Here is a 55,372-nt window from a genome sequence, read left to right on the forward strand (position 1 = left end):
GCAACACATTGATCAACGTCTCGGTGCACGCACCCATGTCCCCCTTGGTGACACAGTCCAGCGCATCCGTGATCCCCAACTCCTCAGCAAGGATCTTCGCAAGCTCCTTGGCCGCCTCGACAGCCTTGTCGGAATTGGTCTTCTCCTCCTTCTGCGCATCCTGGAGGTCCTTCAACGCAGCGTCATAATCGATCTGGGTCTGCGTCTTGGGGGAACCGTCGTCCGACGCCGGAGACCTGTCGCCCGGTGAACCCGATTCGCCGCCCTGGGCCTCGGTACCGTCACCACCACCACAGTTGCCGCCACCGGTCACCTGACAGACCGCCGTACCGAACCGCTCCGCCAGCTGAGGACCCATCCCCGTCGCCGACAACGCGCCCACAATGGCCACGACCACAACGACCAGGCCGACGTACTCGATCGCGCCCTGACCCCGCTGCGACCGACGCAGACCCGCAAGACGTACATCCGTACGCGGCACGAACCCCCGCGACCAACGGCGCAACCGACGACGCAATACCCCCAGAACTGGCATGCATTCGACGCTAACTACCGCACACCGCAACCGTCTTGGGCCCACGGACCCAACTCTGCGGACGCGGTTCGGCCGGTGGCCCTACCGCTCCGCCTCGGCCCGGGTCCCGAGGCCCCGGCCGACCAGCGGAGCCACGGTACGGATCAGTTTCAGCTGGGTCGAGCGCAGGACGCGCACCGTGGTGTCGTCGGGCCAGCCGGTCGTGGTCGACCACTCGTAGCCCGAGCCGACCACATCGCTGGCGAAGGCGAGCTCCGTCGCCAGCAGCGCCCGCGCCCAGTCCAACGGATCCAGAGCCTCCCTCTCGGCGAGGGCTCTTCGGATCCGCAGACCCCGGCGGTTCAGATCCTCCGTACCGTCGAAGCCCATGGCCACGGCGAACTCCTCCGTGCAGCGTGCGGGGCCGCTCCACTCGATCAGGCCCTGCTGGAGGAGCCGGGACTCCTCGTCGGTCAGGGTCAGTTGCTCAGCCGTGGGCATATCCGTCGTCACCTTCCGGTTGCGGCCCGGCCCGGCGCCGTGAGGGGCGCGCCGGGACGGGCGTCGATCATCTGCCGCGACGACGCTATTTTCCGGGCGGTCGCCCGTCTTGGGCCCACGGACCCAACTCGGCACACCGGGCCGGAATCCCGCGCTCTGCGACCGCAGCCCGGGCGGTCAGTCGCCCTCCAGGTGGAGTTCCGTGGAGGGGTCGTCCCGGCAGATCCGGGCCAGGCGTCCGACCTCTTCCAGGGCCGCTCGCTGCGCCGCCCCGGTGGTGCCGCTGCGGGCGCCGTCGAGCTCGGTGAGCAGCTGCTCCATCTCGGCGGCGGTCAGAACAAGCGTTCCGTAGAGGTCGACCCGGGACAGCATCGACAGGGCGCTCCCGTCGCAGATCCGGGCGAACGTGTCCGCGTCGTCCACGAACACGTCGACCTGGGTCAGCCGGCGCCCCCTGGGACTGGTGCCGGGCCGGTCCACCCGCTTCAGCACTGCGTCGACACCCATGGAGGTGGCCCTCGTCTCTTTCGTCTCCCTGCCCGGACATCGCAGACGTCCGTCTCGCGGGCCGGAACCGGCCTGTCGACCGCATCCGTTCGTGTAAGGGTTCGTAAATCCCTACGGTTCGTACGCCTACGAGCCCCCCAGAGCGGAGAGGCGCCACAGCGATGCCCCGTCCTTCGACACCGGCGCCAGACGAATGGACGGAGGGCAACGGTCCTCCCGAGTCCTCCGATCCTTCCGGGCACGCGCCACACCCCCGGCTCGTCCGCGACCTCTCGCTCCCGGCGGTCCTCGCCGGGCTCGTCGCGGTCATCGTCTCCTACTCCGGTCCGCTGGTCATCGTGCTGTCCGCCGCCCACGCCGCGCACCTGGACGCCGCCCGCACCGGCTCCTGGATCTGGGCGATCTCGATAGGCAGCGGCCTCACCTGCATCGCCCTCAGCCTGCGCACCCGCATGCCGGTCGTCACCGCCTGGTCCACCCCGGGTGCCGCGCTCCTGGTCACCAGCATCGGCTCGTACGCGTACGGAGACGTGATCGGCGCCTTCGTGGCCTCCGGTGTCGTGATCGCCCTGATCGGACTGACCGGGGTCTTCGGACGGCTGATGCGGATGGTGCCCGGCGCGGTCGTCTCCGCCATGCTCGCGGGCATCCTCTTCTCCTTCGGCACCGGTGTGTTCACCTCACTGGAAGGCACCCCGCTCATCGCCGGCTCGGTCCTGCTGGCCTACCTGCTGGGCAGGCGCCTGCTCCCCCGGTACGCCGTGCTCATCGCCCTCGTCGCCGGCGTCCTGTGCAGCGCGGCCACCTCACGCCTGCACATCCGCCTCGACCATGTCGGCCTGGTGCAGCCGGTGTTCACCGCGCCCAGCTTCTCCGTCGCCTCGCTGATCGGTATCGCCGTCCCCCTGACCCTGGCCACGCTCGCCTCGCAGAACGCCCCCGGAGTCGCCGTGCTGTCCGCCTCCGGCTACCGCCCCGACGACCGTCTCCTGGTCGGCTCCACCGGACTGGTCTCCGCCGTGCTCGCCCCCTTCGGCTCCCACGCCGTGAACCTCGCCGCCATCACCGCCGCGATCTGTACGGGGCCCGAGGCGCATCACGACCCCCGGCGGCGCTACGTCGCCGGGGTCGCCTGCGGTGCGTTCTATCTGGTGGTCGGCGCTTTCGGCTCCACCCTTGTGGCGTTCTTCGCGGGCCTGCCCGAGGAACTCGTCGCCGCTCTCGCAGGCGTCGCCCTCTTCGGCGCGCTGTCCGCGGGCCTGACGGGTGCTGTCAAGGAGGACAAGGACCGGGAAGCCGCCCTGGTCACATTCCTGGCCACGGCCTCCGGAGTCAGCCTGTTCGGCATCGGCTCGGCGTTCTGGGGGCTCGTCCTCGGCATGACGGCGCACCTCGTCCTGAACGGCAGGCTCGTTCGTCGACGGTGACCGGCGGCACGGGTTGCCGAGGGAGCCGGCCGGGCATGGTCCGCACCGGGTGGACCTGCCGAACCCTGCGAGTCAATTGCTACACACATTGCTACCGTCGATCCATGGACAATCCCGCGGAGCACGGCACCGACGACGGCCCCGCCCAGAAGGTCAGCGTCTCCATGCCGGCCGGCCGGATCGCGGCCGTGAAGGCGCGCGTCGGCGCACGAGGGTTCTCTGCCTACGTCAGCGCGGCCGTCGAGCGGCAGATACAGCGTGACCTGCTGGAGGAACTACTCCGGGCCAAGGAGACAGAGATCGGCCCTCCGACCGAGGAGATCCAGGACTGGGCAGCGGAGATCTTCCGCGAGGCGGAAGGGTTGTCCGCACAGGAACACTCCGCCTCGACGCAGGAGGGGGAGACCGAGTGGGACGGGCGCAGGGCCGGCTGAGTCAGGGCATCGTTCTGCTCGACTCAGAGGGCCTGAACAAGTTCATCGACAACGACCCGCGGGTCGTCGGACTGATTCGCACCGCCCAGTCCAAGGACGCCCTCGTCGCCGTCAGCAATCTGACGCTGATCGAAGCCTGGCATTCGAAGGTCCGCATGGATCGCTTCCGCCGGCATGTGTCCCGCCTCGAAGTACTGCCCGTCACGGAGGGAATCACGTGGCGGGCCATCGATCTGCTCCGCAACGCAAACCTCCACGGCCACAAGTACGCCATCGACTTCGTGGTGGCAGCGACCGCCCTGGATCACGCAGGACCGCGGATCGTCGTCACTTCGGACGTGGACGACATCAACAAACTCTGCGGCGACCGTGTGCGCGCGGTCGGCGTCCGAGCCGTGGAGTCATCGCAGGCTTCGCCGCGGGACCACGTCACACGCTGAGGGCCGCGTCCCCGAAAACCCGCCACGGCGACTGCTCCACCGACTCCAGGACCGCCAGCTGCGGGTGCCCGGACGCGATGTCCTCCCGTACGGCAAGGGCGTCGGGCCACCCGTCGAGACCGGCCGTACCGTCGACGACCACACCGTCCCAGTCCGTCCCCGCGGTCGCACCCTCGCGGTCGACGACGAAGCCGATGCACAGCACGGACGCCCGCCCGACCGTCAGCCTGATCGCCCGCACGGTCTTCTCCAGCTCCTCCGCAGGCAGCCCTCCGAGGGCGAACTCGGCCACGGCCACTCCCGGTCCCGCCCGGCGGATGCGCATCAGGACGTCCAGATCATGGCTCACCCACAGCCGCACACCGATCCCGTCCAGTCGCTCCAGCCCGGCGATGGAGAGCAGTTGCTCCCTGGAGACCGGCGACCGGGTCCCGCCGGACACCGGCGATGCGGGGTCCTGACTGTCGAGCACGATGCGCCCGGTGACCGGATGGGCCGGCCGGAGCCCCGCCGCTTCGAGATCGCCGAGCAGCGTCCCGGCATCCACCCGGGTCCAGCCCAGGTGGTACGAGTGGAAGAAACCGGCACCCATGGAACGCCTCACCCCATCGCAGCGTGAACACTTCGCTTCGGCGCCGGCCAACCGGCTCTCCGGCGAGAATATTCAGCCGCCCAGGCCCGGCGCGTAGGCCCAGGGACCCATCTCCCGGCCCAATCCGGAACCGCGGGTCACGACTTCCGGGCTCGCACTCAGCCGAAGGCGGCCCGGTTCGCCGCCAGGAACTCGGCGAAGGTGCGCGGTTCGCGGCCGGTCAGGTTCTTGACCTCGGGCGTCGTCGCGGCCAGGGAGCCGGTGGCCAGGTCTGCCCAGAGGTGGGCGACGTCGAGGGCGAACTGTGCCGGCACACCCTGCGCCCGGAGCCTCGCCGCCATGCAGTCGCTGTTGAGGCCGACCACGTCGACAGGCTTGGCGAGGGCACTGGAGAGCTGCCCGGCAGTCTCGGCCATCGTGAGCGCCGGCGATCTCGGCCATCGTGAGCGCTTCGGGGCCGGTCAGTACGAAACTCCGGCCCGAGCCCGAGGATTCGGCCAGCAGGGCGGCCGCGCAGGCGGCGCCCCTGCTGCGCGAACGGCACAAGGCGCTGTTCGGGTTCGGCGATCAGCTGCCTCGACAGGGTTCGGCGCTTGAGGCGCTCGCTGGGTGGATGGGGGCCGTCGCCGTCCACGCGGCGGCGTACCGGGGGCTTGCCGCACTCCTGATGGAGAGCCTCGACGACGAGGCCTCGGAGCTGCACGAAGCGTGCGGGCGGATGGCCGCGATCACGGAGGCCCTGCTGCACACTGCCCACGAGGCGGGCGCGGTCCGCGACGACGTCGCGGCGGCAGACGTGCACGCACTGATGAACGCCGCCGCCTGGATGCGCGAGCAGGTACCGGTGGACACGGCCGAGCACCTCCTGGACCTCATGGTGAACGGCCTGCGCCCCGGTCATGAGCCGGTGAAGCGCTGAGCCGCGGGTCTCGGATGCCTGGCCCTACGAGCGGTCCAGGCCTTCGCCGCGGACGCGGCGCGGAAGCTCAGTCGGCCGACTGGACGCCCGCCCGACGCGTCTGCTGGGCCAGGATGGCGGTAGCGCGCTCCAGGAGTTCACACAGCGCAGCGTGGTCGGCAGGTGAGAACGAGTCAGTGAGGGTGCGCTCAAGGATGACCACCTCCTGATAGGCGCGGTCCAGTAGCACCTGGCCGTCGTCGGTCAGGGTGGCGATCTGCACCTTGGCGTGCACCGGCGACGCTTCCCGGCGAATGAGGCCCTTGGTCTCCATGTTGGCCAGCACGCTGCCCATGCTCTGCTGCGTCACCCCGCAGGAGCGGGCCAGCTGCGCACCGGACATGCCGCCCTCACGGGAGAGCGCCAGCAGCACGGTGTACTGCGTCATGGCGAGCCCGTGGGTGCGCAGCACCGCCTCGTGGTGCGCCATCAGCGCCTGCTCCGCCCGCCGGATCCGGGTGCAGAGGTACTCCTCGACCGGGGTGTCCGCCATGCGCTCCCACTCCAATGACAGATTCATGGGTTGACTAAGGAACCTTATATACCTACGGTTCACGTATAAGGATACTGAGTCAACGCAAGGAGCTGTAACCGTGAAGGCAGTCATCCTCGACACCGATGACCAGTACCGGGTCACCGAACTCGACGAGCCCACCCCCGGCCCCGGCGAAGTCGCCATCCGCGTCGCCTACGCCGGGGTCCAGTGGGGGGACACCATGGTCCGGGCCGGCCACTTCCCCGTGCCCCGTCCCTTCATCCCAGGCTTCGAGGCATCCGGACACATCACCGCGGTCGGCGAAGGCGTCGACGCAAACCGCGTGGGCCGGCCCGTCACCACGCTGGTCACGGGAGGCGCCCACGCCGAGGTGGTCGTCGCACCGTCCGTACTCACGCTGGACGTCGGCGAAATCTCTCTGCGGTCGGCCGCAGGTGTCGGCTGGGGCACTCCGACCGCCTACGACCTGATCCATACGGCCACCCGTGTGCGGCCCGGCGAGAGCGTGCTGGTCCATGCCGCCGCCGGCGGAGTCGGCACACTCGCCGCACAGTTCGCCGCGTTGGCCGGGGCAGCCCGGATCGTGGGCGTCGTCGGCAACGCGGCAAGAGCCGACTACGCCGCTCAGTTCGGCTACCACCAACTTCTGCTGCGCGAGGAGTTCCCGGCCGAGCTCGGCAACGAGCAATTCGACGTGATCCTCGACCCGGTCGGCGGCCCGACCCGCCGCACCAACCTTGCACAGCTCGCAGCGCACGGCCGACTGGCCGCCTACGGCAACCTCAGCACCTTCGACCCCGTCCTGGCCGATGCCAATGACCTCCTCATGCAGGGCAGGTCGCTCGTGACCTACAACAGCAACCTGCTCAGCCAGACGCACCCCGAGCGACTCGTCGACAGCGCCCGCCGCGCACTCGACCTCGTCGCCGAGGGCCAGGTGCGCGTGGACATCACCGCCGAGTACGACCTGGCGGACCTGGCCACCGCCGTCCAACAGCTCGCCGACGGCACCACCCTCGGCAAGAGCATCATCCGCGTCGCCTGACACGCACGGACGCCAACGCACAGGCAACTCAAGCCGGTCCCACTGGGCATCCGTCAGATCGACTCGACTCTCATGACTCGCTCAACAAATCACGTGCTTGGCGGACGCGGCTCACGGTCGATCCTCTCTGCGCCGGCCAACAGCTCCGGATGCAACCGGCGTCCGGCACTGAACAGCTCGATGCCCAGGAGTCGTCCGTGTGAGTCGTAGTCGAGTATCGCCGTGTCGTCCTCGGCAGGTACCTGCCGGACGGCCTCTCCGGGAGCGATTCGGTCGACAAGGTAGATGTATGCCATGTTCGCCACTGCGTCGTACTCGACCCGCATCGCCGACCTTCCCCACTGTTCCCCGACCTGTAGTGCCAGGCCCTGACCTTCCGGAGAGCGTACTGACGTCTAAGGTCGCCAGGACTAGCCCTGGCGCGCCACGCGGTGGCGGAGGTAGACGACTCCATTGCCGAAGGGGCGGGTCTCCATGAGTTCGAGATCCACCCGGCGCTCGCTCCGGGGAAAGAACGGAATGCCGCCGCCGACCAGCACCGGGTAGACCATGGCCCGGTACTCGTCGATCAGACCCGACGCGGCCGCCTCGGCGGCGAGGGTCGCGCCGCCGATCGCGATGTCGCCCTCCACCGGCTCGGCTCGCAACCGCTCGATCTCCTCCGCCAGGCCGCCGGAGGCCAGGCGGGCCTTGCCCTGCACCGCCGACAGCGTCGTGGAGAACACCACCTTGGGGAGCGGGTTCCAGAGCGCGGTCCACTCGCGATCCGCATCGCTGAGCGATGCATCCTGGTCAGCGGTCTCCCAGTACAGCATCGTCTCGTACAGCTTTCGCCCCAGCAGGTGGACGCCGACGTCCCGAATCTCGTCGATCCAGAAGCGGAAGACTTCCTCGTCGGGCGCCGTCCAGTCGAAGCCGCCGTCCGGCCCGACGATGTAACCGTCGAGTGAGATGCCCATCGAATAGGTCACTCTGCGCATGAGAAGTCCTCCTGGGGGACGGGTTCGACAGTATGACCGCCGAACACCCCAGGACTCATCGCGGCTCGCGGGATCCCACGGGCCGCATCGCCCCACCAGCAGACAGCATCCGGCATCCACAGGCTGAAGACGGTCCCGGGGCAGGTACGACGAAGCCCCTGGTCGTCGGCGGGTGGCCTTGGCTGCCACCCCGGCCACCAGGAGCTTCATCGCTGCACACCGCTTGGGCGCCCTACCTTGGAGACGGCCCCGTTGGCGAGCATTCTTCCGTGGTCAGCAGGATCAGCAGGGGAAGGTGCCGCTGTAGAGGGCGTGTCCGTAGGAGGAGCTTCCGGAGCCGAAGCCGTAGATACCGTCGTCGCTCCAGACAGCTTCGCGGAAGCCGTTGACGCAGGTCGAGGCCGGCGCCATCGCGAAGCCCTCCAGGTTGTCGGTCGGCATGACCTCCGGGTCCGTGTAGGTCGCGTCCGGCACGATCGCGCCGGAGGCGTTGACCTTCATGAACGTGTGCGTCCCACCGCAGGTGTTGTCGCAGGTCGCGACGAGACGCTGGGTGGCTGCGTCGTACGTCACGTCCATCACCGAGGCCTTGCCGGTCCCGATGGCGCCGAACGTGGTGAACGTGCCGCTGGAGTTCAGACCGTAGACGTGCAGCGAGCCGTCCCACTCCAGTCCGGCCAAGAACAGGCCCGACCCGTGCAGCGGGTAGTCCGCCGGGTTGTAGGCGGTGCCGGTGAGCGGGTCGACCCAGCCGTTCGCGGTCAGCCAGCTGTCCGGAACGTACCCGACACCCTCGAAGCCGAGGTTGGCGTCATCCTTGCTGCCGGTGTTGAGCTGCGGAAACTGCGAGGTCATGTCCCACTGGTGGACCGGCGTCAGCGTCGATCCGGTCGCCGACGGGTCGAACTCCAGGATCGTGTCCTTGGGCGCCGTGTTCTTGGTGTTGTCGCGCTCGGACGTCACGTAGACGTGGCCGTTGCTGCCGACCGTCAGACCCTCGGCGTCCGGTTCGCCGGAGCCGCCCGCGAAGCGGATCTGCTTGCCGTTCGCGCTCCAGGACGCGTCCGGGATCCACTTGCCGTTGCTCTTGACCAGCTTGTACAGCCAGTTCTTGTTCTTGGCGGCCCACAGCACCGACGGGTTCGCCGGGTCGAACGCCAGGCCGCTCAGGTCGCGGCCCTCCGGACCCGTGGAGGTGGTGAACGCGCAGACGTTGTCCGCGATCGTGACGTCCGGCCCTCCCGGCCACGCCAGGGTGCCCGTCGGGGTGGAACCAGAGCCGCTGGGCGCCTCGGGGGTGCAGCCGCTGGTGAGCGAGCCACCGCCGCCCAGCAGCTGACCGGTCCCGGTGCCGCCACCGCCGGTGCCTCCACCGCTGCCGCCCGAGCAGGAGTTCGCGCTGCCGAGCGTCGCAGTCGCAGCGGTCCTGAACCAGCCGGTTCCGTCGACGCAGCGCTCGTCCGACGGCTTGGCACCGTCGGTCGCCCAGGTCACCGAGTCGGTGGTGGTGCCGCTGCTGTCGACGAGGAGGACCGAGTCGTTGTCGCCCAGGCCGATGGTGGAGTTGAACGTGACGTAGCCACCCGCGGGGATGCTGGTCGCACTCGGCGAGGAGGACGAGATCGACACGGGAGCGTGGGAGGTGTCGCTGTCGACGTACTTCCAGGACCCGACGCTGACCGCGCTCGTTCCGCCGTTGTACAGCTCTACGGTGTCGGAACCGTTCGAGGTGACCTCGTTGATCCGCACCCGGCTCGCCGCCGGGATCGACGACGGACAGCCCGAGGCGTTCGAAGCGCCGAACGTGGATGCCGAAGTCGCGGTCACCCACGTCCCGGAGCCGTCGCCGCCACAACGCGCCATCGCCGGCTTGGCCTTGCCGGTCGCCCAGTCGACGCGGTCGACCACCGTGCCGCTGGACGTGTAGATCACCAGCTTGTCCGAATCGCCCAGCCCCTTGGGCGAGTTGAAGGTGACGAAGCCACCGGCCGGGATCGTGCCGGAGGACGGGGTGAACGACTGCGGCGAGAAACCGTCGTCGGACATCTTCCAGCCGCTGATGCTCACCGCGGTCGAGCCCGTGTTGTGCAGCTCCACCGTGTCGTTGCTCGACGAGGTGACTTCATTGATCCGAACGTCCGGGTAGCCGGCCGGGTCCGCGGCAGCCGCAGGCTGGGCGGCCAGCATCCCTGTGAGGAGCAGTCCTGAGAGCGTCAGAGCCGCGGCGCATACAGAGGCGACGCGGGCACGCGAGTGTGAGGTAGGCACGAGGAGCAACTCTGCTGACACGATCTTGAAACGGCGTGTACTCCAGCTGAACGTCCCCTGCTGGCCACCGGAACGTCGGACCTCCTCGCCACCTGCTGGGTCACACGAGATGACACCTCAGAAGGTGAAGTCCTTGGGGGCGCCTTCGCCTACGCGACCGTCCACCGCCTCGCGAAGGATGTCCGCGTGGCCGGTGTGGCGCGCGTATTCCTCGATCATGTCCAAGAGCATGTCGCGGACGGTGGGCGTGCGTCCGTCGGGCCAGGTGAAGGACGCAGGTCCGTCGAGCCCTCGCTCCTTGATCACCTCGGCTACGAGTTCACGCGACCGCTCGACGGCCTGGTGCCACACGGCGTAGAGGTCACCGGGCGGGTCCAGCGCCCCGGTCCGCCACTCCCAGTCCGGGTCGGCGTCGAAGTCCACCGCGTCCCAGGGTGCTCCGTACCCGCGGCCGGCAAGCTTGACGGCCAGCCAGTCCGCCTCGACCAGGGCCACGTGCTTGACGAGGCCACCGAGCGTCATCACGCTCGCAGCTGTCGTGGCGCGGAGGGCCTTCTCGTCGAGTCCCGACGTCTTCCACGCGAAGGTCCTGCGATTGCGCTGGAGAACTGAGCTCAGGGACTCCGCCTCAGCAAGGACCGCAGGCTGGGCAGAAAGAGGAGTTGGCTCGCTCATGACCGGCAGCATAGGCGTAGCTGCCCCGCAACGGCATCGAACCGTTCTCGGCCTGCGCCCCGGCGCACCGAGGCTATGGAAGTCATGGACACCGACTACGGGGTGCTGCCCAAGCAGAGGGCGGCGAGCTGCGGGAGTCGGCGCCGCATCTCATCGAGGTCATCGAAATCGAAGTCCTCGCCCATGTCTACGGAGGCTTCACCGGAACTGGCACGTGAGGCGCTGTACTCGTTCCACGCCTCGTAGACGTTTTCTCCATCGCCCGCGACACGCTCGAACGCGTAACTGGCCGCATAGTTGACGGCCTCGTCGAATACGACCTCGTCGCTGTGCGCCTCCGCAGCGGCCGTCACGGCCGGGTGCTCCGCAAGAACGTCCGGGCAAGCCGCTGCCCTCTCGTACCACTCGCGGCCCAGCCCTATCAGGCCCGCGCGGAAGTCCATGAAGCTGTCGTCCGAGCAGCCGCCGCCGATGAGGTACGCGGCTGCCCACACGTCCCAGCGGTACACGGCTTCACGGGCCTCGTCGAAGCGTTCCTGGTAGCGGAGGATGTCGTCCTTGGTACGGGTGGCCAGCTCATCGACCAGGGTTTCGGCGAAAGACTTGTCTGCTGCGGAGGCAGAACGAGCGGCCTCGATGACGGTCCAGAACTGCGAGGTGTCCATGGCTGGGAACTCTGCCAGCCGGGTACGACAACGACCCGTCCGATTGCAGCGGGAGGGGCCGTTGGGCTCGTCCCAGCCGTACCGGCCGTCCCAGCCAAACGAGTCACGGCGGCGGCACGAGTGCCGCCGCCGTGCAGTTCTCGCAGCGACCGGCAGGTCAGCTCTGCGAACCTTCGGCGCGGAGGAAGGAGACCTCCACCCGGCGGTTCTTCTTACGACCCTCTTCCGTGCTGTTGTCGGCAATCGGGTACTGCTCGCCGTAGCCACGGATCTCGAAGGTGATGCCGGAACCGGACAGCGACGATTCGAGGACGTTGTGGACCGCCTCCGCGCGCTGCTTGGAGAGAACGTCTCCGTGTGCGGAGGAGCCCAGGTTGTCGGTGAAGCCGAAGACACGGACCTTCTTCGCGTCCTGCTTCTTGATCTCGGCAGCGATCGCGTTGATGCGCCCGTTGGCCGCGGAACTCAGCTTGGCACTGTCCTTGCCGAAGAGGACCTCGGCCTGGAGTGCGAACTTGATGTCGGCGTTGGTGTCTTCGCGACGCTCTTCCCCGCCCAGGTCCTCGATGACGGACTTGATGTCGAGGACCTTGGGTGCGGCAAGCGTGGCACCATCCGGCAGCTTCAGATCCGTGTCGTTCGGATCCACCTTGACCGGAACTTCCGCGGACGCCGAGGGATACGGGCTGTCCTCCGCTGCGGCGTCCGGCGCCGCAGCGACTCCGAAGGCCATTGCCCCGGCAAGCACGGTCATCGCCACCCGGGCCCGGAACCCCTGGGTGCTCATGATGGCGCTAGTCATCAAGAGATCTCAATCGTCGCGTTGGCGAAGCCCGGAAACTGAAGGTCGACCTGACTGGTCGACGTGGCAGGAGCCGGGAACTGTGCAAAGAAGGTGAGACTCTTTCCGGCCTCGATGCTCGGATCGAATCCGCTCGTCGTCAGCGGCCTGTTGTCCGTGTCGCGAAGCACGTAGTAGCGCTTCTTTGCCTCGGAATCCACCAAGGTCATGGCTGCGAGCGACCGTCCGGTGCCAGCGACGGCCTGCTCCTCACCGCTCCACTGGATCGGAGTCGTGTACAGACCACTGCCTGTGTTCTTGAGTTGTCCGCTGATGGTGAGGAAGCCGCCGGTGTCGCGCGTCGCCGAGTTGATCACCATGTCGATTCCGGAGTCGCCCTTGATCGTTACCAGAACCTTGCTGGTGTCAGGTACCGTCTCCCCTTCACCCTTCCCGGAGTCTTCAGCCGGCTTCGACGAAGAGGCGGACGAAGTCCCCTTCTCACCCTTGCCTGAATCACCGCCGCAAGCGGCCACGGAAAGGGTGAGGCCAGCCGCAAGAATTACGGCCGTCGCTGCTCGGCGCAGCTTCCTCACGTGCGGAATACTCATCAGTCAAGGTCCTTTACGATCGCGGTCAATCTTCGGCCAGGCGTACGGTGAAGAGATCAGTCATTTCTGGCAGGAGCGCCAGATCCTTGGGGTCGATCACCCACACTTTGGTGTCACAGGCGAGCGCGCCGGGCGATGGCGACGACAAGTCCGGGTTCGGGACGAATTTGCAGCGAGGTTCGACGACAGCCACTGACGTGGCCTTCGCACGCTTCCCCTTGGTACCCGGAACCAGGTTCGCACTCATCCCCTTGTTCGACTGAACACCAACCCGGAATCCCCAGCGGCCGTCGAAGAGCATGCGGCACTCGACGCTGGTGGCGTCGTTCTGCGCAGCGAACCTGGACGCATTCCCACAACCGTTGTGGGTACCGGGGAAGGGGCTGTTGAACAGGAGGGTGAGGTAGGCCCTGTCCAATATGTGGGCCCGCAGGTCCAGCGCTTCCAGACTGCGGGAATGCTGGGCTGCCGCCAACGCAGAGGCATCCGCCGCGGTCTGGGCACCGTTGCGTTTGACATCCGCTTCACCGAACGCAAAGAAGATCAACGCGAGAAAGAGCAGGCCCGCCACCGCTGTGATGTACAGCGGTGCGGCCTGCCCTGACTCGCCGTGAGTCCGCGGACTCACTTGTTGAGAACCTCGTTGATCTTGGTGGTGAACTTGTTGCCGATCGTCGCACCCATGTTGGTGTTGAGCAGCGCCACGACGATCGCCACAACCAGGATGGTGATGCCCACGTACTCGATGGCGCCCTGACCCTTGTCGCTGCGGCGCTTCATCGCCTCGACGGCCGTGTTCTTCCAGCCGTTGACGTAGGCCTGCGTGGTGGTGGCGGCCTTCAGAGTGATGTTCGACATGGTGTTCCCCTCCAAGTTCGGCCGACCGTGAGTCGGCCGACGCTGCTGCGTAAGTCTCCGTGTCGTCCGCGCTTCCGGCTTCCTCCTGGCCGGTCTCGCTTTCGACATGAGAAACGTACGTCGGGGCAACACCCGGCCACATGGGCCTGCGGGCCCAACTCCGGGCCCATTCGTTCAGATGGGCCTGCGGGCCCACGGCGCGCTCAGCCACGGCTCGTCGACCCCCCGGACGACACCCGGTGCCAGTAGGCGATGGCCTCACCCCGGCTGCCGGCGTTCAACTTGGCGAAGATGCGGTTGATGTGGTTCTTGACGGTCTTCTGACTGATGAAGCAGGTGGCAGCGATCTGCTGATTGGTCATGCCCGACGCGATCAGCCCCATCACTTCCACCTCCCGTTCACTCAGCTCATCGACCATTCCCTGAGGCGCCATCGAGGATGCCTCTGAAGTTGAATGTGCCACAGAAGGTTGCGCAAGCGAAGCCTTTTGAGGGAATTGAGATTGCCCCAACTCCGTTCGCTCGGGGCTGACCTGGGCATTCGGTGCCGATGTGGGGATTGCCCGGTCCCGCGCGTTGTGTGCGGATGCAGATTGATGTCCCGGAGGAGACGCCGGTCGGTACCCCTGGCCGGTGAAGGCCGTCCCGAGCCCTTCAGGCAGGGGCTGTCCACTCCGGCCCGCCGCGCTGCCGCCTCCTCGCACCGACTCCAGCAGAGCGCTGGACGCCGAGTACGTGAAATGGGCCCGCCCCTCCTTCGTGTCCCGCACGGCGGCCACGAGCTGGTCCGCGGTGAATTCACCGTGCACGAGGTACCCACCGGCTCCCAGACGCAGCGCCTCGTGGACGATCTCGCTCTCGCGGCTGTAGGTCATCATGAGGACCGGTGCGAGGCGTACCAGGTGCGGCAGCGCGGAGATGCCGTCGACCCCCGGCATACGCACGTCAAGCAGGACGACATCCGGGCGGTGCTGCACCGTCATTTCGTAGGCCTGACGGCCGTCACCCGCCTCCGCGACCACGTCCACGTCGTCTCGGCCCTGCAGCAGAACCGTCAGGCCCGCGCGGACGACCGGATTGTCATCGGCCACAACAACCCTGAGGGCCATCGGTGGAGGCATGGTCGCGGGGCCGGGAAAGGCAGGGAACTCTCCGAATGCCGCGGAGATCGGGGCACCGGAGGTGTGGTTGGAACTCAGCGGACTGGGATGCGAGGACGTGTGCTGCGAGACGTGCGGGTGCTGTGTCCACTGCTCTCCGGAGCTGCGGGAGATCTCGTCCGACATGGTGCGGCCTCCTCTCTCAAGGGTGGGGACTGTGCCGTAACTGTTTTTCGGTGAACGTCAGTTGCTGCTTCATACGCGTTGGCCGGGTACCTGCCCGAGCGGGGGCCGGTACTCCGGGGTACTGGGGAGTGCGGGGGGTGCCAGATCCATCGCGGCGAGCGAGAGGTCGAGGCGTACCTCGGTCCCCCGTGCCGCGCGGCCTCGGCCGATGCGGATACGCGCGCCGATGGACGCAGCCCGCTCGACCATGCCGACCAGGCCGAAGTGTCCGGCCTTCCTCAGGTCGGCCAGCGAGGTTCCCGGGGGGAGGCCCTCGCCGTCGTCGTACACGCTGATGCGCACCACATCGCGGACCAGGCCGGCGGAGACGTCCACATAGCTGGGGCGCGCGTGGCGCTGGGCGTTCTCCATGGCCTCGGTAGCGATCGTGAGTGCGTGCCTCGCCACGGCATGCGGAATGAGCGGTACGGGACCCTCACTCAGTCTGTGGAAGGCTGCCTTGACGTCATGGCGGCGCGCAAAGTCCCTCGTGCGTGCCTCCAGTTCGTCGAGGACGTTCACTCCACCGTCCAGGCCGGACTCCCTGCGGAGGTCGGAGAGCAACTCACGGGACTCGGCTGCGGCCCGGCGGGCGGATCGCGCGACGAGCTCCGCCTGGTGCTTGACCGTGAGCGGGTCCATACGGTCCGCCGTGCTGGCCAGTCCTTCCGCCGCGAGGGCAAGCCCGTGCAGGGTCTTGGCAACAGAATCGTGCATCTCACGGGCGAGACGGGCCCGCTCCTCCTCCACCGCACCGTTGACCGCAAGGCGGGCCCGGGTGTCCGTCAGTGCCTGGGAAGCCGCACCGAACCGGAGCAGCAGGCCCCGCAAGGTGCTGCCGACGGCACCGGCCATGATGCAGAGCCCTACTACCAGGAGCGCTGAGGCGTCCGCTTCCACCTTCGCACTCACTCCGTACGCAGCAGCCAGCAGCAGCGACTGGAGTGCAGCGAAGATCGCACCACCGCGCCAGCCGTAGACGAGGCCGGCAAGGAGCGGCGTACAGACCGTGACGTACGACAGTGTGGAGCCCGGAGAGGCAGCGAAGAGCAGGAGCGCACCGAAGAGCATGTCCGCCGCAAGCAGCGTGGGATGGCGCAGGAGGATCGGTCCGAAGCGCTCCCAGTCGCGCATCAGCACGTACGACACCATGACGGTGACGAGAACGGCGGCGCCCACGAGCCAACTGCCGAGTTCGTCGTCGACCCCGTTGAGCGCGAACGGCGCGGCGAGCGCCGTCATCGCGAGCCGGAAGCCGAAGAGCTGGCGGCACAGTGCCTGGAGCGCGTTCACCTGTATCGGCAGGGCCGGCACATGGCCGGGGGTACCTGCCGCCGTGGACGCGTCCGGGCCGCCGGTCAGTGCGAGCTGCGCCGTTCGTGGTCCCAAGCTTGTTCACCTCCCCCTCTCCGTATTCGTCCCTTGCACGCTCAGCCTCCGAAGACATCTCCGATGTTGACGTCTGCCGCGTAGTAGAAACCCACGGCGATGAGGATCATCGTGCCGGGCAGCATGAAGCTGGTGACGATGAGCGTGGCTTTCGGCACGGCCTTGGAGGCCTTGCGGCGGGCGTTCTGGGCGTCCGTACGACGCATGTCATTGGCGATCTGGATCAGGGTGTCCACGATGGGAGCACCGAGCTCCTCGCCCTGTTGGAGCGCGGAGACGAACATGGAGACCTGTTCCGACTCGTTGCGCTTGCGCAACTGGTCGAAGGCGTCGCGTCGGCTCACACCCATGTCCATCTGGCGTAGCGTGATGCGGAGTTCGTCGGCCCAGGGCCCCGAGTACTTTTCGGAAACCCGCTCCAGCGCCTGCCGGAAGCCGAGGCCGGCGGAGACCACGACCGCGAGTACATCGAGAAAGTCCGGAAGGGTTCTGTCGATGTCGTCCTTGCGGCGCCCGATGGCTGCCCTGATGATCACATCGGTCCAGAAGAAGCCGTACACAGCCAGCAGGACAGCCAGAATGGGCTGCCCGTTCATCAGCATAGCCAGCGCCGCGATGGCGCCGAGGCCTCCGTAGACAGCCCGGCGAGCCGCGTAGCGGTCGACTGTCATACCGCCCGGGTTACCCGCCATGTCGAGCTTGCGGCGTACCTTGTCGACCCGCTTGGGCCCCATCATGCGCAGCACCCGAGGCGCGTATCGCATGCCGAGGCGGTCGATCGCGGAACCGGCCGCTGTCGTGCGGGTGGCACCTACTTCCAGCGCGACGGCCAGGTCCCCGGGGAGCTTGGCGTCGGCTCGGTACATGCGGATGCCGTGAAAGGCTCCGTAAACGGCGAGTCCGAAGACGGCCGCGATCAGCAGATCCATGGTGTGTGTCCTCCTCCTAGTTCTTCAGGGCCGTCAGATTCAGATACGGACTCGGGTGAGCCGGTTGATGAGGAAGAAGCCCAGGCCGTACAGGCCTGCCGCGACCAGTACGGCGATCCGGCCCGTTGTCGCGGCGGTCATGTCGTCCAGCGCCCCGTCCCGCATGCCGTTGATGATCAGCAGGAAGCCCATCCCGAGGATGGGGACCGCGACCGCTGTCACCTTCACCTGTGACAAGAGCGTGGTCACTTCTCGCCGGGTCTCCTTGCGCTCCTCCAGCGTCTCCGTGAGGTTGCGCAGCGACGAGACGATGGTGCCGCCGGCCCGGTTGGAGAGGATCAAGGTGGAGACCAGGACGGTCAGCTCACGGGAGGGCAGCCGTTCGACGAGTTCGTTGAGCGCGTCGTCGAGGGAGTGGCCGACGGCCAGCCGGTCGGCCACCCGCCGAAGCTCCTCCCGCGCCGGGTCGTCGAGCTCTTCGACCGCCATTCCGATCGCGGTACGCAGGGCGAGCCCGGCCTGGGTCGCGTTGGCCAGGACCCGGGTGAGCTCGGGCAGCTGGTTGATGAACGCCTCGGTACGTTTCGTGCGTTGCCAGTTGAGGAAGGCGTTGCCACCCCACAGACCGATGAGGGCGGCGAGAAGTCCGAAGAACGGCGCGAAGATCGACCCGATGACGAAGTAGAGGCCCAGCAGAGCGGCCACCACGTAGACGGCGTACTCGCCCGGCGTCAGATCGAGGCCCGTCGCCGAGATCTTGCGCTCGATGCGCTTACCGAGGCTCGTCGTCCGCAGACGCCTGTCGATCCCGCGGAAGCGCCGGACGCGCCCGCCGATGGTGACCTGCCCGGTCTGGGACATGCGGTCGAAAAGGACCTGCCGCTGTGCCTTGCCCGCCGAGTAGCCGTGCACGCCCAGGACGGCGAACAGGCCGGCGAGCAGTGTCACTCCGATCGTCAGGAGCGGAAGATTATCCATGTCGGGCGGGGACCTTCTCAGTGAGCGGCGGGCAGGGGCGGGGACGGCAGGACTGGGTCAGGCAGTGGACCGGCGAACGACCAGCTGCTCCTCCGACCGGGCGACACCGAACGCGGCCGGGATGGCCTCGCTGGTCATGTAGAAACGCTCGGCGACCCGGCGCGGCAGCGGGTAGTACTCGAACTTTCCGACGACGCGTCCGTCTGCGCCGATCGGCTGGGCGGCGAAGCGACAGACCGAGACGATGCGGTAGTCCTCGCGGCCGTGGGAGTCGACGACGGCGATCTCCGTGATGCGGCGGGAACCGTCGGCGTGACGGGTCAGCTGCACGATCACGTCGACGGCGCTGTTGATCTGGTCGTGGATCGCCACGAACGGGATCTCGACCTCGGACATGGAGCTCAGCGTCTGCAGACGCATCAGCGCGTCCTCGGCGTTGTTCGCGTGGACCGTGGCGAGCGAGCCGTCGTGACCGGTGGACATGGCCTGGAGCATGTCGAGGGTCTCTCCGCCACGGACCTCACCGACGATGATGCGGTCCGGGCGCATACGCAACGAGTTGCGGACGAGGTCGCGGATGGTGATCTGGCCCTTGCCCTCCACGTTCGAGGGGCGGCTCTCCAGCGTGATCACGTGCGTCTGCTGGAGCTGGAGCTCGGCGGAGTCCTCGATGGTGACGATGCGCTCGCCGTTCGGGATCAGGCCGGAGAGCGCGTTGAGCAGGGTGGTCTTTCCGGTACCGGTGGCTCCGGAGACGATCACGTTGAACTTCGCGCGGACGAGTCCGGCGAGCAGGACGAGCATGTGCTCGTCGAGCGAGCCGAGGCCGATCATCTCCTGAAGCGTGAACGCCCGGGGGAATCGGCGGATGGTGAGGATCGGGCCCTTGAGGGAGAGCGGTGGGATGATCACGTTGACACGCTCACCGGAGGGCAGCCGGGCGTCCACCATGGGGTTCGCCTCGTCCACGCGGCGGTTGACCGTGGAGACGATGCGCTCGATGGTCTGCATCAGCTGGTCGTTGGACGAGAAGCGCATGGGGAGGAGTTCGAGTCGGCCGCCTCGCTCCACGTACACCTGCTCAGGACCGTTGACCATGATCTCGCTGATGGACGCGTCCTCGAGCAAGGGCTCCAGGATGCCGAGGCCGAGAGCTTCGTCGACGACCCGGCGGATGAGCTGCGAGCGCTCCGTGGAGGAGAGGACGGGTCCCTCACGGCTGATGATGTGGCCCAGCACGCGCTCCAGGCGCGCCCTGCGCTCGGCCGCCGCGAGGGCGGACATCTCGGCGAGGTCGATCTCCTCCAGAAGCTTGGCGCGGTAGATCCCGACCAGCTGGCTCTCCTCGCTCAGCCCGTTCGTCGGCTCGGGACTGGTGATGCGCGCCCGCAGACTCATGCTCTCAACTCCCTCTGGTGGTGCGGTGGCACGGAGATCAACCGCGCGGCATGGTGGCGCTCTTGGTGACGGACCCGAAGTCGAACATCGGGATCACGGCCGGGATGTCGATCTCCACGGTCACGGTCACCTCGTCGAATCCGTGCCGGACGTCGACATCTGCGTCGTCGACCAGCCATCCGCTCATGGACGCGAGCGCTGCCTGCTGCGCAGGCATGGAAGCGCGGTCGTACGACCCCACTCGGGCACCCGATCGGGAGGCCGTGCCGGCCTGCTGGGCCGCGTACACCGCGATACCCAGCTGGACCACGGCCATGGCGACGACCAGGAGAAGGGTGAGGACGCCTACGTACTCGATGGCGGCCTGCCCCTTCGTCGCAGCATTGCGCGTCCACCGGGCGCGCTGACCTAGGTGCAGTACGCGGGTCACCATCCCCAGCTCCTCTCCAGGTTTGCCGAAGCCTCGCCCGTCAGCGTCATCGGCGTGTTGAACCCTCCGGGGAAGAGCAGCGGGACCTTGACGTCCACCCGGGACGTCATGAGGTCACCCGAGGAGTGGCAGTCGAAGTTCGCGTCCCAGGCGCTCGGCAGGTCTTCCCGCCCGGCCTGCCTGCAGGCCGACAGCGCGCTGCCGTTGGCCGTCGTGGCCGCGGTGACCGCCTTGTCGGCCGCGTTGCCCGCGAGCATGAAGGTGTAGCCGACCATCGCTGCCTGCCAGAGCAGGGCCAGCGTGATCAGGATCAGCGGGAGTGTGCCGGTGAACTCGATGGCCGCCTGGCCCCGGTCGCCCCGGAGCCCGCCCCGGCGGCCCGGTACGACACACAGAACCTCGTCACCCGGCGGCTCCGGTACGCCGGGTATGAGGTGTTCGGCTGCGCCTCCTGGGCCTGTGACAGGTCCCGTTCCTGGAAGTCTCATGGTTCAACTGTCCCCCTCGGTCGCATCGTTCCGCTCGTCACTTCACACGTCCGCGCCGGCCACCGATGGCACCTCGGTCGCCCTTGAACTTGCCCTGCTTGTCTGCGTTTTCGGCGTTCTTGACCAGTCCCAGATCTCCCGCGAGCCCCCACAGTGCCTGTTTCACCGTGGACTTCGCCTCCAGATCCTGCATTCGGCCCGCGTCCACGACCGCCTGCAGTTCCTTGAAGTTCGCGGGGACGACGATCCGGGCCACCTTCGTGGCCGTGATCTTCTCGATCAGCGGCGGCTGGATCTCCGTGTTGCGGGTGTAGCGGTTGACGACCGTGATCGTCTCCTCCGCCTTGCGGATCTGCAGCCGGTCCCAGAGCCGGACCATGCGTTTGGCGGCCCGGACCGTCACCACGTCGGGCGTGGTCACCAGCAGGGTCCGGTCCGCCATTTCGATCGCTGCGGCGTTGGCGGAGTTCATGTGCGTACCGCAGTCGATGATCACCACTTCGAAGCGGTGCCTCAGTGCGCTGATGGTCTGGCGTACGACCCGGTCGCTGACCTCCTCGCCCCGCTCCCCCTCTCCCGGAGCGAGCAGCAGCCCGATTCCGGTGTCGTGGTTGAACAGGGCGTCCTGGAGCACGCGGGGCGAGATGTCCTGGATGGTGGAGAGGTCGACGATCGACCTGCGGAACTGGACGTCGAGGTACGAGGCCACGTCACCGGACTGCAGGTCCAGGTCGGCCAGGGCGACGGTGTGCCCGGACGCCTTGGCCGCGAGGGCGAGCTGGACGGCGGTGACCGTCGTGCCGACGCCGCCCTTGGCTCCGCTGACGGTGACGACCGTGCCGCCCGGGCCGGTGAAGACGTCCGCTCCCTGGCCCAGGTGGCGGCGGACGCCCACGGACCAGGCCGCTGCGGCCTGTACTCGCTGGGCCAGTTCCTCGTACGAGATCGGCAGACCGACCAGGCCTCGCGCACCGGAGTCCATGGCGGCCGAGTAGAGCCCCGGGCTCGCGTCGGTGGTGACCAGCACGACCCCGACCGCCGGGAAGCGGAGGGCCACCTCCCGGATCAGCTCGAGCGCTGGAACCGGACCGATCCGCTCATGTACCAGCACGACCTCGGGCAGCTCGTCCAGGGACTCGCCGGCCAGCCGTGCCAGGGTGTCGAGCAACGAGGTCGAGTCACCCAGAGGCCCGGCCGGCTCCGCGTCGGGGAGCTGGCTGAGCAGCGTGGTGATGGATCGGGCGGCGTCGGCTTCACCGACGGCCGGGAGGATTCTGGTACTCATCCGGCCCTCACTTGTTCTTGTCTTCGTCGAGGTTGTAGCTGCCCTCGCCCGGACGGAGCGTGGTCGGGCTGTTCTCCGGGAGGAGGGCGAGACGTACGTGCTCGGCGAAGGACTCGGCGTAGGCGACGCGCTGGGCGTCCGTGGTGTTGAGGGCGAAGGTGATCGGCACCGCCTCGGTCGGGCCGCTGTTGCGGTCGTCGCGCTTCGGGTCCAGGGCGGTCAGCTGGCCCACGTCGATGACCTTGGCGTTGGGCACGATGACGCGCGAGGTGGCCTTGTCGCCCTCCTTCTCGCCGGCGAAGGTCGCGAAGATGTTGACGAGGTTGCCGGGGCGGATCTTGCCTGCGACACCGGTCGCGGCGTCGATCATGATGGCTATCTCCTGCTCGCCGTTCTCCACCCTCGGGCGCTTGACAAGCATGTCGTCCTGGAGGAGGGAGCCCTTGCGCAGCTGGGTGACGGCGATCTTGCCGTTGATGATCGCGAGGTCGGTGACCGCGTTCTCGGACAGCCAGCGCTTGGGCATCTCGACCTTCTCGAACTGCCCCGGTTCAAGTGCCGTGTACGGGGCCACATCCGTTTTCACCTGGTAGGCAGTCACCTCCGGACCGACCTTCGAGTTGACGTCGCTGATCACCGAGAGCACACCGGCGAAGGCGCCGAAGGCACAGAGGACCGACAGGAGCAGAAGGATGACGCCGCGGCGTTGCCGTGAGTTCATGAGCGGAGCAACCTCGTTGGGAGACGTGGGCCGATGAGCGGGCAGATGGGCGGAGCGGATTCGTGCCGTTTCGGATCATGAGGCGGAGCGGTGCGGAACGGGCGGGGCGGGCGGCCGTGCCGTACGGGCGCGGGGACCCGGAGCCTTTCGGTCCGGTAGTGCCGTCCGGTTGTGCCGTCCGACTGTCCTGTTCCGGCTGCCGAGAAGCACAGCGGGACGCACGGTGCGGTGTTCTACGAACCTTGGCGCATGGGTGTTCCTTGGTTCAGGACACCGGAAGCGCGCGTTTGGTTCTCCTGCGGCTTCAGTGGCGCCGAGCACAACCCACAGCGGTCGCCGATGAGTTCATTTCCGCACCAGGTGCAAACCTCCCTGCGGACCGAGGAAACCAGCTGGTAGATGACCGAGATATCGGGCAGGAAAGCAGCGAATTCGATCATCTTCGACGTGCCCCACCAGCCCGGTGAATCCGAGGGCAGCGCGACTTCGTGCACGGCCTGGACCTGCCAGGCCGGTGCGATCGTGCCGGTCACCCAGTCCGACTGCAGCTGGCCCTTGGCGACCAGCAGGTGCGTACCGAACTCGGGGCCGGCCAGCTCTCCCGCACCGATCTTGATCAGCTGGGGGTTCGGGTTGGCGATCACCCCGAACTGCGAGCCGGGTACCCATGACTTGGCGTGGGCCTTCAGGCTGACGGGGACCCGGTCGAGCTTGGTGACGGAGTTGAGGAGGGCGCCGGCGTGGATGTAGTGGGCGAGCAGCCTGGCGGCGGATGCCACCACCCCGGCGCTGAAGTCGCAGATGGACAACTGCCGCAGCTGCCGCACGAGGACGGCGAGCCCGAGGGGCGGGAGGTCCACCTTGAGCAGGGCGATCCGGTCGCTCTCGAGCATGTTGCGGATGGTGTGCAGCCGCCTCTCGTGCACGGTCGCGATGTTGGCCGGATAGACGGCGATGACATAGCCGTGCTGATCGAGCAGCACCTGCATGTCCACCAACGCCTGGTCCAACGCCTGGTCACCGGGCGCCTGCAGGAGCGCCGCGGGCGGCGTCTGCTGGTCGGTGGGCGGTAGGACCAGGTCGGCACTGGTCACTGCTATTGCGGTCGGCACGCTGTTCCCCGTTCGGCTCCGGCCGCCGCGTACCGCCGGCCGCAATCGCTCCCTGCTCCGTGCTCCTGATCCAGCACTTTATCCACGTACCCGGATGCAGAGAACACCTTTCGGCCCTCAGTAAGTCACTCCACAGGAGTTCCACACAGGGCCCTCGTACCCAAATCGGGAGATGTGACCAGTCGTTAAATTCCGTACCAGCAAAAGGTTTAATCGCGTACTTCACGACTAGGTGTGATCGACTCCCTGTTGTCGCACGTCAGCACGGTGGGAGCGCTTCCCATTCCGCCGCGGGACGCGGAAATCCGGGCCCAGCGCGCACTCTGGGCCCGGATTGGGGCCCCAGGACCCACGCCCATCACCTGCTTCGCTCCGTAGTCTCCGGTTCCTGCCGGCGGTGGCTGCCGGGTGCGAAGGGAGCTCCTCGAATGGATCAGATCGGGCGAATACCGTCGCTTTCCGGGCGCCGGGGCAACAGGAGATGGTACGGCCTGCCGCTCGACGACCGCGGCGCCACCGCGACGGAGTACGTGGGCATGGTCGTGGTCGTGACCTCGATCATCGGCGCGCTCACCGCGACCCAGGTCGGCGGTCGTGTCGCCGAGCGGTTCAAGTGCGCCGTCACCTTCGGGGAGTGCGGCAGCGGCGGCGAGAACGAGGCGGCTCCCAAGACGGACGCCGACTACGAGCCACCGCTCTGTCAGCTCTCCTCCCTCTCCGACAAGGCCGGGGCGAAGGCCAAGGTCCTGTTCATCGAATGGGGCGAGGAGTACGGCTTCCAGCAGCAGACCTTCCAGTCGAAGACCGACATGAACGGTGACGGCAAGGTCGACGAGAACGACCAGCAGGTCACCATGACCTTCACCGACGCCGCTTCCATCGCCGCCAAGAAGGACTGGAAGCCGGGTGCCAAGGTCGGCAAGTTCGGTTCGGACAAGGTGGAGCTCGGAGCCGGCATCAAGGTCACCAACGGTGACACCTGGGTCTTCAAGAGCGAGGAGGAGGCCAAGTCCTTCCGCGACGACATCGAGCTGCTCAAGACGTACGAGCTGAGCAACCGGCACGCCAACGCCCAGGGGGCCGGCCTCGGCAACAGCCTCCTCTACCTCTTCGGCAAGGGGCCCATGGCCGAGGAGGAGAAGCTCCGCAAGAGCATCGACGAGAAGCTGGGCGACCGGCACATCAGCTACGGCAAGGTCGGCTTCGAGGCCAGCGCCGCCGCGGGTATCAAGATCGGCGCGGGCGACGACAAGAAGCTGAGCGCGGCGCTGGGCGGCAACTTCAAGTTCTCGCCCGAGGTGACCTGGACGGACAACAACTTCAAGGGCACCAAGGCGTACACGTACTCCGCTGCGATCGAGTACGGCACCAAGGCCTCCTACGAAGCCGGCCCGATCAGCGGGGAAGCCGGCGCCTCCACCACGCAGACCGGTTCCATCACCGTCACCCACGACAAGGAGACCGGTGAGCTGCTGCGCATCGACATGACGCGGACGGTGGAGAAGGGCAGCGTCAAGGACGGCGTCAAGGTCGGCGGCGACAACGGAAAGTCCGGCACCGACAAGCGCGGCGGCAGCGGGAGCGTCAAGGGCGGTGACTCGGAGACCGGCATCGAGGTGGTCACCAACTCGGTGGTGCTGAAGCCGGGCCCGGAGGGCGACGCCGACCGGAAGATCGCACAGGACTGGCTGAACGGGAACGGCAAGTACGGCATGCCCTTCAGCTACATGTTCAGCGACCACGCGCCGACGTCGCGGCCGGGCGCCGACGACCCGTTCGGGCAGCTGCTCTTCGACAACGGGCTCTCGAGCCGGACGACGTACACCGGCCAGACCGAGGCCGCGGAGTACGGCTTCGAGCTGAACCTGGGCCTCAGCGTCGGCTTCTCGGTGTCCACCGAGAAGAAGGAGGAGATGCTCAACGACGCGGAGTTCCTCGGGGCACCCAACGGAGGCAGCCGGAGCTATGTGCCGTACAGCTACTGTGCGAACTGATCACGGCCGACAGGAGCAGCCAGCCATGGACAGCAGCGGAATCAAGCAGGACAGGACACCTCGCGGCGGACGTACCGGGCGCGGAGTGATCGCCGGGGGCCTGGTCCTCGCCCTGGGCGTGTTCGCCGTCGGATGCGGTGACGACGCCGCCACCGGTACGTCACCGCAGGGGTGGGGCAAACTCACCACCCCGGCCGTCTCGGTGGCGCACCCGGCCGCCTTCAAGGCGCAGAGCGATGCCGAGCGCAGCAAGTTCAACGCCGCCGGGGCCCGGCTGACGGAGGACGGCCGGACGGTCGGCACCATCACCGTGCAGCTGGACTTCACCAATGCCGATTCGGTGGAGGAGGCGGCGATCGGCGCCGAGGCCGGGATCGCGCTCGGGGCGACGCTCAAGAAGCAGTCGGACGTCACCGTCAAGGGACCCGAGGAGGTGCGGGAGGCCAAGCGGGTCGAGTTCGAGTTCACCTCCGGCGGCGAGGACGGGACCCCCGCGAAGGGCACCCGCGTCAAGGGTGTGATCATCACGGGCCTGGACTCGGAGAAGAAGACGTACGCGGTCCGCATCGATGCCGCCAAGGGCACGCTGGCCGCATCCGACCTGGACCGGATCATCGAAAGCATCACGGTGAAGTAGGTCCTTCGATGCTCCTCACCGGCCGATACGGAGGCACACCCGCATGACTCGCTACAGCTACCCCGGGACCCCCACCCACCGGGACGACGGACGCGGGGCAGCCGTCTTCGCGCTGGCCCGCGCCTGGGCTGCCGGCATCGTCGTGCTCGTCGTCACCGAGTACGTGCAGGCCACCGTCGTGTACGAGCACGTGGCCACCCCGGAACGGATGGAGAGCTTCGGCGGCCGTCTGCTGCTGATCCACATCCCCAACGCGATCTGCCTCGCCCTGGCCACGTGGGCGGCGGCCCGGGTGCACCGCGAACCCTTCCGCCACTCGCTGCCGCAGCACGTGACCGCCGCCATCGCCGTGCCCGTCGTGGCGCAGCTGCTGAACATGGCGGTGCAGTGGGAGGAGATGGCCGCGGAAGGGCTGTTCATGTCGAACGCCGTACTGGCTGTGGGGTGCGTGAGCGGATACATGGCGGCACGGCTGCAGGACGACGCCTGAGCGCCTCGTTCATTGTGCGGGTTGTGACGAGCTGCCGCCAGAGGTCTTGACAACTTGATTGGTCTGGACCAGTTTATGGCCAGCGGTGGCCACCGTTTCACGCCAGCACCCCCAACTCCCCCACCGGAGGCAGCAAGTGGAACGCTCCGCAGGCAGCAGACACAGAAGAGGCCGTTCCCGGGCCTTCCTCGGCGGGGCGGTCGCCGCCCTCGCGGCCGGCGCCCTGACCGTCACCGGGCTCGTCAGCAGCGCGGAGGCGGCCGACGTCAACGTCGCCAAGAACGCCGGATTCGAGTCCGGGCTCTCCAACTGGACCTGTTCCGCCGGAAGCGGCAGCACCGTCTCCTCACCCGTCCACGGCGGTGCGTCCGCCCTCAAGGGCACCCCCGCCGGCCAGGACCACGCCAAGTGCACGCAGACCGTGGCGGTGAAGCCCAACTCGACGTACTCGCTGAGCTCCTGGGTGCAGGGCGGATACGCCTACATCGGCGCGAGCGGCACCGGGACGACGGACGTCTCCACCTGGTCCCCCGGGTCCGGTTCCTGGACCCAGCTCAGGACCAGCTTCACGACCGGCGCCTCCACCACGTCGGTGACCGTCTACACCCACGGCTGGTACGGCCAGGCGGCCTACTTCGTCGACGACGTGGAGGTGACCGGGCCCGACGGCGGCGGCGGTACGGACCCCGAACCGGCGATCCCCGGCACCCCCGCCGGCCTGACCGTCGGTGCGACGACGTCCTCCTCCGTGTCCCTGTCCTGGAACGCGGTCTCCGGCGCCACCGGGTACACCGTCTACCGGGGCGGCACCAGGGCGACCACCTCCACCGGCACCTCGGCGACCGTGACCGGGCTGGCCGCGGACACCGCGTACCAGTTCTCCGTGAGCGCCACCAACTCCGCCGGTGAGTCGGTCAAGTCGGCGGCGGTCAGCGGCCGTACGGCCAAGGCCGACGACCCCGGCCCCGTGACCTCCGTGCCCAAGCACGCGGTGACCGGTTACTGGCAGAACTTCAACAACGGCGCGACCGTCCAGAAGCTCAGCGACGTACCCGCGAACTACGACATCATCGCCGTCTCCTTCGCGGACGCCACGGCCACGCCCGGTGCCGTCACCTTCAACCTGGACTCGGCGGGTCTGAACGGCTACACCGTGGCCCAGTTCAAGGCCGACATCAAGGCCAAGCAGAGCGCGGGGAAGAACGTCATCATCTCCATCGGCGGCGAGAAGGGGACGGTCGCGGTCAACAGCGACGCCTCCGCCACCGCGTTCGCCGACTCGGTGTACGCGCTCATCCGGGAGTACGGCTTCAACGGGGTCGACATCGACCTCGAGAACGGCCTCAACTCGACCTACATGACGAAGGCGCTGCGCTCCCTGTCGTCGAAGGCGGGCTCCGGTCTCGTCATCACGATGGCGCCGCAGACCATCGACATGCAGTCGACGTCCGGTGAGTACTTCAAGACGGCGCTCAACATCAAGGACATCCTGACCGTCGTCAACATGCAGTACTACAACAGCGGTTCGATGCTGGGCTGCGACGGCAAGGTGTACTCGCAGGGCTCGGTGGACTTCCTCACCGCGCTCGCCTGCATCCAGCTGGAGGGCGGCCTCGCCCCGTCGCAGGTCGGCCTCGGTGTCCCGGCGTCCACCCGCGGTGCGGGCAGCGGCTACGTCGCCCCGTCCATCGTGAACGCGGCCCTGGACTGCCTCGCCAAGGGAACGAGCTGCGGTTCGTTCAAGCCGTCCAGGACCTACCCGGGGCTGCGCGGTGCGATGACCTGGTCCACGAACTGGGACGCCACGGCGGGCAACGCCTGGTCGAACGCGGTCGGCCCGCACGTCCACGGACTCCCGTAGCCGGACCGGACCTTCGAGCCAGCAGCGCCGCCGCTCCCCCGGCGGCGCTGCTGCGTTCCCGCGGACGCCTACGGCGCTGTCACCAGGGCAGGTCGCGCACCTGCTGGACGCACAGCACGACGAACAGCAGACCTGCCGCGCCCAGCATCCCGTTGCTGAGCCAGCCGTTGCGCCACTCCCTGGGCGTACGGGAGGAGTTGAGCAGCATCAGCAGGGTCAGTGCCAGGAACGGCATGAAGAAGGCGCCGAGCACTCCGTACCCGATGACCAGGCCGAACGGCTCGTCCAGCCAGAGCAGGGACATCGGCGGGAAGGTCAGCCAGAGCAGGTACGCGCGGAAGGGTACGGACCGCTCCTGGCGGCCGATCGTCCCGCTGCCCGCCCTCTCCGGGTCCCCGCTGCGGCGGCCGGCCCGCACCCTCTCGACGAAGTCGGCGAACATCAGGCTCACACCGTGCCAGACGCCGATGAGCGACGAGAACGAGGTGGCGAAGAAGCCGACGAGAAACAGCTTCGCGGTGGTCGCCCCGAAGCGGTCCTGAAGGACCTGACCGAGGTCGATCAGCCCCCGGTCGCCCTTCGTGAGGGCGATCTGCGAGGAGTGCAGCAGTTCGGCGCCGACGATCAGCATGGCGACGACGAACACGCCGGTGGTGATGTAGGCGGCCCGGTTGTCGAGCCGCATCACCTTCATCCAGGAGGAGTTGCTCCAGCCCTTGGCGTTCACCCAGTAGCCGTACGCCGCCATGGTGATGGTGCCGCCGACCCCGCCGATCAGTCCGAGCGTGTAGATCAGCGAGCCGTCGGGGAGCACGGGCAGGAGTCCCGCGAAGGAGGCGCCCACGTCCGGCACCACCCGGATCGCGACGTACACCACGACGACGAACATGACGCCGATCAGGACCGTCATGACCTTCTCGAAGACGGCGTACTGGTTGAACCAGACGAAGACCAGGCCGACCAGCCCGGTGATGATCGCCCAGGTCTTCAGCCCCGGTCCGTCGGGGAACAGCGCCACGATGGGCAGGGCGCTGGAGGACATGGCCGTCGCGCCGTACACGAAGCCCCAGATGACGACGTAGATCGCGAAGTACACCGTGGTCCACCCGCCGATGCTGCGCCAGCCCTCGAAGAGGGTGCGGCCCGTCGCGAGGTGCCACCGGCCCACCGCCTCGGCCAGGGAGATCTTGACGAGGCAGCCGATGACGGCCGCCCACATGAGGGTGTAGCCGAACTTGCTCCCCGCGATGAGTGTCGCGACGAGGTCCCCGGCGCCGACGCCGGTGGCCGCGACGACGATGCCGGGTCCGATGTACTTCCACCTGGATTTACGGGGACGGGAGTCGGGCTCCCCGGTTCCTGATCCTTCGACGGTTCCCGGCCCCGTCCCTGATCCTGACTCTGTGGTTCCGCTTGTGTCCACCATGCCGATCAACGAAGCGCAAAGAGGCAGATCGCACAAGAGGGCGCGTCGCACCGTCCGCTCCGGCCGCACCGGAGCCCGGTGCGGCCGGAGGGATCGGATCCGCGGGCCGGAGGGGTCAGATCACCAGGCTCAGCGCCGCGGCGACCACGAAGCCCGCGACCGAGAGGACCGTCCAGGACTTCAGGGTGTCCCGCTCCGAGGAAATCCACCGTGCCGAACCAGTTCACCCCGCGAAAGCGCGGATACCCGGGTGTCTCCCCGGCCTTGACCCGGCGGAAGAACGCGGCGAACGCCTTGTCCAGCCGCCGCCACGTCGCCTGCTGCGAACTGAACGACCGGCGGCCCTGACGTTCAGGGTCGAAGGCCCGGATGTCCTTCAGCTGCCCGGACTGCTGCCCGTACCTGATACCTGTCAAGGAGGGGTGCCGGTAGGCGTCACGGCGTTCCTGTAACACCCCGTTGTAGAGCGAGCAGTGATCCCGCAGCATCTCGCCCAGCGCGATCGCCTGACCCACGGTGGGCCTCAGGAGAACTGGTACGCACGGATCACCCCGCTCACCCCCCTGCGGTCGGATCCGCGAACCAGCGTATCCTCGGCGAACGTCACCACACCGGGAACCAGACCCCCCTCACCCGCAGGAGTGACAACGCCCTCCACAACCTGAACGCCACCAGGTCGAGCGGGAAGCGGGTCAGCCGAGTACGGCGAGGGCGTCGATCTCGATGAGGAGTCCCGCGGGGAGGCCGACGTAGACCGTCGTACGGGCGGAGGCGGGGGCCTTGAGCCCCTGCTCCTCGAAGTACGCGTTGTAGATCGCGTTCATCTCGGCGAAGTGGTCCACGTCCGTGAGGTAGACGCGCATCATCATCACGTCGTCCCAGCTCGCGCCGCCCTCCTCCAGGATCGCCTTGACGTTGGCGAAGGTCTGCAGGGTCTGCTCGCGCAGCGTCGGGCCGGCCGGGGTGGGCGCCTGGCCCTCGACGGCGGGCAGGAAGCCGACCTGTCCGGCGACCTGGAGGATGTTGCCCTTCTTCACACCGTGCGAGAACTTCGCGGGCGGGGCGGTGTGGGTGCTGGGGGTGAGTGCGGTCTTCTCGGTCATGACGGTTCAGGCTTTCTTGGTGGGGGTGGCGCCGGAGTACTCCCGGCTGATGGTGTCGGCGGTGCGGCGCACCAGGGGGAGCAGGGTGAGGAGTTCCTCGGCCGTGACGACCACGTTCGGCGCGGACACCGACATGGCGGCGACGACCCGTCCGTCCGCGCCCCGGATGGGGGCGCCGACGCAGTTGATGGACTCCTCGTGGCCACCGAGGTCGGTGGCCCAGCCCTGTTCGCGCACACCGGCGAGTTCCTTGAGGAACGCGCCGGCGTTCGGGGTCGAACGGGACGTGTACATGGGGTAGTCGAGCCGTTCGGCGATCGCGCGCCGCTCCGGCTCGGTCAGGTCGGCCAGGAGCAGCTTGGCGACGGCGGCGACGGTGATCGCGACGGGCTTGCCGATCCGCGAGTACATCCGTACCGGGTAGCGGCTCTCGACCTTGTCGATGTAGAGGACCTCGTTCTCCTCGTACACGGCGAGGTGCACGGTGTGCCCGCACTGTTCGTTGAGCTCGACGAGGTGGGTGTGCGCGATCTCGCGCACGTCGAGGTTCTCGACGGCTTCCTGCGCGAGGGCGAAGAGCCGGGCGCCGAGGCGGTAGCGCTGGTCCTGCTGGCGGTAGACGAGTCCGTGCTCGTGGAGCGTACGCAGCAGGCGAAGCGCCGTGGACTTGTGGACGCCGAGCCGCTCGGCGACCTGGCCGAGGTCGGCGGGGCCCTGGGCGAGCAGCGGCAGGATGCTCAGCGCGCGGTCGACGGTCTGACTCATGCCCGTGCCTCGCAGTCCTCGGCCAGGACTTCGCCCGGGACGCCCCTCTTGTCTGTTCTCTCGCTGCGCTCGTTCACGGCGTACGTACCTCCGGATCGTCCCCCGTCCACCCGGGGCCGAGACGAAGTCTCCCCCAGGCGTCGTCGTCGAGGTCCGCGAGACGGTCCGCGTGCCCGCGGGCCGGGGGCCCGGTGAGGTCGCCGGGGACGGTGAGGACGGCCGCGGCCATGAGGTGGCCGTGCCGGATCCGGTGCCGTACGGGCAGTCCGCGCAGGGTGGCGGAGAGGAATCCGGCGGCGAAGGCGTCACCCGCGCCGACGGGGGCGACGACGTCGACGTGGAGGGCGGAGACGGTGGTGGCGGTGTCGGTGTTCCCGGCGCCGCGCGAGAACACCGTCGCGCCCTCGCTCCCCCGCTTGACGACCAGGACGGACGGCTCCGGCAGCGCCTCGCGGATGGCGGCTGTCCCGCGTACCCCCCACGCCTCGTCGGCCTCGTCCTCGCCGACGAACACGAGGTCGCAGCGGCGGGCGAGGCCGAGCAGTACGTCCGGTCCCGCGGCGCCGTTCCGCCACAGGCCGGGGCGGTGGTTGACGTCGAAGGAGACCAGCGGGCGGCGTTCCCGTGGGGCGGTCAGGTCGTGGAGCAGTGCCAGGCAGTCCGCGGAGAGCGCGGCCGTGATGCCGGACAGGTGCAGGATGCGGCCGGCCAGGAGGTCCTCGTACGGAACGTTGTGCGGGGACATCGCGGAGGCGGCGGATCCCGCCCGGTAGTAGGCGACCTCGTGGGTGTCGGTGGCCCGGTCGGTCGCCGTGCGGAAGTAGATGCCGGTGGGGCGGTCCGGGTCGCGTCGTACGGCGGAGGTGTCCACGCCGTATCCGGCGACGGCGGCGACGAGGTGGTCACCGAAGCCGTCGGCGCCGACCCGGCTGACCCACCTGGTCCGGTGGCCGGCCGCGGCGAGCGCGCAGGCGACGTTGGACTCGGCGCCGCCGATGCCGCGGCCGAAGGTGGGTACGTCGGCGAGGCGGCCGGGCTGCGAGGGCAGGAACGTCACCATGGACTCACCGAGACAGACGACGTCCGCGTCTGCGGTGCTTGTCCCGGCTGCGGATCCGGACACTCTGGGCTCCTCGTGGTCGGCTGTCGGCGCCGGTGCTCACCATTGACCCGGCATCGGCTCGGATGTTAGACAGCGTCAAGCGATATGCGCAATGGGTGTTGCACATAGTGCAACGATCACTTTCGAGGAGGCTCCCTTGGCCGCCGAGCAGTCCGTCACGGCACTCATCGACGAACGGGTCGACCACCGCTTCAAGGCACTGCCGCCCGACGCGGAGGGACTGAGCGTCGGCGCCCTGGCCGCCGAACGCCGGAACCTCTTCACCGGCGGGTTCACCACCCCGGTGCTGGCTCTGTCCGCGGAGTCGGTCGAGGCGAACCTCGCGCTGCTCGAAACGTACGCCGAGCGGCACGGCCTGGCCTTCGCGCCGCACGGCAAGACGTCGATGTCCCCGCAGCTCTTCGCCCGTCAACTGGAGTACGGCGCCTGGGGCATCACGGCCGCCGTCCCGCACCAGGCCCGCGTCTACCGCGCCCACGGCATCCGGCGGATCTTCCTGGCCAACGAGGTCGTCGACGCGGTGGCGCTGCGCTGGCTGGCCGCCGAACTGGACGGCGACCCGGACTTCACGTTCGCCTGTTACGTCGACTCCGTACGCGGTGTCGAGCTGATGGACGAGGCCCTGCGCGCCGCGGGCGCCGTCCGCCCCGTCGACGTCGTCGTGGAGCTGGGCGCGGGGCAGGGCGCGCGCACCGGCGCCCGCACGGAGGCCGACTGCACGGCCGTCGCCGACGCGGTGGCCGTCACGTCCACGCTGCGCCTGGTGGGCGTCGCCGGGTACGAGGGCGAGGTCCCGGACGCCTCCCCCGAGCGCGTACGGGAGTGGCTGCGCCGTCTCGTCGCGCTGGCCGCCGGCTTCGACACGGCCGGCCGCTTCGCGCGGCTCGCCCCGGCCGACGAGATCCTGATCAGCGCGGGCGGCAGCGCCTGGTTCGACGCGGTCGCCGACGTCTTCGCGGGGATTCCCGAACTCTCCCGTCCCGTCTGCAAGCTGTTGCGCTCCGGGGCGTACGTCTCGCACGACGACGGCCACTACCTGCGCATCACCCCGTTCAACCGGGTCCCGGAGGAGGGCGTCCTGCAGCCCGCCTTCCGGCTCTGGGCCCAGGTGGTCTCGCGCCCCACCGGCGAGCAGGCGTTCCTCAACGCGGGCAAGCGGGACGCGGCGTACGACCTCGACCTCCCGCAGGCGCAGGTCGTACGGTCCGGGCGCGACGGCTCGGTGCGGGCCGCCACCGGTATCACGGTCACCGGTCTGTCCGACCAGCACACCTGGGTGGGTACGGAGGAGGGCGCCGAGCTGGAGGTGGGCGACTGGGTCGGCATGGGGCTGTCCCACCCGTGCACGAGCTTCGACAAGTGGCAGCTGATTCCTCTGGTGCAGCGGGACGGCACGGTCACGGACTACATCCGCACGTTCTTCTGACCCCTACAGGGTTCGGTCCCCCACCCCGCCCCCTCCCGGGACCGGCCCCCTGAAAGGCGAGCCGCACCATGGACCTGGTCATCCGCGACGCGACCGTCATCGACGGCTCCGGCGCCCCCGCCCACCGAGCCGACGTGGGCATCGACGACGGCCGGATCGTCGAGATCCGGGGCGAGGGCGACGGCCCGCGCCCCACCGCCGCCCGCACCCTGGACGCCGACGGCCTCGCGCTCTCCCCCGGCTTCGTCGACATGCACGCCCACAGCGACCTGGCCCTCCTGCGCGACCCCGACCACAGCGCGAAGGCCGCCCAGGGCGTCACCCTCGAAGTCCTCGGCCAGGACGGGTTGTCCTACGCCCCCGCCGACGACCGCACGCTCGCCGAGGTGCGCCGCGCCATCGCCGGCTGGAACGGCGACGGCTCGGACATCGACTTCGACTGGCGCACCGTCGGCGAGTACCTGGACCGCCTCGACCGCAACTTCGACGGCCGGGGCATCGCCGTCAACGCCGCCTACCTGATTCCGCAGGGCACCGTACGGATGCTCGCGGTCGGCTGGGAGGACCGCCCGGCCACCGGCGCCGAACTGACCCGGATGAAGGAACTCGTCGCGCAGGGCATGGCCGAGGGCGCGGTCGGCATGTCCTCAGGGCTGACGTACACCCCGGGGATGTACGCGAACGACGCCGAACTCACCGAGCTGTGCCGGGTGGTGGCCGAGCACGACGGCTACTACTGCCCGCACCACCGCTCGTACGGAGCCGGGGCGCTCGCCGCGTACGAGGAGATGGTGCAGCTCACCCGTGACGCCGGCTGCGCTCTCCATCTCGCCCACGCCACCATGAACTTCGGCGTGAACAAGGGTAAGGCGCCGGACCTCCTCTCACTCCTGGACGACGCCCTCGCGTCGGGCGCGGACATCTCGCTGGACACCTACCCGTACACCCCGGGCTGCACGACGCTCGTCGCGATGCTGCCGAGCTGGGCGGGCGAGGGCGGTCCCGAGTCGGTCCTGACCCGGCTCGCGGACGACGCGACGGCGGAGCGGATACGTCATCACCTGGAGGTCGTCGGCTCGGACGGCTGCCACGGCGTCCCGATCGAGTGGGACACGATCGAGATCTCGGGCGCCCGCGCACCGGACCTGTCCGGATACGTCGGCCGTACGGTGGCCGAGTCCGCCCGGCTGCGCGGCGAGGCCCCCTGGGTGACCGCCCGCCGGCTGCTCATCGAGGACCGGCTGGGCACGACGATCCTCCAGCACGTGGGCCACGAGGAGAACGTCCGGCAGATCATGCGCCACCGGGTGCACACCGGAGGCAGCGACGGCATCCTCCGGGGCGACAAGCCCCACCCGCGCGCCTACGGCACCTTCCCCCAGTACCTCGGCCGGTACGCGAGGGAGTTGGGCATCCTGACCCTGGAGGAGTGCGTCGCCCACCTCACCTCCCGCCCCGCCGCCCGCCTGCGCCTGCCGGACCGCGGCCTCGTCCGCGAGGGCTACCGCGCCGACCTGGTCCTCTTCGACCCGGCCACGGTGGCCGCGGGCTCGACCTTCGAGGAGCCGCGCGCCCTGCCGGTGGGCATCCCGCACGTCCTGATCGACGGCCGCTTCGTCATCGAGGACGGCAGGCGGACCAGTACCCTGGCCGGCCGCGCGGTACGGGGACCGGGGCGGGCGCGGGGCTGAGGGAGGCACCCTTCGGGTGAACCTCCGGCGGAAGGAGGGGTCGCCGAAGCCGGGACTACGGCCCCGGTTCGACGACCGTTCCCGTTACGGCTTGGGCAGCGCGCAGCCCGTCCTGTTCAGGTCGATCCGGTTGCCACTGCCGATGCACGGCACGATGCCGTAGGTCTGCTGGGCGTAGTTGATGCCCTCGCGTACGGTGACGGTGCCGTTCTCGTCCACCTCGCACGGGTTGTTGTCCGTGCACTGCTGCCCGTCCTCGTTACCGGTGTTGTTGACGGCGACCACTTTGCCGGTCGCGTCGTCGATCACCGGGGAGCCGGACGTACCGCCGATGGTCCTGCAGGCGGAGGTGTAGCGGATCGAGTCCTTCCAGGTCCAGGCGCCTTCCTTCAGCCGGTAGGCGAACCCGTCGATGTCGCAGCTGTAGGTGCGCTTCCAGTAGCCCGAGGCCACCGTGATCGCGGAGCCCTGGACGGGTCGCGCGGCGTCGAGTTCCAGCGCCGCTATGCCGTAGCGGCTCTTGATCTGGGCGTACGTGCTGGTGAGCTGGTAGAGCGAGACGTCCGTGTCCGTCATCGTTCCGTACGCGACCTTGCTCGCGCGCAGGGTGCCGACACCGCGGCCCGCAGCGTTCAGCAGCGTGAAGCTGCGGGTCGAGGCCTGGTTGAGGACGACTTCGCCCGGGTCGGGGAAGCCGCTCTCCAGGCAGTGCCCGTTGGACATCACGAGCGCCGGGTCGCCGGGCTGCGAGGACGGCGCCCGTACGACCGAGCCGGAGCAGTTGCTGAGCGCGACCGTCCCGGCGAAGCCGACCGCATTCACCCGGATTTCGGCGGTGTCGGGACCGGTGGCCGCGGTTGCGGGTGCGATGCCCGCGCCGAGGAACAGGACAGCAAGAAGTGCGCCGATGAGAGGCTTGTTCATGTGGGGGTCCCCTCCGTATATGCCGGTGACCGGAGTTCCTCCGGTTTTTGACATGCGCATGTTTGCGTAGGGAGAGGGACCCCACAAGGGGCGAATTCAAGCCGGGTGGATCAGCGCACGGAGTTCACCGTCCGCGCCGCCCTCACCTTCCTGACGACGGGCCTACCGAGGAGGACCCCCGCCAGCACCAGGACCAGCCCGCCGGGCCGGCGCACCGTGAGCACCTCGCCCGCGATCACCGTGGCCAGCAGGACACCGGTCACGGGGTCGAGCAGGCCGACCAGGCCCACCGTGGCCGCGGGCAGGTGCCGCAGGCCGGCGAACCAGGCGGCGAAGGCCAGCGCCGTCGCCACCACGGAGACGTAGCCGAATCCGAGCAGGGCGGGCGCGTCCAGACGCGGCGGCGCCCCCTCGAGAGGGCCGGGAGCACACCCGGGACGGCTTTGTAGGGTCGGTGCATGACACTCGACCTCGACGCCTATTTCGCCCGCATCGACTGGTCCGGGGAGCGCCGCCCCACACGGGAGGTGCTGCGGTCCGTGCACCGCGCCCACATGCTGGGCATCCCGTTCGAGAATCTGGAACCCGTCCTCGGCAGTGCGCCCTCCCTGGCGCTTCCCGACGTGGAGGCGAAGCTCGTCCGCAGCGAACGCGGCGGGTACTGCTACGAGCACAACACCCTCCTCGCCGCGGCCCTGACCCAGCTCGGCTTCCGGGTGACGCTGCTGGCCGCGCGCGTGGTGCTGGGCGCCGCCCCCGGCGACGTCAGGCCCCGTACCCACATGCTGTTGCAGGTGGAGACGGAGAACGACGCCGCCGACCCCACGGCTCCCACCGTCTTCCTTGCCGATGCCGGCTTCGGCTCGAACGGGGCGCTGCTCGAACCCATCCCGCTGATCGTGGACACCGAACTGCACGACACGCCGCGCCACCACAGGCTCGTGCACGCCCCGCACGACGGACCGCTGGAGCTGTGGGAGCTGCAGACGGACAAGGGCGGGGTCTGGGAGCCGCAGTACGAGTTCACCCTGGAGCCGTTCGAGGCTCCGGACTTCGAAGTCATCAACTGGCACATCGCCACCAATCCGCGCTCACCCTTCCAGCAGGCGGTGTACGCACAGCGCACGCTGCCCGGCCTCCACCGGGCGCTCTCCGGCCGCACCCTCGTCGAGACCACGGACGACGGAACCGTCGCGGAACGGGAGCTGGGCGACACGGCCGAGGTGCTGCGCGTCCTGGCCGACGACTTCGGTGTACGCCTCCCCGGGGGGACCGCCCTGCCCGGGTGAGTCCGGTGGCGTGGCGCATCTCACTCGGCTCCGTACGTCACGCCCGCATTCCAAGCCCCGCCGCCGCCCCGACCGGCCCATCCCACGGTGGGCGGCCGTGGGCGGCATGCCGATGGAAGACGGGACGGACCGGCGCGGAACCCTGAGGGAGCAACCCGGGGCCCCACTCCGAGCACCGTGCGAAACACGGTCGTAAGCTCGCAGACATGCAGGTCATCCAGTCCACGAAGCTCTCAGGCGTCTGCTACGAGATCCGCGGCCCCGTGCTCGAAGAGGCCATGAGGCTCGAAGCAGCAGGTCACCGCATCCTCAAGCTCAACACCGGCAACCCTGCCGCGTTCGGCTTCGAGTGCCCGCCCGAGATCCTCGAGGACATACTGCGCAACCTCGCGGGGGCGCACGGCTACGGCGACGCGAAGGGCCTGCTGTCCGCGCGCCGTGCGGTGATGCAGCACTACCAGACCAAGGGGATCGACCTCGACGTCGAGGACGTCTACCTGGGCAACGGCGTGTCCGAGCTGATCCAGATGTCCATGCAGGCGCTGCTGGACGACGGCGACGAGGTGCTCGTCCCCGCTCCCGACTACCCGCTGTGGACGGCCTCGGTCTCGCTGGCCGGCGGCACGGCCGTGCACTACAGGTGCGACGAGCAGGCCGACTGGATGCCCGACCTCGCCGACATCGAGCGGAAGATCACCGACCGCACCAAGGCCATGGTGATCATCAACCCGAACAATCCGACGGGTGCGGTCTACGGCGACGAGATGCTGCGCGGGCTGACCGAAATCGCCCGCCGCCACAACCTCGTCGTCTGCTCCGACGAGATCTACGACCGGATCCTGTACGACGGCGCGACCCACACCCCGACCGCCGCCCTCGCCCCCGATCTGATGGTGCTCACCTTCAACGGGCTCTCCAAGAACTACCGGATCGCCGGGTACCGCTCCGGCTGGATGGCGGTCTGCGGCCCGAAGGCGCACGCCACCTCGTACATCGAGGGACTCACGGTCCTGGCCAACATGCGGCTGTGCGCCAACATGCCGGCCCAGCACGCCGTGGCCACCGCGCTCGGCGGACGGCAGTCGATCAACGATCTGGTGCTCCCTGGCGGACGGATCCTGGAACAGCGGGACACGGCGTACGACCTGCTGACGCAGATTCCCGGCGTCACCTGTGTGAAGCCGAAGGGGGCCCTGTACCTCTTCCCGAGGCTCGACCCCAAGGTCTTCAAGATCAAGGACGACCGGCAGATGGTGCTCGACCTGCTGCGGGCCGAGAAGATCATGGTGGTGCAGGGCACGGGCTTCAACTGGCCGGAACCCGACCACTTCCGGGTCGTCACCCTGCCGTCCACCAAGGATCTGACCGACGCCATGACCCGGATCGGGAACTTCCTGGACGGGTACAGCCAGCCCTGAGACCGTGTTCCGGCGCGAGCGGTCCGCCCACCCTCCGGACCACTCACAACTTTAGACTGAATCCAAGCTAGGATGGCCTTACAGCAACACCAGGAGGCCAGCCATGTACGAGCCGATCCGCACCAAATCGGTCCACACACCGGCCGACGACGCCGATTTCCCGCACCGCACCCGTGAGGAGGAGCTGGACATCCAGCTCGCCGGCCATCTGGCCGCTCTCCTCGCGGTCACCGACGAGCTGGGGCTCGGCACCGCGGGCGACCGCATCGCCGAGCAGGTGGCCCGGCTCCGCGGGAACCCTCCCACCCGGCACGCCGGCCTGAGCGACGCACCCGCGGCCGCTCTCCACCGCCGCGCCCACGCCCTCGCGGGCCGGGCCCTGGTGGTGGCCGCGTCCCGCGCCGACACGGCCGTGGCGATCCTCTCGGCCGAGCGCATGGACGCGCACACGGCCGCGATGCCGACGGCCACCGCGCCGGACTCCGCCGCGCCGCCCGAGCTGGTCGGCGCCCTCTGACGGCCCCGGTCCACGGGTCGCGAAGACTCGTGGACCGGGTGCCACCGCACAGGCTAGGCGGCGCGGACGCGTACCGTCACGGACGCCGTCGAGGCGCTGTGCAGGGCATCGCCCGCATAGCTGACCGTGTACACGACCTCGCCGCGCGCGGAGGGCAGGTCGTTGATCCGGAAGGTGCCGTCGGCCGCGACCGCCGCCGAGGTCAGCGTGCCGGTGCCCCGCCTGTCGGTGCGCTGCACGGACAGGGTGATGCCCGTGGGCAGCGCCCGGCCCTGGCCGGTGAGCGTGCCGGTGATCTCCAGGCTCTGGTTCTTCGTCCCCTCCGCCGGTGCGGTGAGCACGATCGCCGTCGGCGCCCTGTCCACCGCGACGGCAAGGGTGACGTCCTCGGCCGGACGGTGCGTCACATCGCCCATGAACGAGAGCGTGTACGTGGACTCGCCGACCAGCGAGGGGACGTCGAGGACCGTGAACGAGCCGTCCTCGCCCACCTCCACGGCCGCCAGCTTGCGGTCGCCGTTCGCATCGTGGCGCACGGCCGAAACCTTCACCGGCTCGGCCGGGGCGGGCCCGTCGAGCTCCAGCCGGCCACGGATTCCCAGCGGTTCACCGACGACCGCCCGGCCCGGGGTGGTGGACAGGGAGCCCGTGAAGCGGGAGTCGTACTGGGCCGCGGGCGGCTGGATCACGTGCAGCCAGTAGGAGGTACCCGAGGCGTTGGTGGTCACGGCGAAGAGCCGGGAGCCGTCGTTCGACCACCCGAGACCGCGCGGGGCGATCCGGGCGCCGTCCAGTTCACCCTCGAAGGCGAACTCGGACGCGGTGGTTCCCTCTTCCGGGTCCGCCTTCTGGATCAGCAGGTCGGGTACGGAGCCTGTGGCGGTGGCGCCCCGCGCGACGTACCTGCCGTCGCCGCTGAAGGCCACGGCCGAGGCCTTCGCCCCCTCCGGGAGCGGCTGGTAGGCCGTCGGGGCGTCGGACAGATCGGTGGCGTCGAGCAGCCGGGTGCCGTAGGAGGCGTCGGCGACGGCCAGTCGGCTGCCGTCCGGGGTGAGCGCCAGGTCCTTGAGGTCGAGGGCGCCCGCCCCCTCGCTGTCCGCGAAGCGGCGCTGCGGGCCCCGGACGAGCGTGTCGCCGCTGCTGTCGAACGTGGTCAGGTAGGGGTTGGCCTCTCCGGTGCTCAGCGTCTGCCCCGTGGCGAGCAGGTCCGGGGCACCGGGTGTGGTCGCGAAGTGCAGCCTGCCCGCGCCTTCCCAGCCCGTCGTGTAGACCCCGGCGCTGCCGGTGCCGAACAGCTGGCTCACGCGATCGTCGCACTGCGTGGCGTACGCGATCTCGGTGAACCACACCTTGCCGCCCGAGTAGGCGACCTGCCGCCCGCACTCACCCCAGTAGTAGGTGGAGGCGTGGGTGGTCTTCGCGTGGGTCACGGTGTCGTACGCCGCGATCCGGCCCATCTCCGACACGAACAGCTTGGTGCTGTCCGTGGAGAGCGCGATGCCGCTCACGGCACCGGCCGTGCTCGGCAGCGTGGCGACGCGCTGGCCCTGGAAGTTGTAGACGAGCACCGACGACTTCGTGTTCAGCAGGCGGGTGTCGTCGCTCACGTAGACGCGCTCGTGCACGGAGTCCACGACCATGGAGGAGAACGACGAGATGGGCAGCTTGGCCACGTCGTCGTCGGCCGCGTGGGCGGCGGGTGCCGCGAGCACGGTCAGGCCCGCACCCGCGAGTGCGAGCGCGAGCAGTGTCGCGATGCTGCGTCTCTTCTGCTGTGACCTGTTCAACTGTGTCCCCCCACAGGGTTGTCGGCGCCTGCGGTACCCGGCAGGCGGTCTGTGAGGACCATGCAACTGTTGTGAAGAGGATGTGCACAAGGAGTTGGCGTTACACGGGTGTTCCTACCGAAAAGGGACAGCCCCCGGAGCCGTGAGGGGCTCCGGGGACCAGGGGCGTGTTCGTGCACGTCCCTACCGCGGCGGGCAGTTGACCCCCACAGGTCAGGGCGGATGTCGGGATGCCCGGCCACGGAGATCGAAGGGGCGTCAGCCCAGGCGCTGCACCAGCGCCCGGTACTCGTCCCACAGTTCCGTCGGCGTGTGGTCGCCGAAGGTGTTGAGGTGCTCGGGGATCAGCGCGGCCTCTTCGCGCCAGACCTCCTTGTCGACGTTGAGCAGGAAGTCCAGGTCGGACTCGGAGAGGTCCAGCCCGTCGGTGTCCAGGGAGCCCTTGGCCGGCAGGATGCCGATCGGGGTCTCGACGCCCTCGGCCTTGCCCTCCAGGCGCTCGACGATCCACTTCAGGACACGGCTGTTCTCACCGAAGCCGGGCCACACGAACTTGCCCGCGTCGTTCTTGCGGAACCAGTTCACGTAGTAGATCTTCGGGAGCTTCGACTGGTCCGCCTTGTCGGCGCCGACCTCGACCCAGTGCTTCATGTAGTCGCCCATGTTGTAGCCGCAGAACGGCAGCATGGCGAACGGGTCGCGGCGCAGTTCGCCGACCTTGCCCTCGGCGGCGGCGGTCTTCTCGGAGGCCACGTTGGCTCCGAGGAAGACACCGTGCTGCCAGTTGAAGGACTCGGTGACCAGCGGGACGGCGGAGGCACGGCGGCCGCCGAAGAGGATGGCCGAGATCGGCACGCCCTTCGGGTCCTCCCACTCGGGCGCGATGATCGGGCACTGCCCGGCCGGCACCGTGAAGCGGGCGTTGGGGTGGGCGGCGGGCGTACCGGACTCGGGGGTCCAGTCGTTGCCCTTCCAGTCCGTGAGGTGCGCGGGAAGCTTCTCGGTCATGCCCTCCCACCACACGTCGCCGTCGTCGGTGAGCGCCACGTTGGTGAAGACGGAGTTGCCCCACATGGTCTTCATGGCGTTGGCGTTGGTGTGCTCGCCGGTGCCGGGCGCGACGCCGAAGAAGCCGGCCTCGGGGTTGATCGCGTACAGCTGGCCGTCCTCGCCGAACCGCATCCAGGCGATGTCGTCGCCGATCGTCTCGACGGTCCAGCCGGAGATCGTGGGCTCCAGCATGGCGAGGTTGGTCTTGCCGCAGGCGCTCGGGAAGGCGGCCGCGACGTACGTGCTCTCCCCGCGCGGCGGGGTGAGCTTGAGGATCAGCATGTGCTCGGCGAGCCAGCCCTCGTCACGTGCCATGACGGACGCGATGCGCAGCGCGTAGCACTTCTTGCCCAGCAGGGCGTTGCCGCCGTAGCCGGAGCCGTACGACCAGATCTCGCGGTCCTCGGGGAAGTGCGAGATGTACTTGGTGGAGTTGCACGGCCACGGAACGTCCTCCTGGCCCTCCTCCAGAGGCGCGCCCAGCGTGTGGACGGCCTTGACGAAGAAGCCGTCGGTTCCGAGCTCGTCGAGGACCGCACTGCCCATGCGCGTCATGGTGCGCATCGAGACGGCGACGTAGGCGGAGTCGGTGATCTCGACGCCGATGGCGGAGAGCGGCGAGCCGACGGGGCCCATGCAGAACGGGACGACGTACATGGTGCGGCCGCGCATGGAGCCGCGGAAGACGCCCTTGTCGCCCGTGAAGATCTCCCGCATCTCGGCGGGGGCCTTCCAGTGGTTGGTCGGGCCCGCGTCCTGCTCCTTCTCGGAGCAGATGAAGGTGCGGTCCTCGACGCGGGCGACATCGCTCGGGTCGGAAGCGGCGTAGTACGAGTTCGGACGCTTGACCGGGTCAAGTTTCGTGAAGGTGCCCTTGGCGACGAGCTCCTCGCACAGGCGCTCGTACTCGCTCTCGGAGCCGTCGCACCAGACCACACGGTCCGGCTCGGTGAGGGCTGCGATCTCGTCTACCCAGGAGACGAGCTCCTGGTGCTGGGTGGGAACAGTGAGGGGAGCCGCGATGTCGCGCGCCACGATCGCTCCTTGTCGAGGGTGTCTGTTGTAGGTGCCCCGTGGGGGCTGCGACCCGGATGCTGACCCCTTCATTTTCCCCTGGCGCTCATCCGGTGCCGACCGCACTCATTTGATCATCCGACCATCGCGCCCATATGTCCAGAGGGCCGCCCACGTGAGCATCGCCACTCATATTCGTTACCTACGGTTGCGTAGGTAACATGCGGTCATGACTTCTGCCGCCGCCGCGTCCGGACCCGTCGTCCTCGATGACCCCGTCCCCGAGAAGCCACGGATGCGCGGCTGGCTGCACGCCGGAATGTTTCCCGCGGTGGTCATCGCGGGCATCACCCTGATCGCCCTGGCCGACGGCACACGCGCCCGGGTCGCCTGCGCGATCTACATCGCGAGCGCCTGCCTGCTGTTCGGCGTGAGCGCGGTCTACCACCGCGGCACCTGGGGGCCGGTCGGCGAAGCCGTGCTGCGCAGGCTCGACCACGCCAACATCTTCCTGATCATCGCGGGCACCTACACCCCGCTGACCCTGCTCCTGCTGCCCGAGTCCACCGGGCGGCCGCTCCTGTGGGCGGTGTGGGGGGCCGCGGCGGCCGGCATCGCCTTCCGGGTGTTCTGGGTCGGCGCGCCGCGCTGGCTCTACACCCCCTGCTACATCGCCATGGGCTGGGCCGCGGTGTTCTTCCTGCCCGACTTCATGCGCACGGGCGGCATCGCGGTCCTCGTCCTCGTCGTCGTCGGCGGGCTGCTCTACAGCGCGGGCGGCGTCATCTACGGCATCAAGCGGCCGAACCCCTCGCCGCGCTGGTTCGGCTTCCACGAGGTGTTCCACTCACTGACGCTGGCCGCTTTCATCGTCCACTACATCGGCATCTCGCTCGTCGCCTACCAGCACGGCTGAGCGGTCCCGCCGGTCAGCCGCCCCGCTTCCCGCCCAGCTTCCCGGCCAGCTCCGCCGCGTCCGTCGTCGGCGCGTCGCAGACGAAGTGCCGGCACACGTACGCGGTCGGCGCCCCGCCGACCAGCGGCCGGTCCACCAGCAGCGGGAACTCCGTGCCGGCCTCGGCGACCTCGCCCGCCGCGACCACCGCACCCGGCGCCCTGCCCAGCAGCGCGGTCCGGTGCAGCTCCCCGCCGACCGGACCGGCGACCGCAACCTCGCGGGGCCCGTCCAGCCATGCCTCGGCGACGGCGAGCCCCCATCCGATGAACCGGGGCGCCTTGGGCCCGAGCGCCTTCACCACCCCGAGCGCACCCTCGGCCGCCGTGCGGTGCGCCTCGGAACCGGTGTGCGCCGCGTACGAGAGCAGCGCTCCCGCGGCCGCCGTCCAGCCGGCCGGGGTCGCGCTGTCGGTGGGGTCCTGCGGGCGGCGGATCAGCTGCTCGGCGTCGTCCGCGGTGTCGTACAGCTGCCCGCCCTCGCCCGTGAACCGCTCAAGGACGATGTCCAGCAGGAAGCCGGCGAACTCCAGCCAGACGCCCTCGCCCGTGACGGAGGCGAGCGCCAGGAAGCCCTCCGCGACATCACCGTAGTCCTCCAGGACCCCTGCGTTGTCGCCCGCGCGGCCGTCCTTCGACGTGCGGCAGAGGCGGGCCACGGGGCCCATGTGTACCCGTACGAGCAGGTCGGCGGCCTCCGTGGCCCGTTCGATCAGATCCGGCCGGCCGAAGTACGCGCCGGTCTCGGCAAGCGCCGCGATCGCCAGGCCGTTCCAGGCGGCGACGATCTTGTCGTCCCGTTCCGGCCGCACCCGCAGCTCCCGCGCCGCCAGCAGCCGGGCCCGCACGTCGGCGACCCGCGCGCCCTCCTCCGGCACCACGGTCGCGGGCAGCTGCAGGACGGAGGCCCCCTCCTCGAAGGTGCCCTCCTCGGTCACCCCGAAGTGCTCGGCGGCGAAGGCGGCGTCCTGCTCGCCCAGCACCTCGCGCAGCTGCGCGGGCGTCCAGACGTAGAACGCGCCCTCGACATGCCGCCCGTGCGCGTCCTCGCTGTCGGCGTCCAGCGCCGAGGCGAAACCGCCCTGGGCGGTCCGCAGCTCGCGCACCATGAAGTCGGCGGTCTCCAGGGCCACCCGGCGGGCCAGCTCCGATCCTGTGACGCGCCACAGGTGGGCGTACACACGGCACAGCAGCGCGTTGTCGTACAGCATCTTCTCGAAGTGCGGTACGACCCACTCCCGGTCCACCGAGTAGCGGGCGAAGCCGCCGCCGAGCTGGTCGTAGATCCCGCCGCGCGCCATGGCCACGCAGGTGTCCTCGGCCATCTGCAGGGCGCCCTCGGCCCCCGTACGGGCGTGATGGCGCAGCAGGAACTCGACGGCCATGGACGGCGGGAACTTCGGCGCGCCGCCGAAGCCCGCGTGTTTGCCGTCGTATTCCCGGGTCAGCCCGAGCAGGGCCTGGGCCAGCTCCGGCTCACCGGGCACACCCTCCTCGCCGTGCGACAGCGAGCGGCCGGCGAGGTCCCGGACGATGCGCCCGGCGACCTCCGCGACCTCCTCGCGGCGGTCGGTCCACGCGGCCACGACACCTTCGAGCACCTGCTGGAACGACGGGCTGCCGTGGCGGGGCTCGGGCGGGAAGTACGTGCCGAAGTAGAAGGGCTCGGCGTCGGCGGTCAGGAACACGGTCATGGGCCAGCCGCCCTGGCCGGTCGCGGCCTGCACGGCCTCCATGTACACGGCGTCGACGTCGGGGCGTTCCTCGCGGTCGACCTTCACCGGCACGAAGTGGGCGTTCAGGTAGTCCGCCACCGCCGCGTCCTCGAAGGATTCGTGCGCCATCACATGACACCAGTGGCAGCTGGCGTAACCGACGCTGAGCAGCACCGGAACACCTCGCCTGCGGGCCTCCTCGAAGGCCGCGGGCGACCACGGCCACCAGTCGACGGGATTGTCGGCGTGCTGGAGGAGGTAAGGGGAGGTTGTCTGCGCAAGTCGGTTGGCCATGACCCAATCCTTGCGTACCCGGATCCCCTACCGGTTGATCGCCTCGCTCTCTCGCGCTGACGCGCCGTACGCAGGACACTGGGTGACCATGACAGCTGCTTGAAGTGAAGTCGCTGGAACCTAGGGGGACGCATGCGGGACAGCCATCGGGCGGAAGCAGAACGCCTGTTGGTACGCGCCGTGGAGGACGAAGCGCGGCGGACCGGAGGACGGACCGACTCGGGCGCGCTCATGGCGCGTGCGCGGGGCGCGCTCGACACGATGGCCGCCGGCGCGGCCGAGGAGTACGCCGCCTACACACATGCGCTCGACGCCGCGGAGGCCGGGCAGAAGCCGTTGTCGGAGCGGTTCAGCAGAGCCTCGCTGGGAACACCCCTGGTGGTGGCGGGGGTTGCCTCCGTCGCCGCCTTCGGCGCGGACCTCGCGCTCGGCACCCCGGCCGGTCTCGCCCTCGGGGCGGGCGCCGTCGTCGCCGTCGCGGGGGCGACCGCGACCGTCGCCCGGGTCACCGCGTCGCACTGGCCGGCCGCGCATCGCAGGGCGGGTGCGCTGAGTCAGCCCGGCGGCCCCGAACAGCTGCGACTGCAGTGGCTGACGGCACTGGAGGTACGGGGCATCCGCCCGTTCCTCGACCAGCAGCGCATGCTGACCGCCTCCTCCCGCACGCCCAAGAAGGCAGTCTCCTCCGTGGTCCCGCAACTGCGCGGCGGGGACCGCAGCGCGGCGGCCCGCACCCGGTCACTTCTCGAACAGTCCTTCGGTCATCTGCCCGCGGCCGACGGCCCGTTCGTGGGCCGCCGCGGCGAACTGGCGCAGATCGCCCAGTGGGTGCACGCCGCCCGCGCATCCACGGAGACCAGGCCGACCGTCGTCGTCCTGCACGGCACCCCTGGTTCCGGGCGCACCACCCTCGCCGTGCGGGCCGCGCACGCGCTCAAGGACCAGTTCCGGGGCGCGTGCGTGGTCGATCTCCGCGGCAATGTGTCCGGGGAGGCCCCGCTGCCGACCCGGGACGCCCTGCTGCACCTGCTCAACCGGCTGGGCGCACCGCGCGAACAGCTCCTCTTCCGGGAGAGATCCTCCGCCGAGCAGCACGTACGGCGCCTGAGCGAGCTCTACCACCAGCACCTCACCGGCACACCCGTCACGATCGTCCTCGACGACGCCACCGACGCCGCCCAGGTCCGCACGCTGCTGCCGGAGCGCTCCGACAGCCTCGTGCTCGTCACCGCACGCGAACCGCTCGAACTGCCCGCCGGAATCCCGGCCTGGGTGCACCAGCTGCCCGTCGGCGGACTGGACGCGGCGGGCGCCGAGGAGTTGCTGCGGGAGTCGGCCGAGGACGAGGAGGACGGGCCGTACGACTACCCCTCCACCGACTCCGTCGTCGAACTGTGCGGCGGGCTGCCGCTCGCCCTGCGCGTCGCGGGTTCCTCGCTCGGCGCACGGACCCGCGGCGCCCTAGCGGCCGACCTCGGCGCGTACGGTCCGGTCGCACCTGTCGAACGGGCCCTGTGGCTGCGCTACACCGACCAGCCCGAGCAGGCCAGGCGGCTGCTGCGGCGCCTCGCCCTGGCGGGACGCGCCAGCCTCGGCGTGGCGGCCGCCGCCTCCCTGCTCTCGGCCGAGGAGCAGGAGGCCGCACGGCTGCTGGAGACCCTCTCCCGGGCCGGGCTCCTCGCCCATGTGCGCGGCTCGCGCTACCGGCTGCACGACCTCGTACGGGACTTCGCCCTGGCCCGGCTGCTCGACGAGGAGGAGGCGGCGGACCGGACCGCCGCGCAGGAACGCCTCATCCAGAACTACGCGGAGCTGGCCGACGCGGTGATCCGCATGGTGGACGGCAAGATGTCCACACGCGCCGGGCAGTTCGGTTCGCACGGCTTCAGCTCGCTGGACGCCGCCCTGCGCTGGCTGGACGACGAGTCGAGCTTCATCACCTCGGCGCTGCGGCACACCGAGGGAGTCGACCAGGGGGCCGTGCTCCATCTGCTGGGCGCCCTGTGCGACTACTGCCTGCTGCGCGGCGACCTCTACCGGCTCGGCGAGATCAGCGAGCTGACGCAGTCGGTCGACCAGGGGCTGCTGGAGCGGTCGGTCCAGTGGCGTACGGGCATCGCGGCCCGCCAGCTCGGCGAGCTCGACAAGGCCCGTACCACGCTCTCCTCCGTCGTCGGCCTCTACCGCGAGGCGCAGAACGACGCGGGTGCGGCGCTGGCGCTCTGCTCGCTCGGCATCACCCTGCACCACCAGGGCAACCTGACCGAGGCCTCGGTGCGGCTGCGGGAGGCGCTCGCGCTGCAGGCGTCCCCGGAGCAGGCCGAGGACCGGGCCTGGTCCCTGCACGCCCTGGCGGCCGTCGAGCGCGACCGGGCCAATCTGGCCGAGGCCCTGACCCTGCTCGACACCGCGCTCGCCCTGCACCGGGAGGGCGAGTCGCTGCACGGGGAGGCCTGGTCGCACTTCCAGCTCGGCCAGGTCTGCCTGCGCATGGGCGAGGTGGCGCGGGCCGAGGAGGAGCTGACCACCGCCCTGGACCTGTACGGCCGCACCCGGGACGAGCGCGGGGAGGCCTGGGCCCTGACCCAGCTGGCCCGCGCCCGGCTGCTGGACGGCGACCCCGCCCCCGCGGTGGAGCAGCTGCGCGGCGCCCTGGCCCTGCACCGGGACAACGAGGACGCGCGGGGCGAGGCGTGGACGCGGTACTACCTGGGGCAGGCCCTGGAGGAGGACGGCGACACCGATCAGGCGGTACGGGAGCTGGAGCGGTCCCGCACGATGTTCTCCCGGATGCGGGACGTCTACGGCCTGGCGTGCGCCCGGCACCACTCGGGGCGCGTCACCCGCGACCAGCGGGCCGCGCAGACGGGCAACCTGCGCAACTCCGGTTTCGCCCGGCAGCTCCTCGTGGACGCGCGGGCCGACTTCCGGCGGATCGGGGTGGCCCACGGCGAGGCCTGGACCTGCCTGGAACTTGCCCTGATCGACGGCGGCAACAACCGTACGGCGCAGGCCCTGGAGCTGTGCGACGAGGCGATCGGCCTGTTCGCCTCGTACGGGGACGTCAGGGGCGGCGACTGGGCCGCGTTCCTGCGGTGCACGCTGCTGCCGTACGCGTCGCCGGGGGGCAGCGAGGTGGGTACCGCGGTGGCCCAGCAGGAGCTCGCGGACCTGCTGCGGGCCGCCCATCCGCTGCGGGACGGCAAGCTGGAGGACTGCGCGGAGGCGTTCACGGTCGTCCTGAACCGTGGCGTGGACCTGGACGACGGCTGGCAGGCGTGGCGCCTCGGCCTGACCCCGTCCCGTCATGCGCGGGAGGTCATGGGGGTGCCGGTGGGGGTGCGGCCGTAGGTGGCCCGGGGCTTTTGCCCTCAATCGCCGGGCGGGCTCGAAGGTGGCCCCGGTCCGCGGGGTGCACTCCGTGCGTGGGGGGTGGCCCGGTGCCCCTCCGGAGTGTCTCCTCGGGCAACGAACGTGCGCGCTCCACGCGGGGGGACCCTGCCCTTTGTTCGTCGCCCTGCGGGGACCCTCCTGCACGGCCCCGGACCGGCCGTCGCGTGCCTGCGACCACCGGGTGGCAGGCGCCGGTGAGACCTGGGTGGTGCCGTGCAGGGGGGTCCCCGCAGGGACTGGCGTAGGACCGGGGCCGGCCGCGTTCCCGGGTGCCACGCCGGTCCCGAGGAGACACGCCGGAGGGGCACCGCCCACCACCCACCGCGCAGGGCGCACCCCGCGGACCGGGCCCACCACCAAGCCCGTCCGGCGATTGAGGACGAAGCCCCGCGGGGCGCGCGCCTACTTCTTGCCGGGGGCCGCCGCCGCCGGCGTCGTCCTCTCGGACGCGGGGTCCGGCGCCTCCTCGAAGTCGATCTTGCCCATGTGGCGGTTCATCGACTTCATCAGCAGCCACACGCCCACGGCGAGCGCCGCGAAGACGAGGAAGCCGAGGACGCCGGGCGTCACCTTGTTGTCGTCGACCTCCTTGGCCAGAGGGAGGAGCTGGTTCAGTGCCTGGGTCGCGTACATATCAGGCATTGTCGCGGATGCCCGCGAAGAGGTCGCTCTCGGGGAGGGAGGTATCGACGAGGGACTTGGCCAGTTCGTACTCCTCCGTCGGCCAGACCTCCCGCTGGATGTCCATCGGGACCCGGAACCAGCCGCCGTCCGGGTCGATCTGCGTCGCGTGCGCGATCAGCGCCTTGTCGCGGATCTCGAAGAACTCGTCGCACGGGACGTGCGTGGTCAGCGTGCGCTCCTCGCGCTGGAACTCCTTCCAGCGCTCCAGCCACTCGCCGTACGGGGACTCCAGCCCGCGAGCGAGCAGCGCCTCGTGGAGGGCGACCGTGCGCGGCCGGTTGAAGCCCTGGTTGTAGTAGAGCTTGAGCGGCTGCCAGACGGGCCCGAACTCCGCCTCGGGGAACCTCTCGGCGTCCGCAGCACCCTCGAAGGCGATCATCGAGATGGTGTGGGTCTTGATGTGGTCGGGGTGCGGGTAGCCGCCGTTCTCGTCGTACGTGGTGATGACCTGCGGCCGGAACGCACGGATCTTCGCGACCAGGCGGCCCGCGGCCGTCTCGTCGTCCTCCAGTGCGAAGCAGCCCTCCGGCAGCGGCGGCAGCGGGTCGCCCTCGGGCAGGCCCGAGTCGACGAAGCCGAGCCACTGCTGGTCGATGCCCAGGATCTCGCGGGCCTCGTCCATCTCCTTCTGGCGCACCTCGTGAATGTTCGCCTCGATGTACGCGTCCCCCTGGAGCTTCGGGTTGAGAATGGATCCCCGCTCGCCCCCTGTGCAGGTGACGACCAGGACGTCCACCCCCTCGGACACGTACTTGGCCATGGTGGCGGCGCCCTTGCTCGACTCGTCGTCGGGGTGGGCGTGAACGGCCATCAGTCTCAGCTGCTCGGTCAAGACTCGGTCCTCAGTGATTGGTCTCGATGGTCGGCTTCTATAGTGACTGACCCGGGGGGCGGAAAATTCCTCGATCCCCTGTACGGGAGGAACGATCATGGCAGCGGTGCGCGAAGCCTTGCCCGACGGTCGCTACGGCCGGTCCGAGGATCAGCGTGCGGACCGCAAGCTCAAGATCGTCGGCGCGGTGCTCGGCGTGGCCTTCCTCGGCATGGTCGGCTGGTTCGGCTACGACTACGTCGCAGGCCAGGACATCAGTGCGGAGCTCATCAAGTCCGACATCGTCTCGGACGACCGGGCCGAGGCGCACCTGGAGGTGCGCAAGGACCGGGACACCGACGGGTACTGCACGGTCCGCGCGCTGAGCGAGGACGGCGGCGAGGTGGCCCGCAAGGACTTCCGGTTCGACGAGCGCTCCGAGCGGATCGACGAGGTCGTCTCGCTGCGGACGACGTCCAGGGCGACCGCGGTGGAACTCCTGGCGTGTAGCGCCGGCAGCTGATCGCAGTGCCGGGCGCGCGCCGCGCCTGATCCGCACGCCCCGGCGCTCACCTGCACGAATACCCGTGTGACCGTTTACCTTCTCCCCCTTTTCGCGGGGAATTGTTAGGCTCGTGGTTTCGCCCACCCGTGGCAGCACATGCTTGGGGTAGGGCGATGCTTTGTATTCCCAGTACCGACGAGGAGCACCCTGTGATGACCCAGACCAGCGATAACGTCACCTGGCTCACGCAGGAGGCGCACAACCAGCTGAAGGCCGAGCTGGCGCGCCTCACTGGTCCCGCGCGCGCGGAGATCGCCGTCAAGATCGCGGCAGCACGTGAGGAGGGTGACCTCAAGGAGAACGGCGGGTACCACGCCGCCAAGGAGGAGCAGGGCAAGATGGAGCTCCGGGTGCGCCAGCTCACCCAGCTCCTGGAGCACGCGAAGGTCGGCGAGGCACCTGCCGACGACGGCGTGGTCGAGCCCGGCATGGTCGTGACGATCGCCTTCGACGGCGACCCCGACGACACCGTCACCTTCCTGCTCGCCTCGCGCGAGTACGCGAGCGCGGACATCGAGACCTACTCCCCCCAGTCGCCGCTCGGCACCGGGGTGAACGGCAAGAGGATCGGCGACGACGCGGACTACGAGCTGCCCAACGGCAAGACGGCCTCGGTGAAGATCATCGCGGCGAAGCCGTACACGGGCTGATCCGCAGCGGTCATGAGAGAGCCCCGGCCGCATCTGCGGCCGGGGCTGCTCGGTGTGCTCAGGCGGTCGCCGAGCGGTACCTGCGGACCGCCAGGGTGCGGAAGACCACCACGATCAGGACCGACCAGAGCACCGAGGCGAGGATCGGGTTCTGCATCGGCCAGGCGTCCGGGGTGACGAAGCCCGGCGGCAGGTTGCCGAACAGCTCGCGGCAGGCCTGCACGGTGGCGCTGAAGGGGTTCCACTCCGCGATGTGACGCAGGACAGTCGGCATCTGGTTGGCGTCCACGAAGGCGTTCGAGATGAACGTCAACGGGAAGAGCCAGATCAGTCCGCCGGACGTGGCGGCCTCCGGTGTGCGTACGACGAGGCCGATCAGCGCCCCGATCCAGGAGAACGCGTACCCGAGCAGGAGCAGCAGCAGGAAGCCGAACAGCACCTTGCCGAGGTTCTCGTGGGTCCGCCAGCCGATGAGCAGCGCGACACCGGCGAGCACGACGAGGGTGAGCGCGGTCTGCACGAGGTCGGCGAGGGTACGTCCGGTGAGGACGGCTCCCCGGGCCATCGGCAGCGACCTGAAGCGGTCGATCAGCCCCTTGTGCATGTCGTCCGCGATACCCGCGCCGGCGCCGGCGGTGGCGAAGGTGACGGTCTGGGCGAAGATCCCGGCCATCAGGAACTCTTTGTAGTCCGCCGACGAGATGGTGCTGCCGACCTTGATCGAGCCGCCGAACACGTAGGTGAACAGCACCACGAACATGATCGGCTGGATCAGCCCGAAGATGACCATCTCCGGGATGCGGGCCATGCGGATGAGGTTGCGTCTGGCGACGACGAGGGAGTCGGCGACCGACTGGCTGACGCCGCCGCGAGGGTTGATCGGCGCAAGTTCGGGGGTGTCGGTGGTGGCAGTCACTGCCCGGCCTCCTTGCCGCTCTTCGCGGCGCGTGTCGATCCGGTCTCCTCGTTCTTCTCCAGCTCGGCGGCGTGGCCGGTGAGCGAGATGAAGACGTCGTCGAGGGTGGGGCGGCGCAGGCCGATGTCGTCGATCTCCACGCCGTTGGCGTCGAGGTCGCGGATGACTTCGGCGAGCAGTTTGGCTCCGCCGCTGACAGGGACGGTCAGCTTGCGGGTGTGTTCGGCGAAGGCGATCTCGCCCTTGCCGTACGTGGCGAGCACCGAGCGGGCGGGCTCGATCTGGTCCCGCTGGTGCACGATGACCTCGACACGCTCCCCGCCGGTGCGGGCCTTCAGCTGGTCGGAGGTTCCGCGGGCGATGACCTTGCCGTGGTCGATGACGCAGATGTCGTGGGCGAGGTGATCGGCCTCCTCCAGGTACTGCGTGGTCAGCAGCAGCGTCGTACCGCCGGCGACGAGCTCCTGGATGACCTCCCAGAGCTGTTGCCGGTTGCGCGGGTCGAGGCCCGTGGTGGGCTCGTCCATGAACATCACGGGCGGGGAGACGACGAGTGCGGCCGCCAGGTCGAGACGGCGGCGCATGCCCCCCGAGTACGTCTTCGCGGTGCGGTCGGCCGCGTCGGCGAGGTTGAACTTCTCCAGGAGCTGCCCCGCCCGCTTCTTCGCGTCGCGTGAGCTCATCTGGTAGAGCTGCCCGACCATCTGCAGGTTCTCGCGGCCCGTGAGGTACTCGTCGACTGCGGCGAACTGGCCGGACAGCCCGATCGAGTGGCGTACCTCGTTGGGATTCTTCAGCACGTCGATGCCCGCCACGACGGCCTTGCCGCTGTCGGGCTGGAGCAGGGTGGTCAGAACGCGTACGGCGGTGGTCTTGCCGGCGCCGTTGGGACCCAGAAGCCCCAGGACGGTGCCTTCCGGTACGTCGAGGTCGACGCCGTCCAGTGCTCGTACTTCGCCGAAGGTCTTCACCAGGCCTTCGGCGTAAATGGCGCCTGGCATGTGGGACTCCCCCAGTTGCTTCGTGACTTTCTGAAACAGATCCTAGATTTGCCGGTGGCCCGGTGCC

Annotated in this window: 55 protein-coding genes and 2 pseudogenes (1 of these 57 running past the window's edge); 18 read left to right on the forward strand and 39 right to left on the reverse strand. The window is 69.2% G+C overall.

Annotated features, from left to right (window positions below; genetic code table 11):
- The 3 genes from OG844_RS21995 to OG844_RS22005 form a co-directional block, all read right to left on the reverse strand.
- On the reverse strand, positions 1-535 hold the beginning of the coding sequence (locus OG844_RS21995; protein ID WP_406392479.1) for a Hint domain-containing protein. Its footprint begins 1,130 nt before the window's first position; only the first 535 of its 1,665 coding nucleotides appear in the window; it begins with the start codon at positions 533-535; the stop codon falls past the left edge of the window.
- A gap of 81 nt (positions 536-616) precedes the next feature.
- Positions 617-1,015, reverse strand: coding sequence for a hypothetical protein (locus tag OG844_RS22000; protein ID WP_406392481.1), 399 nt, complete (start codon positions 1,013-1,015; stop codon positions 617-619).
- A gap of 177 nt (positions 1,016-1,192) precedes the next feature.
- Positions 1,193-1,522: a hypothetical protein gene (locus tag OG844_RS22005; protein WP_406392483.1), complete on the reverse strand. Its 330-nt coding sequence runs from the start codon at positions 1,520-1,522 to the stop codon at positions 1,193-1,195.
- A 161-nt stretch (positions 1,523-1,683) separates the two neighbouring features.
- On the opposite strand from OG844_RS22005, the gene OG844_RS22010 reads away from it, so the two are divergent.
- From OG844_RS22010 to OG844_RS22020, 3 genes are all read left to right on the forward strand, one after another.
- Positions 1,684-2,949 (forward strand): benzoate/H(+) symporter BenE family transporter, encoded by a 1,266-nt coding sequence (locus tag OG844_RS22010; protein WP_406392484.1) that lies wholly within the window; start codon positions 1,684-1,686, stop codon positions 2,947-2,949.
- 104 nt (positions 2,950-3,053) lie between these two features.
- Positions 3,054-3,383: a hypothetical protein gene (locus tag OG844_RS22015; RefSeq protein WP_406392486.1), complete on the forward strand. Its 330-nt coding sequence runs from the start codon at positions 3,054-3,056 to the stop codon at positions 3,381-3,383.
- Positions 3,359-3,823 (forward strand): PIN domain-containing protein, encoded by a 465-nt coding sequence (locus OG844_RS22020; RefSeq protein WP_406392488.1) that lies wholly within the window; start codon positions 3,359-3,361, stop codon positions 3,821-3,823. Before OG844_RS22015 ends, OG844_RS22020 begins: the two co-directional genes overlap by 25 nt.
- Here OG844_RS22020 and OG844_RS22025 read toward each other — a convergent pair.
- Both OG844_RS22025 and OG844_RS22030 read right to left on the reverse strand, forming a co-directional pair.
- Positions 3,813-4,415: a hypothetical protein gene (locus OG844_RS22025; protein WP_406392489.1), complete on the reverse strand. Its 603-nt coding sequence runs from the start codon at positions 4,413-4,415 to the stop codon at positions 3,813-3,815. The genes OG844_RS22020 and OG844_RS22025 overlap by 11 nt on opposite strands.
- 158 nt (positions 4,416-4,573) lie before the next feature.
- Positions 4,574-4,831 (reverse strand): hypothetical protein, encoded by a 258-nt coding sequence (locus OG844_RS22030; protein ID WP_406392491.1) that lies wholly within the window; start codon positions 4,829-4,831, stop codon positions 4,574-4,576.
- Positions 4,832-4,857: 26 nt separating this feature from the next.
- Here OG844_RS22030 and OG844_RS22035 point away from each other — a divergent pair, with 26 nt between their 5' ends.
- On the forward strand, positions 4,858-5,334 hold the full coding sequence (locus OG844_RS22035; RefSeq protein WP_406392492.1) for a hypothetical protein: 477 nt from the start codon (positions 4,858-4,860) through the stop codon (positions 5,332-5,334).
- A gap of 67 nt (positions 5,335-5,401) precedes the next feature.
- Here the strand turns inward: OG844_RS22035 and OG844_RS22040 are convergent, their stop codons facing one another.
- Positions 5,402-5,893: a MarR family winged helix-turn-helix transcriptional regulator gene (locus OG844_RS22040; RefSeq protein ID WP_406392493.1), complete on the reverse strand. Its 492-nt coding sequence runs from the start codon at positions 5,891-5,893 to the stop codon at positions 5,402-5,404.
- Positions 5,894-5,966: 73 nt separating this feature from the next.
- Here OG844_RS22040 and OG844_RS22045 point away from each other — a divergent pair, with 73 nt between their 5' ends.
- Entirely contained in the window at positions 5,967-6,914 is a 948-nt protein-coding gene (locus OG844_RS22045; protein WP_406392494.1) for a zinc-binding alcohol dehydrogenase family protein, read from the forward strand.
- 89 nt (positions 6,915-7,003) lie between these two features.
- Here OG844_RS22045 and OG844_RS22050 read toward each other — a convergent pair whose 3' ends face one another.
- The 19 genes from OG844_RS22050 to OG844_RS22140 form a co-directional block, all read right to left on the reverse strand.
- Positions 7,004-7,240 (reverse strand): DUF2283 domain-containing protein, encoded by a 237-nt coding sequence (locus OG844_RS22050; protein ID WP_406392496.1) that lies wholly within the window; start codon positions 7,238-7,240, stop codon positions 7,004-7,006.
- A gap of 84 nt (positions 7,241-7,324) precedes the next feature.
- On the reverse strand, positions 7,325-7,894 hold the full coding sequence (locus OG844_RS22055) for a dihydrofolate reductase family protein (protein WP_406392498.1): 570 nt from the start codon (positions 7,892-7,894) through the stop codon (positions 7,325-7,327).
- Positions 7,895-8,176: 282 nt separating this feature from the next.
- Entirely contained in the window at positions 8,177-10,162 is a 1,986-nt protein-coding gene (locus tag OG844_RS22060) for a lamin tail domain-containing protein (RefSeq protein ID WP_406392500.1), read from the reverse strand.
- 117 nt (positions 10,163-10,279) lie between these two features.
- Positions 10,280-10,837: a DinB family protein gene (locus OG844_RS22065; protein ID WP_406392502.1), complete on the reverse strand. Its 558-nt coding sequence runs from the start codon at positions 10,835-10,837 to the stop codon at positions 10,280-10,282.
- 95 nt (positions 10,838-10,932) lie between these two features.
- Positions 10,933-11,502, reverse strand: coding sequence for a DUF4240 domain-containing protein (locus OG844_RS22070; RefSeq protein ID WP_406392504.1), 570 nt, complete (start codon positions 11,500-11,502; stop codon positions 10,933-10,935).
- Between the two features lie 157 nt (positions 11,503-11,659).
- Entirely contained in the window at positions 11,660-12,304 is a 645-nt protein-coding gene (locus tag OG844_RS22075; RefSeq protein WP_406392506.1) for an OmpA family protein, read from the reverse strand.
- The gene (locus OG844_RS22080; protein ID WP_406392508.1) at positions 12,304-12,894 is read right to left on the reverse strand and encodes a hypothetical protein; all 591 of its coding nucleotides are present in this window, start codon (positions 12,892-12,894) and stop codon (positions 12,304-12,306) included. The genes OG844_RS22075 and OG844_RS22080 overlap by 1 nt, the downstream gene beginning before the upstream one ends.
- A 25-nt stretch (positions 12,895-12,919) precedes the next feature.
- The gene (locus tag OG844_RS22085) at positions 12,920-13,522 is read right to left on the reverse strand and encodes a pilus assembly protein TadG-related protein (protein ID WP_406392510.1); all 603 of its coding nucleotides are present in this window, start codon (positions 13,520-13,522) and stop codon (positions 12,920-12,922) included.
- Positions 13,519-13,752: a hypothetical protein gene (locus tag OG844_RS22090; RefSeq protein ID WP_383180044.1), complete on the reverse strand. Its 234-nt coding sequence runs from the start codon at positions 13,750-13,752 to the stop codon at positions 13,519-13,521. The genes OG844_RS22085 and OG844_RS22090 overlap by 4 nt, the downstream gene beginning before the upstream one ends.
- 203 nt (positions 13,753-13,955) lie before the next feature.
- Positions 13,956-15,038: a response regulator gene (locus OG844_RS22095; RefSeq protein WP_406392512.1), complete on the reverse strand. Its 1,083-nt coding sequence runs from the start codon at positions 15,036-15,038 to the stop codon at positions 13,956-13,958.
- 69 nt (positions 15,039-15,107) lie between these two features.
- Entirely contained in the window at positions 15,108-16,466 is a 1,359-nt protein-coding gene (locus OG844_RS22100; protein WP_406392514.1) for a sensor histidine kinase, read from the reverse strand.
- A gap of 41 nt (positions 16,467-16,507) precedes the next feature.
- Positions 16,508-17,395 (reverse strand): DUF5936 domain-containing protein, encoded by an 888-nt coding sequence (locus tag OG844_RS22105; RefSeq protein ID WP_406392516.1) that lies wholly within the window; start codon positions 17,393-17,395, stop codon positions 16,508-16,510.
- Positions 17,396-17,434: 39 nt separating this feature from the next.
- Positions 17,435-18,373 carry a type II secretion system F family protein gene (locus tag OG844_RS22110; RefSeq protein WP_383806620.1) on the reverse strand — a complete coding sequence of 313 codons (939 nt, stop codon included), beginning with the start codon at positions 18,371-18,373 and terminating at the stop codon, positions 17,435-17,437.
- A 57-nt stretch (positions 18,374-18,430) separates the two neighbouring features.
- On the reverse strand, positions 18,431-19,771 hold the full coding sequence (locus OG844_RS22115; RefSeq protein ID WP_406392518.1) for a CpaF family protein: 1,341 nt from the start codon (positions 19,769-19,771) through the stop codon (positions 18,431-18,433).
- 37 nt (positions 19,772-19,808) lie between these two features.
- Complete coding sequence (locus OG844_RS22120; protein ID WP_406392520.1) at positions 19,809-20,204, reverse strand: TadE/TadG family type IV pilus assembly protein; 396 nt, start codon at positions 20,202-20,204, stop codon at positions 19,809-19,811.
- Entirely contained in the window at positions 20,198-20,689 is a 492-nt protein-coding gene (locus OG844_RS22125) for a TadE/TadG family type IV pilus assembly protein (protein WP_406392522.1), read from the reverse strand. Before OG844_RS22125 ends, OG844_RS22120 begins: the two co-directional genes overlap by 7 nt.
- Positions 20,690-20,726: 37 nt before the next feature.
- Entirely contained in the window at positions 20,727-21,974 is a 1,248-nt protein-coding gene (locus OG844_RS22130; RefSeq protein WP_406392524.1) for a CpaE family protein, read from the reverse strand.
- Positions 21,975-21,981: 7 nt separating this feature from the next.
- A complete protein-coding gene (cpaB, locus tag OG844_RS22135) occupies positions 21,982-22,695 on the reverse strand; it encodes a Flp pilus assembly protein CpaB (RefSeq protein ID WP_406392526.1) in 714 nt (237 codons plus the stop codon).
- A 233-nt stretch (positions 22,696-22,928) separates the two neighbouring features.
- Positions 22,929-23,789 (reverse strand): hypothetical protein, encoded by an 861-nt coding sequence (locus tag OG844_RS22140; RefSeq protein ID WP_406392527.1) that lies wholly within the window; start codon positions 23,787-23,789, stop codon positions 22,929-22,931.
- 446 nt (positions 23,790-24,235) lie between these two features.
- Between OG844_RS22140 and OG844_RS22145 the strand changes: the two genes are divergently transcribed.
- From OG844_RS22145 to OG844_RS22160, 4 genes are all read left to right on the forward strand, one after another.
- Positions 24,236-25,801, forward strand: a complete 1,566-nt coding sequence (locus OG844_RS22145; protein WP_406392528.1) for a hypothetical protein — start codon at positions 24,236-24,238, stop codon at positions 25,799-25,801.
- 25 nt (positions 25,802-25,826) lie between these two features.
- Positions 25,827-26,438: a hypothetical protein gene (locus OG844_RS22150; protein WP_406392529.1), complete on the forward strand. Its 612-nt coding sequence runs from the start codon at positions 25,827-25,829 to the stop codon at positions 26,436-26,438.
- A gap of 43 nt (positions 26,439-26,481) precedes the next feature.
- Positions 26,482-26,928 carry a hypothetical protein gene (locus tag OG844_RS22155; protein WP_406392531.1) on the forward strand — a complete coding sequence of 149 codons (447 nt, stop codon included), beginning with the start codon at positions 26,482-26,484 and terminating at the stop codon, positions 26,926-26,928.
- Between the two features lie 136 nt (positions 26,929-27,064).
- Positions 27,065-28,789, forward strand: a complete 1,725-nt coding sequence (locus OG844_RS22160; protein ID WP_406392532.1) for a chitinase — start codon at positions 27,065-27,067, stop codon at positions 28,787-28,789.
- A 79-nt stretch (positions 28,790-28,868) separates the two neighbouring features.
- Here OG844_RS22160 and OG844_RS22165 read toward each other — a convergent pair whose 3' ends face one another.
- The 5 genes and pseudogenes from OG844_RS22165 to OG844_RS22185 all read right to left on the reverse strand — a co-directional run bounded on the left by OG844_RS22165 (position 28,869) and on the right by OG844_RS22185 (position 33,206).
- A complete protein-coding gene (locus tag OG844_RS22165; RefSeq protein ID WP_406392533.1) occupies positions 28,869-30,215 on the reverse strand; it encodes an Nramp family divalent metal transporter in 1,347 nt (448 codons plus the stop codon).
- A 200-nt stretch (positions 30,216-30,415) separates the two neighbouring features.
- Positions 30,416-30,765, reverse strand: a pseudogene (locus tag OG844_RS22170) (helix-turn-helix domain-containing protein); the annotation flags it as partial.
- A gap of 142 nt (positions 30,766-30,907) precedes the next feature.
- A complete protein-coding gene (locus OG844_RS22175) occupies positions 30,908-31,318 on the reverse strand; it encodes a RidA family protein (RefSeq protein WP_356418626.1) in 411 nt (136 codons plus the stop codon).
- 6 nt (positions 31,319-31,324) lie between these two features.
- Positions 31,325-32,083 (reverse strand): IclR family transcriptional regulator, encoded by a 759-nt coding sequence (locus tag OG844_RS22180; RefSeq protein WP_383806650.1) that lies wholly within the window; start codon positions 32,081-32,083, stop codon positions 31,325-31,327.
- 73 nt (positions 32,084-32,156) lie between these two features.
- Entirely contained in the window at positions 32,157-33,206 is a 1,050-nt protein-coding gene (locus OG844_RS22185; protein ID WP_406392534.1) for a sugar kinase, read from the reverse strand.
- A 91-nt stretch (positions 33,207-33,297) separates the two neighbouring features.
- Here OG844_RS22185 and OG844_RS22190 point away from each other — a divergent pair, with 91 nt between their 5' ends.
- Positions 33,298-34,632, forward strand: a complete 1,335-nt coding sequence (locus OG844_RS22190; protein WP_406392536.1) for an amino acid deaminase — start codon at positions 33,298-33,300, stop codon at positions 34,630-34,632.
- A 68-nt stretch (positions 34,633-34,700) separates the two neighbouring features.
- Positions 34,701-36,323, forward strand: a complete 1,623-nt coding sequence (locus tag OG844_RS22195) for an amidohydrolase family protein (protein ID WP_406392538.1) — start codon at positions 34,701-34,703, stop codon at positions 36,321-36,323.
- 84 nt (positions 36,324-36,407) lie between these two features.
- Here OG844_RS22195 and OG844_RS22200 read toward each other — a convergent pair whose 3' ends face one another.
- Positions 36,408-37,247, reverse strand: a complete 840-nt coding sequence (locus tag OG844_RS22200) for a serine protease (RefSeq protein WP_406392539.1) — start codon at positions 37,245-37,247, stop codon at positions 36,408-36,410.
- A 110-nt stretch (positions 37,248-37,357) separates the two neighbouring features.
- Positions 37,358-37,663, reverse strand: a pseudogene (locus tag OG844_RS22205) (EamA family transporter); the annotation flags it as partial.
- A gap of 42 nt (positions 37,664-37,705) precedes the next feature.
- Here OG844_RS22205 and OG844_RS22210 point away from each other — a divergent pair.
- The 3 genes from OG844_RS22210 (at position 37,706) to OG844_RS22220 (ending at position 40,471) form a co-directional block, all read left to right on the forward strand.
- On the forward strand, positions 37,706-38,536 hold the full coding sequence (locus OG844_RS22210; protein ID WP_406392540.1) for an arylamine N-acetyltransferase: 831 nt from the start codon (positions 37,706-37,708) through the stop codon (positions 38,534-38,536).
- A 206-nt stretch (positions 38,537-38,742) separates the two neighbouring features.
- The gene (locus OG844_RS22215; protein WP_406392542.1) at positions 38,743-39,954 is read left to right on the forward strand and encodes a pyridoxal phosphate-dependent aminotransferase; all 1,212 of its coding nucleotides are present in this window, start codon (positions 38,743-38,745) and stop codon (positions 39,952-39,954) included.
- A gap of 103 nt (positions 39,955-40,057) precedes the next feature.
- Positions 40,058-40,471 (forward strand): hypothetical protein, encoded by a 414-nt coding sequence (locus tag OG844_RS22220; protein ID WP_406392543.1) that lies wholly within the window; start codon positions 40,058-40,060, stop codon positions 40,469-40,471.
- A 53-nt stretch (positions 40,472-40,524) separates the two neighbouring features.
- Here the strand turns inward: OG844_RS22220 and OG844_RS22225 are convergent, their stop codons facing one another.
- Positions 40,525-42,258, reverse strand: a complete 1,734-nt coding sequence (locus OG844_RS22225) for a YncE family protein (protein WP_406392545.1) — start codon at positions 42,256-42,258, stop codon at positions 40,525-40,527.
- Between the two features lie 258 nt (positions 42,259-42,516).
- On the reverse strand, positions 42,517-44,343 hold the full coding sequence (locus OG844_RS22230) for a phosphoenolpyruvate carboxykinase (GTP) (RefSeq protein ID WP_406392547.1): 1,827 nt from the start codon (positions 44,341-44,343) through the stop codon (positions 42,517-42,519).
- Positions 44,344-44,551: 208 nt separating this feature from the next.
- Between OG844_RS22230 and trhA the strand changes: the two genes are divergently transcribed.
- Entirely contained in the window at positions 44,552-45,238 is a 687-nt protein-coding gene (gene trhA / locus OG844_RS22235) for a PAQR family membrane homeostasis protein TrhA (RefSeq protein WP_406392548.1), read from the forward strand.
- A gap of 13 nt (positions 45,239-45,251) precedes the next feature.
- Here trhA and OG844_RS22240 read toward each other — a convergent pair whose 3' ends face one another.
- Positions 45,252-47,285 carry a thioredoxin domain-containing protein gene (locus tag OG844_RS22240; protein ID WP_406392549.1) on the reverse strand — a complete coding sequence of 678 codons (2,034 nt, stop codon included), beginning with the start codon at positions 47,283-47,285 and terminating at the stop codon, positions 45,252-45,254.
- Between the two features lie 132 nt (positions 47,286-47,417).
- Between OG844_RS22240 and OG844_RS22245 the strand changes: the two genes are divergently transcribed.
- Positions 47,418-50,636 (forward strand): tetratricopeptide repeat protein, encoded by a 3,219-nt coding sequence (locus tag OG844_RS22245; protein WP_406392551.1) that lies wholly within the window; start codon positions 47,418-47,420, stop codon positions 50,634-50,636.
- A gap of 444 nt (positions 50,637-51,080) precedes the next feature.
- Here the strand turns inward: OG844_RS22245 and OG844_RS22250 are convergent, their stop codons facing one another.
- Complete coding sequence (locus OG844_RS22250) at positions 51,081-51,311, reverse strand: hypothetical protein (RefSeq protein ID WP_406392552.1); 231 nt, start codon at positions 51,309-51,311, stop codon at positions 51,081-51,083.
- A 1-nt stretch (position 51,312) separates the two neighbouring features.
- Positions 51,313-52,194, reverse strand: coding sequence for a mycothiol conjugate amidase Mca (gene mca, locus OG844_RS22255; protein ID WP_406392553.1), 882 nt, complete (start codon positions 52,192-52,194; stop codon positions 51,313-51,315).
- Positions 52,195-52,291: 97 nt separating this feature from the next.
- Between mca and OG844_RS22260 the strand changes: the two genes are divergently transcribed.
- Together OG844_RS22260 and greA are read left to right on the forward strand one after the other, a co-directional pair.
- Positions 52,292-52,696: a DUF4307 domain-containing protein gene (locus OG844_RS22260; protein ID WP_406392555.1), complete on the forward strand. Its 405-nt coding sequence runs from the start codon at positions 52,292-52,294 to the stop codon at positions 52,694-52,696.
- Positions 52,697-52,890: 194 nt separating this feature from the next.
- Positions 52,891-53,388 carry a transcription elongation factor GreA gene (greA, locus tag OG844_RS22265; protein ID WP_406392556.1) on the forward strand — a complete coding sequence of 166 codons (498 nt, stop codon included), beginning with the start codon at positions 52,891-52,893 and terminating at the stop codon, positions 53,386-53,388.
- Positions 53,389-53,446: 58 nt separating this feature from the next.
- On the opposite strand, the gene OG844_RS22270 is transcribed toward greA, so the two are convergent.
- Together OG844_RS22270 and OG844_RS22275 are read right to left on the reverse strand one after the other, a co-directional pair.
- The gene (locus OG844_RS22270; protein WP_406392557.1) at positions 53,447-54,304 is read right to left on the reverse strand and encodes an ABC transporter permease; all 858 of its coding nucleotides are present in this window, start codon (positions 54,302-54,304) and stop codon (positions 53,447-53,449) included.
- Positions 54,301-55,305, reverse strand: coding sequence for an ATP-binding cassette domain-containing protein (locus OG844_RS22275; RefSeq protein ID WP_406392559.1), 1,005 nt, complete (start codon positions 55,303-55,305; stop codon positions 54,301-54,303). The genes OG844_RS22270 and OG844_RS22275 overlap by 4 nt, the downstream gene beginning before the upstream one ends.
- Between the last annotated feature and the right edge of the window lie 67 nt (positions 55,306-55,372).

It is taken from the genome of Streptomyces sp. NBC_00887 (assembly GCF_045207585.1).

What these genes read in the sequence shown, in the direction of transcription:
- OG844_RS22000 (WP_406392481.1), bottom strand. Translation starts at nt 1,015, where the DNA reads ATGCCCACGGCTGAGCAACTGACCCTGACCGACGAGGAGTCCCGGCTC.
- OG844_RS22005 (WP_406392483.1), bottom strand. Translation starts at nt 1,522, where the DNA reads ATGGGTGTCGACGCAGTGCTGAAGCGGGTGGACCGGCCCGGCACCAGT.
- OG844_RS22010 (WP_406392484.1), top strand. Translation starts at nt 1,684, where the DNA reads ATGCCCCGTCCTTCGACACCGGCGCCAGACGAATGGACGGAGGGCAAC.
- OG844_RS22015 (WP_406392486.1), top strand. Translation starts at nt 3,054, where the DNA reads ATGGACAATCCCGCGGAGCACGGCACCGACGACGGCCCCGCCCAGAAG.
- OG844_RS22025 (WP_406392489.1), bottom strand. Translation starts at nt 4,415, where the DNA reads ATGGGTGCCGGTTTCTTCCACTCGTACCACCTGGGCTGGACCCGGGTG.
- OG844_RS22030 (WP_406392491.1), bottom strand. Translation starts at nt 4,831, where the DNA reads ATGGCCGAGACTGCCGGGCAGCTCTCCAGTGCCCTCGCCAAGCCTGTC.
- OG844_RS22040 (WP_406392493.1), bottom strand. Translation starts at nt 5,893, where the DNA reads ATGAATCTGTCATTGGAGTGGGAGCGCATGGCGGACACCCCGGTCGAG.
- OG844_RS22050 (WP_406392496.1), bottom strand. Translation starts at nt 7,240, where the DNA reads ATGCGGGTCGAGTACGACGCAGTGGCGAACATGGCATACATCTACCTT.
- OG844_RS22055 (WP_406392498.1), bottom strand. Translation starts at nt 7,894, where the DNA reads ATGCGCAGAGTGACCTATTCGATGGGCATCTCACTCGACGGTTACATC.
- OG844_RS22065 (WP_406392502.1), bottom strand. Translation starts at nt 10,837, where the DNA reads ATGAGCGAGCCAACTCCTCTTTCTGCCCAGCCTGCGGTCCTTGCTGAG.
- OG844_RS22070 (WP_406392504.1), bottom strand. Translation starts at nt 11,502, where the DNA reads ATGGACACCTCGCAGTTCTGGACCGTCATCGAGGCCGCTCGTTCTGCC.
- OG844_RS22075 (WP_406392506.1), bottom strand. Translation starts at nt 12,304, where the DNA reads ATGACTAGCGCCATCATGAGCACCCAGGGGTTCCGGGCCCGGGTGGCG.
- OG844_RS22080 (WP_406392508.1), bottom strand. Translation starts at nt 12,894, where the DNA reads ATGAGTATTCCGCACGTGAGGAAGCTGCGCCGAGCAGCGACGGCCGTA.
- OG844_RS22090 (WP_383180044.1), bottom strand. Translation starts at nt 13,752, where the DNA reads ATGTCGAACATCACTCTGAAGGCCGCCACCACCACGCAGGCCTACGTC.
- OG844_RS22095 (WP_406392512.1), bottom strand. Translation starts at nt 15,038, where the DNA reads ATGTCGGACGAGATCTCCCGCAGCTCCGGAGAGCAGTGGACACAGCAC.
- OG844_RS22105 (WP_406392516.1), bottom strand. Translation starts at nt 17,395, where the DNA reads ATGGATCTGCTGATCGCGGCCGTCTTCGGACTCGCCGTTTACGGAGCC.
- OG844_RS22110 (WP_383806620.1), bottom strand. Translation starts at nt 18,373, where the DNA reads ATGGATAATCTTCCGCTCCTGACGATCGGAGTGACACTGCTCGCCGGC.
- OG844_RS22115 (WP_406392518.1), bottom strand. Translation starts at nt 19,771, where the DNA reads ATGAGTCTGCGGGCGCGCATCACCAGTCCCGAGCCGACGAACGGGCTG.
- OG844_RS22120 (WP_406392520.1), bottom strand. Translation starts at nt 20,204, where the DNA reads ATGGTGACCCGCGTACTGCACCTAGGTCAGCGCGCCCGGTGGACGCGC.
- OG844_RS22125 (WP_406392522.1), bottom strand. Translation starts at nt 20,689, where the DNA reads ATGAGACTTCCAGGAACGGGACCTGTCACAGGCCCAGGAGGCGCAGCC.
- OG844_RS22130 (WP_406392524.1), bottom strand. Translation starts at nt 21,974, where the DNA reads ATGAGTACCAGAATCCTCCCGGCCGTCGGTGAAGCCGACGCCGCCCGA.
- cpaB (WP_406392526.1), bottom strand. Translation starts at nt 22,695, where the DNA reads ATGAACTCACGGCAACGCCGCGGCGTCATCCTTCTGCTCCTGTCGGTC.
- OG844_RS22145 (WP_406392528.1), top strand. Translation starts at nt 24,236, where the DNA reads ATGGATCAGATCGGGCGAATACCGTCGCTTTCCGGGCGCCGGGGCAAC.
- OG844_RS22150 (WP_406392529.1), top strand. Translation starts at nt 25,827, where the DNA reads ATGGACAGCAGCGGAATCAAGCAGGACAGGACACCTCGCGGCGGACGT.
- OG844_RS22155 (WP_406392531.1), top strand. Translation starts at nt 26,482, where the DNA reads ATGACTCGCTACAGCTACCCCGGGACCCCCACCCACCGGGACGACGGA.
- OG844_RS22165 (WP_406392533.1), bottom strand. Translation starts at nt 30,215, where the DNA reads ATGGTGGACACAAGCGGAACCACAGAGTCAGGATCAGGGACGGGGCCG.
- OG844_RS22175 (WP_356418626.1), bottom strand. Translation starts at nt 31,318, where the DNA reads ATGACCGAGAAGACCGCACTCACCCCCAGCACCCACACCGCCCCGCCC.
- OG844_RS22180 (WP_383806650.1), bottom strand. Translation starts at nt 32,083, where the DNA reads ATGAGTCAGACCGTCGACCGCGCGCTGAGCATCCTGCCGCTGCTCGCC.
- OG844_RS22190 (WP_406392536.1), top strand. Translation starts at nt 33,298, where the DNA reads ATGGGTGTTGCACATAGTGCAACGATCACTTTCGAGGAGGCTCCCTTG.
- OG844_RS22195 (WP_406392538.1), top strand. Translation starts at nt 34,701, where the DNA reads ATGGACCTGGTCATCCGCGACGCGACCGTCATCGACGGCTCCGGCGCC.
- OG844_RS22200 (WP_406392539.1), bottom strand. Translation starts at nt 37,247, where the DNA reads ATGAACAAGCCTCTCATCGGCGCACTTCTTGCTGTCCTGTTCCTCGGC.
- OG844_RS22210 (WP_406392540.1), top strand. Translation starts at nt 37,706, where the DNA reads ATGACACTCGACCTCGACGCCTATTTCGCCCGCATCGACTGGTCCGGG.
- OG844_RS22215 (WP_406392542.1), top strand. Translation starts at nt 38,743, where the DNA reads ATGCAGGTCATCCAGTCCACGAAGCTCTCAGGCGTCTGCTACGAGATC.
- OG844_RS22220 (WP_406392543.1), top strand. Translation starts at nt 40,058, where the DNA reads ATGTACGAGCCGATCCGCACCAAATCGGTCCACACACCGGCCGACGAC.
- trhA (WP_406392548.1), top strand. Translation starts at nt 44,552, where the DNA reads ATGACTTCTGCCGCCGCCGCGTCCGGACCCGTCGTCCTCGATGACCCC.
- OG844_RS22240 (WP_406392549.1), bottom strand. Translation starts at nt 47,285, where the DNA reads ATGGCCAACCGACTTGCGCAGACAACCTCCCCTTACCTCCTCCAGCAC.
- OG844_RS22245 (WP_406392551.1), top strand. Translation starts at nt 47,418, where the DNA reads ATGCGGGACAGCCATCGGGCGGAAGCAGAACGCCTGTTGGTACGCGCC.
- OG844_RS22250 (WP_406392552.1), bottom strand. Translation starts at nt 51,311, where the DNA reads ATGTACGCGACCCAGGCACTGAACCAGCTCCTCCCTCTGGCCAAGGAG.
- OG844_RS22260 (WP_406392555.1), top strand. Translation starts at nt 52,292, where the DNA reads ATGGCAGCGGTGCGCGAAGCCTTGCCCGACGGTCGCTACGGCCGGTCC.
- greA (WP_406392556.1), top strand. Translation starts at nt 52,891, where the DNA reads ATGACCCAGACCAGCGATAACGTCACCTGGCTCACGCAGGAGGCGCAC.
- OG844_RS22275 (WP_406392559.1), bottom strand. Translation starts at nt 55,305, where the DNA reads ATGCCAGGCGCCATTTACGCCGAAGGCCTGGTGAAGACCTTCGGCGAA.